50 protein-coding genes (2 of these 50 cut by a window edge) are annotated in these 57,671 nt (G+C 44.0%); 9 read left to right on the plus strand and 41 right to left on the minus strand.

The window, feature by feature from the left end:
• The 3 genes in view from QNH28_RS19750 to QNH28_RS19760 are tightly spaced (at most 21 nt apart) and all read right to left on the minus strand, a layout consistent with a single transcriptional unit that may run on beyond the window.
• Positions 1–73, minus strand: the beginning of a protein-coding gene (locus QNH28_RS19750; protein WP_283908201.1) for an ATP-binding protein. Its footprint begins 3,185 nt before the window's first position; the window shows 73 of its 3,258 coding nt (coding positions 1–73); its start codon is at positions 71–73; its stop codon lies beyond the left edge, outside the window.
• Positions 60–434: a response regulator transcription factor gene (locus QNH28_RS19755; protein ID WP_283908202.1), complete on the minus strand. Its 375-nt coding sequence runs from the start codon at positions 432–434 to the stop codon at positions 60–62. Before QNH28_RS19755 ends, QNH28_RS19750 begins: the two co-directional genes overlap by 14 nt.
• A gap of 21 nt (positions 435–455) precedes the next feature.
• Positions 456–2,087, minus strand: a complete 1,632-nt coding sequence (locus QNH28_RS19760) for a GGDEF domain-containing response regulator (protein WP_283908203.1) — start codon at positions 2,085–2,087, stop codon at positions 456–458.
• Between the two features lie 216 nt (positions 2,088–2,303).
• Here QNH28_RS19760 and QNH28_RS19765 point away from each other — a divergent pair, with 216 nt between their 5' ends.
• Both QNH28_RS19765 and QNH28_RS19770 read left to right on the plus strand, forming a co-directional pair.
• Positions 2,304–2,573 (plus strand): ACT domain-containing protein, encoded by a 270-nt coding sequence (locus QNH28_RS19765; RefSeq protein WP_042189980.1) that lies wholly within the window; start codon positions 2,304–2,306, stop codon positions 2,571–2,573.
• Between the two features lie 13 nt (positions 2,574–2,586).
• Positions 2,587–3,942: a PFL family protein gene (locus QNH28_RS19770; protein WP_256716384.1), complete on the plus strand. Its 1,356-nt coding sequence runs from the start codon at positions 2,587–2,589 to the stop codon at positions 3,940–3,942.
• Between the two features lie 91 nt (positions 3,943–4,033).
• Here QNH28_RS19770 and QNH28_RS19775 read toward each other — a convergent pair whose 3' ends face one another.
• Positions 4,034–4,444 (minus strand): hypothetical protein, encoded by a 411-nt coding sequence (locus QNH28_RS19775; protein WP_283908204.1) that lies wholly within the window; start codon positions 4,442–4,444, stop codon positions 4,034–4,036.
• A gap of 392 nt (positions 4,445–4,836) precedes the next feature.
• Between QNH28_RS19775 and QNH28_RS19780 the strand changes: the two genes are divergently transcribed.
• Both QNH28_RS19780 and QNH28_RS19785 read left to right on the plus strand, forming a co-directional pair.
• Positions 4,837–5,688 (plus strand): glycosyltransferase family protein, encoded by an 852-nt coding sequence (locus tag QNH28_RS19780; protein WP_283908205.1) that lies wholly within the window; start codon positions 4,837–4,839, stop codon positions 5,686–5,688.
• Positions 5,689–5,701: 13 nt separating this feature from the next.
• Positions 5,702–6,775, plus strand: a complete 1,074-nt coding sequence (locus QNH28_RS19785) for a glycosyltransferase WbsX family protein (RefSeq protein WP_283908206.1) — start codon at positions 5,702–5,704, stop codon at positions 6,773–6,775.
• 28 nt (positions 6,776–6,803) lie between these two features.
• Here QNH28_RS19785 and QNH28_RS19790 read toward each other — a convergent pair whose 3' ends face one another.
• On the minus strand, positions 6,804–8,267 hold the full coding sequence (locus tag QNH28_RS19790; protein ID WP_283908207.1) for an MFS transporter: 1,464 nt from the start codon (positions 8,265–8,267) through the stop codon (positions 6,804–6,806).
• A 162-nt stretch (positions 8,268–8,429) separates the two neighbouring features.
• Between QNH28_RS19790 and QNH28_RS19795 the strand changes: the two genes are divergently transcribed.
• On the plus strand, positions 8,430–8,849 hold the full coding sequence (locus QNH28_RS19795) for a MarR family winged helix-turn-helix transcriptional regulator (protein ID WP_283908208.1): 420 nt from the start codon (positions 8,430–8,432) through the stop codon (positions 8,847–8,849).
• Between the two features lie 67 nt (positions 8,850–8,916).
• Here QNH28_RS19795 and QNH28_RS19800 read toward each other — a convergent pair whose 3' ends face one another.
• The 21 genes from QNH28_RS19800 to QNH28_RS19900 form a co-directional block, all read right to left on the minus strand.
• Complete coding sequence (locus QNH28_RS19800; protein WP_283908209.1) at positions 8,917–10,587, minus strand: extracellular solute-binding protein; 1,671 nt, start codon at positions 10,585–10,587, stop codon at positions 8,917–8,919.
• Positions 10,584–11,987: a response regulator transcription factor gene (locus QNH28_RS19805; RefSeq protein ID WP_283908210.1), complete on the minus strand. Its 1,404-nt coding sequence runs from the start codon at positions 11,985–11,987 to the stop codon at positions 10,584–10,586. Before QNH28_RS19805 ends, QNH28_RS19800 begins: the two co-directional genes overlap by 4 nt.
• Positions 11,980–13,725, minus strand: a complete 1,746-nt coding sequence (locus tag QNH28_RS19810) for a sensor histidine kinase (RefSeq protein ID WP_283908211.1) — start codon at positions 13,723–13,725, stop codon at positions 11,980–11,982. The genes QNH28_RS19805 and QNH28_RS19810 overlap by 8 nt, the downstream gene beginning before the upstream one ends.
• 139 nt (positions 13,726–13,864) lie before the next feature.
• The gene (locus QNH28_RS19815; RefSeq protein WP_283908212.1) at positions 13,865–15,700 is read right to left on the minus strand and encodes a type 2 periplasmic-binding domain-containing protein; all 1,836 of its coding nucleotides are present in this window, start codon (positions 15,698–15,700) and stop codon (positions 13,865–13,867) included.
• A 92-nt stretch (positions 15,701–15,792) separates the two neighbouring features.
• Complete coding sequence (locus tag QNH28_RS19820) at positions 15,793–16,689, minus strand: carbohydrate ABC transporter permease (RefSeq protein WP_283908213.1); 897 nt, start codon at positions 16,687–16,689, stop codon at positions 15,793–15,795.
• 17 nt (positions 16,690–16,706) lie between these two features.
• On the minus strand, positions 16,707–17,666 hold the full coding sequence (locus tag QNH28_RS19825; RefSeq protein WP_042190003.1) for an ABC transporter permease: 960 nt from the start codon (positions 17,664–17,666) through the stop codon (positions 16,707–16,709).
• 820 nt (positions 17,667–18,486) lie between these two features.
• Positions 18,487–20,025: an MFS transporter gene (locus QNH28_RS19830; protein WP_283908214.1), complete on the minus strand. Its 1,539-nt coding sequence runs from the start codon at positions 20,023–20,025 to the stop codon at positions 18,487–18,489.
• Positions 20,026–20,067: 42 nt separating this feature from the next.
• Positions 20,068–20,724, minus strand: coding sequence for a hypothetical protein (locus QNH28_RS19835; protein WP_283908215.1), 657 nt, complete (start codon positions 20,722–20,724; stop codon positions 20,068–20,070).
• Positions 20,717–21,403 carry a hypothetical protein gene (locus QNH28_RS19840; RefSeq protein WP_283908216.1) on the minus strand — a complete coding sequence of 229 codons (687 nt, stop codon included), beginning with the start codon at positions 21,401–21,403 and terminating at the stop codon, positions 20,717–20,719. The genes QNH28_RS19835 and QNH28_RS19840 overlap by 8 nt, the downstream gene beginning before the upstream one ends.
• A gap of 11 nt (positions 21,404–21,414) precedes the next feature.
• Positions 21,415–22,059, minus strand: coding sequence for a YhbD family protein (locus QNH28_RS19845; RefSeq protein ID WP_283908217.1), 645 nt, complete (start codon positions 22,057–22,059; stop codon positions 21,415–21,417).
• 267 nt (positions 22,060–22,326) lie between these two features.
• Positions 22,327–22,731, minus strand: coding sequence for an HIT family protein (locus QNH28_RS19850; RefSeq protein ID WP_283908218.1), 405 nt, complete (start codon positions 22,729–22,731; stop codon positions 22,327–22,329).
• A gap of 150 nt (positions 22,732–22,881) precedes the next feature.
• Entirely contained in the window at positions 22,882–24,564 is a 1,683-nt protein-coding gene (locus tag QNH28_RS19855) for a glycoside hydrolase family 2 protein (protein ID WP_283908219.1), read from the minus strand.
• Positions 24,565–24,750: 186 nt separating this feature from the next.
• Positions 24,751–26,598, minus strand: a complete 1,848-nt coding sequence (locus tag QNH28_RS19860; protein WP_283908220.1) for a fibronectin type III domain-containing protein — start codon at positions 26,596–26,598, stop codon at positions 24,751–24,753.
• A 323-nt stretch (positions 26,599–26,921) separates the two neighbouring features.
• On the minus strand, positions 26,922–27,530 hold the full coding sequence (locus tag QNH28_RS19865) for a 50S ribosomal protein L25 (RefSeq protein ID WP_283908221.1): 609 nt from the start codon (positions 27,528–27,530) through the stop codon (positions 26,922–26,924).
• Between the two features lie 210 nt (positions 27,531–27,740).
• Positions 27,741–28,706: an ABC transporter ATP-binding protein gene (locus QNH28_RS19870; RefSeq protein WP_283908222.1), complete on the minus strand. Its 966-nt coding sequence runs from the start codon at positions 28,704–28,706 to the stop codon at positions 27,741–27,743.
• A complete protein-coding gene (locus QNH28_RS19875; protein ID WP_283908223.1) occupies positions 28,699–29,682 on the minus strand; it encodes an ABC transporter ATP-binding protein in 984 nt (327 codons plus the stop codon). Before QNH28_RS19875 ends, QNH28_RS19870 begins: the two co-directional genes overlap by 8 nt.
• Positions 29,683–29,693: 11 nt before the next feature.
• The gene (gene opp4C / locus QNH28_RS19880) at positions 29,694–30,617 is read right to left on the minus strand and encodes an oligopeptide ABC transporter permease (protein ID WP_283908224.1); all 924 of its coding nucleotides are present in this window, start codon (positions 30,615–30,617) and stop codon (positions 29,694–29,696) included.
• 16 nt (positions 30,618–30,633) lie between these two features.
• Complete coding sequence (locus QNH28_RS19885; protein ID WP_283908225.1) at positions 30,634–31,587, minus strand: ABC transporter permease; 954 nt, start codon at positions 31,585–31,587, stop codon at positions 30,634–30,636.
• A 55-nt stretch (positions 31,588–31,642) separates the two neighbouring features.
• Positions 31,643–33,391: an ABC transporter substrate-binding protein gene (locus QNH28_RS19890; RefSeq protein WP_283908226.1), complete on the minus strand. Its 1,749-nt coding sequence runs from the start codon at positions 33,389–33,391 to the stop codon at positions 31,643–31,645.
• A 232-nt stretch (positions 33,392–33,623) separates the two neighbouring features.
• The gene (locus QNH28_RS19895; RefSeq protein ID WP_283908227.1) at positions 33,624–34,526 is read right to left on the minus strand and encodes an ArsR/SmtB family transcription factor; all 903 of its coding nucleotides are present in this window, start codon (positions 34,524–34,526) and stop codon (positions 33,624–33,626) included.
• A gap of 1,059 nt (positions 34,527–35,585) precedes the next feature.
• Complete coding sequence (locus QNH28_RS19900) at positions 35,586–35,777, minus strand: hypothetical protein (protein ID WP_283908228.1); 192 nt, start codon at positions 35,775–35,777, stop codon at positions 35,586–35,588.
• Positions 35,778–35,994: 217 nt separating this feature from the next.
• Between QNH28_RS19900 and QNH28_RS19905 the strand changes: the two genes are divergently transcribed.
• A complete protein-coding gene (locus QNH28_RS19905) occupies positions 35,995–36,288 on the plus strand; it encodes a GNAT family N-acetyltransferase (protein WP_283908229.1) in 294 nt (97 codons plus the stop codon).
• Between the two features lie 83 nt (positions 36,289–36,371).
• On the plus strand, positions 36,372–37,217 hold the full coding sequence (locus QNH28_RS19910) for a GNAT family N-acetyltransferase (RefSeq protein WP_283908230.1): 846 nt from the start codon (positions 36,372–36,374) through the stop codon (positions 37,215–37,217).
• 78 nt (positions 37,218–37,295) lie between these two features.
• Here the strand turns inward: QNH28_RS19910 and QNH28_RS19915 are convergent, their stop codons facing one another.
• The 4 genes from QNH28_RS19915 to QNH28_RS19930 all read right to left on the minus strand — a co-directional run bounded on the left by QNH28_RS19915 (position 37,296) and on the right by QNH28_RS19930 (position 40,025).
• A complete protein-coding gene (locus tag QNH28_RS19915) occupies positions 37,296–38,162 on the minus strand; it encodes a hypothetical protein (RefSeq protein ID WP_283908231.1) in 867 nt (288 codons plus the stop codon).
• The gene (locus QNH28_RS19920) at positions 38,077–38,529 is read right to left on the minus strand and encodes a flavodoxin (RefSeq protein ID WP_283908232.1); all 453 of its coding nucleotides are present in this window, start codon (positions 38,527–38,529) and stop codon (positions 38,077–38,079) included. Before QNH28_RS19920 ends, QNH28_RS19915 begins: the two co-directional genes overlap by 86 nt.
• Before the next feature lie 172 nt (positions 38,530–38,701).
• Entirely contained in the window at positions 38,702–39,067 is a 366-nt protein-coding gene (locus QNH28_RS19925) for a VOC family protein (RefSeq protein WP_283908233.1), read from the minus strand.
• Between the two features lie 97 nt (positions 39,068–39,164).
• Positions 39,165–40,025 (minus strand): helix-turn-helix domain-containing protein, encoded by an 861-nt coding sequence (locus QNH28_RS19930; protein WP_283908234.1) that lies wholly within the window; start codon positions 40,023–40,025, stop codon positions 39,165–39,167.
• 228 nt (positions 40,026–40,253) lie between these two features.
• Between QNH28_RS19930 and QNH28_RS19935 the strand changes: the two genes are divergently transcribed.
• Positions 40,254–41,117 (plus strand): class I SAM-dependent methyltransferase, encoded by an 864-nt coding sequence (locus QNH28_RS19935; protein ID WP_042190039.1) that lies wholly within the window; start codon positions 40,254–40,256, stop codon positions 41,115–41,117.
• A 3-nt stretch (positions 41,118–41,120) separates the two neighbouring features.
• Positions 41,121–41,867 (plus strand): RluA family pseudouridine synthase, encoded by a 747-nt coding sequence (locus QNH28_RS19940; protein WP_283908235.1) that lies wholly within the window; start codon positions 41,121–41,123, stop codon positions 41,865–41,867.
• Between the two features lie 108 nt (positions 41,868–41,975).
• On the opposite strand, the gene QNH28_RS19945 is transcribed toward QNH28_RS19940, so the two are convergent.
• The 11 genes from QNH28_RS19945 to QNH28_RS19995 form a co-directional block, all read right to left on the minus strand.
• Positions 41,976–42,407, minus strand: coding sequence for a MarR family winged helix-turn-helix transcriptional regulator (locus tag QNH28_RS19945; protein ID WP_094870245.1), 432 nt, complete (start codon positions 42,405–42,407; stop codon positions 41,976–41,978).
• A gap of 205 nt (positions 42,408–42,612) precedes the next feature.
• Positions 42,613–45,054 (minus strand): DNA gyrase subunit A, encoded by a 2,442-nt coding sequence (gene gyrA / locus QNH28_RS19950; protein WP_283908236.1) that lies wholly within the window; start codon positions 45,052–45,054, stop codon positions 42,613–42,615.
• Positions 45,055–45,308: 254 nt separating this feature from the next.
• Positions 45,309–47,291: a DNA topoisomerase IV subunit B gene (gene parE, locus QNH28_RS19955; RefSeq protein WP_283908237.1), complete on the minus strand. Its 1,983-nt coding sequence runs from the start codon at positions 47,289–47,291 to the stop codon at positions 45,309–45,311.
• A gap of 168 nt (positions 47,292–47,459) precedes the next feature.
• On the minus strand, positions 47,460–48,449 hold the full coding sequence (locus QNH28_RS19960; RefSeq protein ID WP_283908238.1) for an ABC transporter permease: 990 nt from the start codon (positions 48,447–48,449) through the stop codon (positions 47,460–47,462).
• Positions 48,442–49,422, minus strand: a complete 981-nt coding sequence (locus QNH28_RS19965; protein WP_283908239.1) for an ABC transporter ATP-binding protein — start codon at positions 49,420–49,422, stop codon at positions 48,442–48,444. Before QNH28_RS19965 ends, QNH28_RS19960 begins: the two co-directional genes overlap by 8 nt.
• Before the next feature lie 108 nt (positions 49,423–49,530).
• On the minus strand, positions 49,531–50,367 hold the full coding sequence (locus QNH28_RS19970; protein ID WP_349655000.1) for a GDSL-type esterase/lipase family protein: 837 nt from the start codon (positions 50,365–50,367) through the stop codon (positions 49,531–49,533).
• A gap of 249 nt (positions 50,368–50,616) precedes the next feature.
• Complete coding sequence (locus tag QNH28_RS19975) at positions 50,617–51,399, minus strand: CAP domain-containing protein (protein WP_283908241.1); 783 nt, start codon at positions 51,397–51,399, stop codon at positions 50,617–50,619.
• Positions 51,400–51,657: 258 nt separating this feature from the next.
• Positions 51,658–53,622 (minus strand): WG repeat-containing protein, encoded by a 1,965-nt coding sequence (locus QNH28_RS19980; protein WP_283908242.1) that lies wholly within the window; start codon positions 53,620–53,622, stop codon positions 51,658–51,660.
• Positions 53,623–54,819: 1,197 nt separating this feature from the next.
• A complete protein-coding gene (gene mglC / locus QNH28_RS19985; protein ID WP_283908243.1) occupies positions 54,820–55,827 on the minus strand; it encodes a galactose/methyl galactoside ABC transporter permease MglC in 1,008 nt (335 codons plus the stop codon).
• A 52-nt stretch (positions 55,828–55,879) separates the two neighbouring features.
• Complete coding sequence (locus QNH28_RS19990; RefSeq protein ID WP_283908244.1) at positions 55,880–57,391, minus strand: sugar ABC transporter ATP-binding protein; 1,512 nt, start codon at positions 57,389–57,391, stop codon at positions 55,880–55,882.
• Positions 57,392–57,535: 144 nt separating this feature from the next.
• Positions 57,536–57,671 carry the 3' end of a galactose ABC transporter substrate-binding protein gene (locus tag QNH28_RS19995; RefSeq protein ID WP_283908245.1) on the minus strand. 941 nt of this gene lie beyond the right edge of the window, so 136 of the gene's 1,077 nt are visible here — the last part of the coding sequence; the start codon falls outside the window, past its right edge; the stop codon is at positions 57,536–57,538.

A 57,671-nucleotide genomic window follows, 5' to 3' on the forward strand; every position in this document is an offset into this window, starting at 1 on the left:
TTAAAGAGAACACAAATACAATGATGCGGAAATATTTGTTTTTGATACTGCGGTTAGCGTTACTTTCCTTCACCACTTAGGATCCCCTCCACAATCTGCAAGAGTTCCATCGGACTAAATGGTTTCGGCATGAAGTAACGCGCGCCTGCTTCAACTGCTCGAATTCGATCCACATCTTGAGCCTTAGCCGTTAACATTAATATAGCTGTTGTTTTCTTCTTCTCCTCATCCAGCTGCTGGAGCACTTCAATCCCTGTCATTTCCGGCATCATATAATCCAGAATCACCAAATCATAATGATCCGTAGACAGCCTAGTTAGAGCCTCCAATCCATTCTCCGCCGTGTGAATCTCAACATTCTCCAAATCTTCCAATGTATCCTCGATCAACATCCGTAGTACTTCTTCATCATCCACTACCATTATTTTTTGCATATTCGCACAATCCCCTTCATGTTAGAACAAGAATCTATGAGCCAACCGTTCCATTCGGGACAACAGCTCAGGCATATGAACAGGTTTTACTACATAATCATCGGCGCCCATCTGCAGGGCATGTACAATATCCGCCTGATTATTTCTCCCTGTTAGCATGATCACTAATATATTCACTTCCGGATACGTCTTGCGAATTCGTTCCAGGACTTCAACGCCATCCAGATCCGGCATCACACCATCCAGTAGGATAATATATTTCTCATCTATGGAATACCAATCTGATTGCAAGAAATCCAGCCCATTCGCAAAACTGCTGATATTCACCTCAGCAATATCCTCCGGCTCCCAAGTATCCATCTGATGAGTCACTATTTTTCGAATCAACGCATCATCATCCACAATAATTACATTTAGAACCGAATTCTTTTTAGTCGACGATAAATGATCCGTGTAGAGTGTTGTCTGATTCCTTCCGGCATCTTTGCTGGCATAGAGAGCTTGATCTGCTTCCTCTACAATTTTATCGGCAATATTCTCGGCTTCTGTTACCTCTGATATCCCACTAGAAAAGGTCACATGAAAGATTTCATTCTTCGCAAAAAAGTCGGTGGCAGCAAATCGCTCCTGAATACGGTTTATCACTGTCAATGCAGAACTCGCATCCGTATTTGGCAGAAACACAGCAAACTCTTCTCCACCGAAGCGGCAAAAGGTATCTTCCATACGGATCGAACTCTGTACAAGCTCAGATAAGGACTGTAACACCTCGTCTCCGATTAGATGACCATATGTATCATTAATTTTTTTGAAATAGTCCAGATCAATGAGCGCTAAAGAAAACACCCGTTCCGTTCGCTTAAAATCGCAAATCAGCTGCTTCATCACTTGATTAAAATGCTTACGATTAAACGCACCCGTCAATTCATCCACAATAATGGAGTCCTGCCATTCCCTCTTTAGTTCAAAGCGGTTTTTGATCAGAGCCAGAAAGATATCAATATCTACAGGCTTCGATAAAAAATCCATCACGCCCAGCCTATAGGCATGCAGTTGAGTCGCTTTGGAATACTCCCCACTTATAATGATGATTGGAATCCGTTCTTTTTTGGCTTTACCGATAATTTGATTCAAGACCTCTATCCCGCTGATATCTGGTAAAAGAATATCCAGAAGGATCAGATCCGGTTTGGTTTCATAAAAAATCTTGAGACCCCGTTCAGCGGATAAGGCAATGCTTACATAATAGTTTTGCTTCTCCAGTGATTCTTTAAAATAAGCTACTAATTCAACATCGTCATCAATAAGTAAAATATCATTATGCGGGAGCGTAACATCATGCCCTTTTTTGTCTAGCTGCTTAACTGAAACTAGAGAACCCGATGAATCTTGGTCAAACAGTGGAATAAGCGGATACAAATAATCACCCCACTCAAGGGCAGACCAGCTCTTAAGGCTGCTTTCCATGAAATAGGGCAACGTTGCATCGGCAAACTGTTCAACTTCTTGTAAGCCAACAGTTCCAGCTGTGCCTTTCAAGTTATGCAAAAAACGATAAATGTCCTTCTCTTTAACTTCCGACAGTTCCGACCATTCCTGGAGGGTTTGTTTGGTCCGCTCTTCAACCATATCTTTATATTTTTGTGTAGTCATATTTACTCCTTCAGAGTATCGTATCAATCTCTCACTTCATCATATTTTTCATATACTGTCAATCGAATTTTCTTTAATTTCTTAGGACTTAATAAAAAAATGATCAAACTGACAAAAAACCTTTGGTTGAAGCTTGCTTCAGCATTTGTAATAATGATTGGAATGGTTCATTCCGTTTACACGGCTAATCGCCATATTCAAAGGGAGGCTGTAATCATGAAGGGGATTATTACTGTATTAGGAAAAGACAAAGTAGGGATTATTGCCAAGGTATGTACATATCTTGCTGAGCACAATTTGAACATTCTGGATATTTCTCAAACGATTGTACAAGATTATTTTAACATGATGATGATTGTAGACATTTCTGGCGCGACTAAAGCATTTGAGGATATTGTTGAGGATTTGCATTTGATCGGAGAAGCGATCGGCGTGGAAATCAAGCTTCAGCACGAGGATATTTTTAATATTATGCACCGCATCTAGGAGGATGACTATGATATCACTGGTGGAAGTACAAGAAACGAATAAGATGATCCGTGAAATGAATCTGGATGTGCGTACTATAACAATGGGAATCAGCCTCATGGATTGTGCTCATACAGATATGAGAACTTTTAACCAAAATGTCTATGACAAGATTACTAGATCCGCCGAAAAGCTCGTCAAGACAGGTGAAGATCTAGAAAGACAATTCGGTGTACCTATTGTTAATAAACGGATTTCCGTGACCCCTATCGCTATTGCTGCTGGCGCCGTGAAGACAGACACCTATGTACCTGTTGCTGAAATACTGGACAAGGCTGCAAAAGAGGTCGGCGTCAACTTTATTGGCGGCTTCTCTGCCCTTGTGCAAAAAGGCTGTACCAAAGGCGATCGCATTCTGATCGACAGTATCCCGGAAGCGCTGGCTGTTACTGAAAGAGTCTGCTCCTCAGTCAATGTCGGCTCCTCCAGAAGTGGAATCAACATGGACGCTGTGAAATTAATGGGTGACATCATTATTCAAACTGCGGAACGCACCAAGGATCGGGATTCCATAGGCTGTGCTAAGCTGGTTGTTTTCTGTAATGCGGTTGAGGACAATCCTTTTATGGCTGGAGCGTTTCATGGTGTTGGTGAACGGGAATGTGTCATCAACGTTGGCGTCAGTGGCCCAGGTGTAATCAAGCGTGCGTTAGAGGAAGTGAAAGGTCAGGACTTCGAAACCCTGTGTGAAACGATCAAACGGACTGCGTTTAAAGTTACGCGTGTGGGACAACTAGTTGCTCAGGAAGCATCTAAACGGATGAACGTACCTTTTGGGATTATTGATCTATCGCTGGCTCCAACACCAGAAATTGGGGACTCCATTGCGGAGATCTTTCAAGTCATGGGTCTGGAAGAAGCTGGCGCACCAGGAACAACAGCCGCTCTGGCGATTCTAAATGACAATGTTAAAAAAGGTGGCGTTATGGCCTCCTCCTATGTTGGCGGACTCAGTGGAGCCTTTATTCCAGTCAGTGAAGATCACGGAATGATTCAAGCCGTTCAGCGTGGTGCTCTGACGCTCGAGAAGCTAGAAGCCATGACCTGTGTATGTTCTGTAGGACTGGACATGATTGCTATTCCGGGAAGTACCACCAAAGAGACAATCTCAGGCATTATCGCCGATGAAGCTGCTATCGGAATGGTCAATAACAAAACAACCGCTGTTCGCGTCATTCCTGTCATCGGCAAGGATGTAGGCGAAATCGTAGAATTTGGCGGCCTTCTTGGATATGCGCCTGTCATGGCTGTTAATGGCTTCAATTGCGCCAATTTCATTAACCGAGGCGGACGAATTCCTGCTCCAATTCACAGCTTTAAGAACTAATAGAAACCTCAAACAGCAAGTCCCTATTTGTACCTAGGTGACTTGCTGTTTTTTTTATGATTCGGAGCTTAAAGATATAATGTTACCGGATTTAAGCTCGTTGGATCCCAATATTAGGGGTTCCTCCGGTCAAATCGATAAATAATACATAGTCATTTCCATCCGTGCCCTTCAGCACGAGTCCTGTCTGACTTGCAACTCCCACTGCGAAATATCTGACTTCTTGAAGGCTTGTAGGAGCTGAAACTGGTGTCAAAGCCTGATTCACAGCAATCAAACGGGTTGCAGTTTTAATGGTGCCTGCGCCGCTAATTTCACCGGTAACTCCCAGATGGCCTAGCAGGGACTGACTGCCGTTCACCTGAAGGCTTCCCATAATGGTCTGACTACCATTTAATTGCAGGTTTAAATCGATAGTCTCATTCCCGTTGACATGCAGATCATTTTGAATGGTCTGACTTCCTGTAACAAGAACATTATCGAAGGTTGGCAAGACGATCATCCCTTTCAGGTTTTATAGTATATCTTATGTTAGACAAGACCATCCGGTCATAGATAGATATACATCTTTTACTAAATCCGCTTTTTCCACTGAGATTCAGATTAATGGTCTTATACCTAAAGTCAAAAGAACCCCCTACACATATAATGATTAGCAAGACTAGGTGCTAGAGCGAACGACTGGCTCCAATGAATACAGGAGGAATTATGAAGAAGACAGCTACTAGGCTCACTCCTCAAAGGCCCTCAACTCACGAAGTCACCATCAGCCAAGTTCATCCATCGCAACACCATAATCTCATTCTCGAGAACTCTTATAGAGCGGAAACCATAACACGGGAACTAAAGCAATTAAGAGTATTGCTTCTGGTTCCCTCAGAGATAAGCGATAAAATGCCTAATGTACGACTTTTTAAAGATCAGCTAAGGCATTTGGTCAAAGAAGTGCTTGCCATTAAGTTACAGCATAATTTAGCGGAATATTTAGCCCAGTATCAGCCTGATCTGATACTAGCTCTAGGATCAGAGACCATGTTCCCTGAGGAGAACATTACTGCCCTCAAAGCTTCTAAAGTCCCTAAGGCCGTATGGATGGCTGACGCAACCTGTCTTACCCGAACAGAACGTAATCTAGCACTGTTATTCGATTATATTTTCACACAGAACATAGCCAATCTGATCTATTATCAGGGATTACGGGGGAAAGAATCGAGCTTCCTCCCTTATGCTCCAGATACGGATCTCTATTATCCAAGACGTGTGGAGAACCGTTACCATAGTGACGTACTCATTCTCGGCCATTTTCAAATGAATAGTGTTCTGCATACTCTAGCTCATTCAGAACTATTTCATGGCCTCAAGGTAATGACCGTAGGTAGCGGGTGGGAGCCCACCAAAGATTTCATAGACATCACCCACGATAAAAAAGAAATGTCTAACTATTATAATGGAGCAAGGATCGTCATCAATTGCACAGGATCTATGCAGCAAATTATGGAGGTCTCTGCTTGTGGCGTATTTCAGTTCGTAGAAGATCATCCTCATCTTCAGTGTTATCGAATCGCAGAAGAAGCGCTCATTCGTTTCCAGAACTTTAAAGAGCTCTCTGAGAGCTTCAAGTACTATATTGCTCATAGTGATGAAAGAAGAATTTCTGCCTCTCGTGCTCTAAAGGAAGTAAAGTACAATTATTCTTATCTTCAGCAAGGAAAGCTGCTGCTCAGAAAAATATTCACGGAACCATAGGGGGTGACCTGACTTGAAATGCATCGCTTTTGTATTACCTCAGTTTCATCAGATATCAGAGAACGATTCCTGGTGGGGAGAGGGATTTACAGAATGGACAAATGTCAGGAAGGCTACAGCCCTTTATCCTGATCATGATCAGCCGAAAAAACCATTAAATAATAACTACTACGATTTAACGGACCCCAAAGTGAAACAATGGCAGGCAGAGACTGCAAGAGCTCATGGCATTTACGGTTTTTGTTATTATCACTATTGGTTCAATGGCAGGCGACTTCTGGAACAACCGGTTCAGCAGATTCTTGACAGCAAAGAGCCTGACTTCCCCTTTTGTCTGTCTTGGGCTAACGAGCCTTGGACTCGAAGCTGGGATGGCACCGAAGAAGATGTCTTGATGCCTCAGGAATATGGAGAAGAACGGGATTGGCGAATGCATTTTTATGCTTTGTTGGAGGCCTTCAAAGATGAACGATATATTTGCGTGGATGGCAAACCAGTATTTATTATCTACAGATCCTCCAGCATCCCTCGCTGCGATGAAATGCTTCAATGTTGGCGTGATTTAGCTCAGCAAAACGGACTTAAGGGACTTCATCTTGTCCGGACACTGGGCGGCTTTCCCCTAAATACAGAGCACGGGTTCGATGCCAGTCTAGAATTCGAGCCTCACTACACATTCGCACATGGTGGTGTAAAGCACTTGTGGAGCTCCAAACAGGTAGAGGATCAAAACCATATTGTCATTGACTATGATGAATTATGGGAATCTATGTTAGAGCGGACACCTCACAGAGACGGGGAAATTATATATCCGGGAGCATTTGTTAACTGGGATAATACACCACGCAAAGGTGCTGCCGGACAAAGTACTTTAGGTGCAAATCCTCAAAAATTCGGTCAATATCTGTCCCGACAAATTGAGAGGACCAAGAAGATGTTCAAAAGTGATTTTATTTATATTAACGCTTGGAACGAGTGGGCTGAGGGTGCCTATTTAGAACCCGATGATCATTATCGGTATCAATACTTACAAGCCGTTAAGAGAGCCCTTCAATATCATCACAAAGAAGATCCTTCCACGCCCTAGCGTCAGAAGGATCTTCTTCTTTTATTCCTTATGATCTTTCCGAAGTCTGAACTCTGGCGCTTCTTGCACTCATCATTCTCCAACCCGTTAGCAGTGCAGCCACAAAGCATATGGATGCCGAAGTCATGAACACTACATGCATGCCACTGATAAACAGCTCTGGCTGACCTGGAACTAAACCCGTTACCCGATAACCTGCTTCGCTACTCATCACATGAAAGAGAATTGTCGTAGCTATCGTAATACCGACGACCATGCCCACATTACGAACTAGCGAATTGACGCTACCCGCAGAACCAAGCTGAGTTCTAGGTACTTTGGACATCACAAGCGAATTATTCGGCGATTGAAACAGACCACTACCTATTCCTAACATAGCGATCCACACGCCTACCAGCACGACTGAGCTTCCCTCATGAAGCTCAGCTAATCCAAACTGGGCAATAACCATGACTACCAGCCCTGCAAAAGTTAGGAATTCAGACCCGATTTTATCCGATAAAGCACCGCTTATTGGTGCTACCACTACCATACATATCGGTAACAGCATCAACAGGAACCCTGCTTCAAAGGGCGATAAATTCAGCATATTCTGTGCATAAAATGGCGCGATGATATTAAAGCAGAAGTTCGCTGTAAACACGAGAAATCCACATAAAATACTTAATGAAAACAATGGATTCTTAAATAATGACAATTGCAGTAGCGGTTCTTTTCTGCGAAGCTCTGTCCACAGGAAAGCAATGAAGCTCACTATAGCAACGATTAAAGACGTCACAATTAAGCTGTCGCCATAACCGAGCTGCTGTCCCAATAAAAGCCCTGCGAACAAACTGATGATAAAAATAGCAAAGAGTAAACTACCTGGAACATCAATTGTAGATTTCGTCCTAGTTAAATCCTTAGGCAGTACCTTCCAGCCTAACAGGATAGCAATCACTCCAATAGGAATGTTCACCCAAAAAATATATTCCCAGCCTAGTGTCGAAACCATAATCCCACCTAAACTAGGGCCAGCTATACTTCCCAGAGAGACGAATGTACCTATGAAACCAAGGGCTTTCCCCCGCTCATTGGCTGGAAAAATATCCGTTACTATTCCCTGACTGTTCGCCATTGTCATCGAAGCTCCGATAGCCTGAATGACGCGCGAAGCAAGTAATGCGGGTAAACTCAAACTGAATCCACACAGCAAAGAACCAATCACAAAAACAATCGTCCCAATCTTAAAGATTCGAATCTTCCCAACAATATCTCCAAGCTTCCCGAAGAAAAGAATCGCTGCACAGATCGCCATCAAATAACCAGTAGTTACCCATTCGATTTGTGCCATAGGCAGCTTCAATTGTTTCGATAATTCAGGCAGAGCGATGTTGACAATACTACCATCAAGCGTGGACATGAAGGTAAAAATATTCAGTACAATCAAAATCATCCAGCGTTTCTTCTGAATTTCCTTGTCTTCCTGATAAGTTGCGCTAATAGAACTCATAAACTAACACCTCATTGAATGTATAATCAACGTTTAGTTGCGCACGCAACCAAACTCGCATACCCAGTGTACATCAATTTAGTTGCGTACGCAACGACTTTATTGTACACTTTGTCTCAAGGTAGCAAATACGCGAACTATAAACCCAAAGAGGTGTCTATCTTGGAAAAAGAGCCTATAGGAAAGTTAATTTCCTATTTTCATCGCCAAAATCAAAAGCAACTGGTAAAAAAATTCATGCCCTATGGAATCGGTAGCGGTGGGCAACATAGCTTTCTCAAGTTGATTCTTTCCAGACCAGGGATTACACAAGATCAATTAACTTCTGTATTAAAATTCGATAAAGCGACCACCGCACGTTCCGTGAAGCAATTAGAGAATTCAGGATACATTGAACGTAAACCAGATCCTAATGATCGACGCTCACACCTATTATATCCAACGCCTAAAGCAATCGATTTCTCGCCTATCCTTCAATCTATTTTAGATGATTATAACAAAAGCCTAGTTGGTAAATTAACCAGCGAGGAAGTAGAGCAGCTTCGTAATTTACTTCAAAAGATCAGTACTGATGAAGAATAAGGACAAAAAAAGAAACTGTCTCAAAGTAGTAACGGCTACTTAAGGGACAGCTTCTTTTTCCCCATACTCACTTCAATTTTACGGTCTCAGCAACTTCTTTCGTAATCGCTTCCCCACCTAAGCTCTTCCACTTCTCTACAAAAACGTCAAAGTCACTAAGTGGTGAATCGCCCACGATGATATTCAAAAATGTTTCACTCTCCAGATTTTGCAGTTCCGTCCATTTGCTCTTCATTAGTAGGGTGTTTCCGTAAAAGACCCCTCGCACTCCCTCAATAGCGGTAGAGGTTAAGACGGCAACTCCATATTTATATGCATTCGCTGCTTTCCAGCCTTCCAGATCTTTCTTTGGTTGTTCCGTGTCCTCCACCCATTGATCATAGATGAGACGGGTATCTGGATTTAATGTATCCGGGTCTATTTTGCCATGCAAAGCTTGCTGGATATCTGCATAATGTTTCTCTATTGCATCCGAATAATCAATTAGAAGGTCAAACGGATAATACGCACGCAGCTGAATTCCTGTCTGCGCAGAGAAATCATCCAGCTTCTTAACTTCCTCCGAATTAGGGTCTTGTCTTCTCTCAAGTCTTGTAAACACGTTTAACTGCTTCATAATGGCCTCTGGATGCTCAAAACCTTTACGTACAACAAGATAACGGTCTGTTACCGGAGCCAGGTGCGCAACAAACTTTCCAGAATCATCAAGTGGTGCTGCATATGCTCTCCATTCTGCCTTTGTATCGAGCGCGACCGCCTCTGACAAAGGATAATATGGCATCCACCACGGGCCAAAGAACATGCCTGATTTTCCTGTAATAATAGGCTCTTGCGTTTCTTTATAAAGTGCAAAATTAGGGTCCAGCAGCCCTCTTTTATACCAATCAGCCAGTTTGGCTAGCGCTTGTTTGGTCTCAGGTGTAATGGAGCCGTATACGATATTCCCAGCATTATCCTTGATCCAATTGGTAGGAAAAGCATGCAATGCACTAAACACAGCATCCAAACCATTTACTAATGGCTTCGTTCCATAAATGATATTCTTGTAGCCGCTAAGTCCGACCGTATCTCTTTTTCCATTGCCATCGGGGTCCTTCTCGATAAAAGCCTTCGCTATGTTCTCAATATCTTCGAAGGTTTGCGGTGCCTGCAGCTCCAGTTTATCCAGCCAATCCTGACGCACCCAGAGCAGAACAGGAGAATCCGCATCAATGGCTACATTAGGTAATCCGTATAATTTGCCGTATCGGGAAGCATCGGATAATGCCTCACCCTGAGTAGAATTGTACATATCCTTAATTAAGTCAGAACCATATACTTTATAGGTTTCTGTAAGGTCTTCTATCATGTCATTATCAATGAGTTTCTTCAATTGATCTCGATCTACAACCATCGCATCCGGCAAATCATTGCTATCGATCGCAAGCTGTACTTTTTGATTAAAAGCATCTTCACCCTTCGCCTCCCAAGAGTGAACCACCTTGATATTCGTAATACTCTCCAAATAACGGGTAATGGGATTATTATCGTTGCTATCACCTGTATTTAGCCTGGAATCGGGAACCTTAAATCCCACCCGGATCACGATCGGATCTTCGTATTTGCTATACGCTATAGAAGCATCTTCTACTTCTCCTTGAGGACTTCTGGTAGAATCGACTGGTTTGCTCTGGTCACGGCAAGATGTAAGTCCGAGCATCATTACCACTAGGAGGATGGATCTCCACAGTCTTATCATTGGCCCTTCCCCTCCGCACGATATTCACTCGGCAGTTTACCAATGCGTTCCCTAAACAGTCTACTGAAATAGCGGTCATCTTCAAAGCCAGATCTTGAAGCAATCTCACAGACGGGTAATGAAGTCTCCAGCAATAATGATTTAGCCAACTCAAGCCGCATTCCCCGTAAACATTCACCGAAGGTCTCCCCGGCAAAACGAGCGAAACATTGACTGAAATACCCACGGCTCATGTTAATTTCCGCCGCTACGTCGCTCTGATTGATTTTGTCACCTGCATGACTCTGCATGTAACGAACTGCGCGAATAAGGCAGGACATCACCTCTTTAGTTAATCCTAGCTCGAGCATTCTCCGTCCCACATGATCAGAAAATCGGCGCAGCCAGGTCTTCCAATGGCACCAGTTCAAATTAAACGAAATATCCCGTTCCAGTTGAATTCCATCCTCAGGCTTCAAGAGTAAAGAGCTCCAGCTTTGCAAAAGGGAATGTGCGAACGTTAGTAATCTATCCTGCCTTGGCTTCTGCAAGAGTATGTTCGTTACAAAACTCTCCCATTCGTTTCCATCAATCGTCCACTTGAGATTTCGAGCTTGCTCGAATAGATCAGCTTCATCCGGTTTTAAATGGGGAACCGCTATTCCCTTCTTTAGTTCCTCATAATTCAGAGAGGTCAGTTCTTCAGCACTAGAATGATAAAAGAGCATATGCCGAAGCTTCATGGTGAGCTGCTCCTCCAATTCCTGTAGTGACTGATCTCTTAACCCACTGATAAGCGCGGTCTGCCACCTCCCGGAAAGCTGGTTCTTAAGCTCACGCCTAGCTTCTTCTTCCGAGAAACGATGAAGCAAAGGCGACATCCACATCTCATGAAAGGTAATCAGCGGATTATTCTTCACGAAGGATAGGTGAAATAACTCTTCTTCATTACAGTGATTGCTTAATGGTAAATAAAGCAGTGCCTTGTCTGCAGCTATCCTTTTACCTTCACCATGAACCAGCGCATCCCGTGTATTGTCCTCCCATTTAATACGATCAACGAGGCGACGTATAGTCTCATCCGCATTTTCCATCTCTAACAGCGTTTTGACAATATAATCAACGGCTCCTAAACGCATAGCTTCCTGCACATAGTCAAACTCATGATGGCAAGTAAGCACTACACAGCGAATACCTGCGAAACGTTGCCTTACTAGTTTAATGAGCTCGAACCCAGAAATGCCGGGCATAGTCAAATCTACAAATAGCAGATCCACATCCTGTTGTTGAAGTAGCTCCAAAGCAGATTTTCCATCTCCCGCCTCACCAACAATAACAACCCCTAAGGATGACCAATCGATGAGAGAGATGAAGCCTTTCCGCACAAGCCGTTCGTCATCAACCACTACCGCCTTAATCATCGAAGTCCTCCTTACCTTTCCTCGGGATCACGATAGATACAACCGTACCTTCCCCTGTCTTGCTGTACATCTCTAACTTCATTTGTTCTCCATAGTAGGTTCTGAGCATCCGGTTCACGTACGAGAATCCGATTCCGAGCCCCCGTTTCTTGGCGCCATCCTCTGACAGCAATTGATCTAACGTATCTGCATCCATTCCAGCCCCGTTGTCTTTTACACATAGCTGAACTTCTCCTTCGCCATGTTCTGTAATCAAAACATCCACCCTGCCATTATCGCTTAATCCATGATAAATCGAGTTCTCAACGAGAGGTTGAAGTAAGAATCTGGGGACAGCCACAGACAATACATCTTCATCAGCCTCCACGTTAAATTCGAATTCATAGTCATAACGGATGCGCTGCAGCTCCATATAGTTTCGGATCGCTTCAATTTCCTCTCCAAGGGTAACAATGATGCTTTGTTTGCCCAGATTATAATGCAGCACCTTTACAAGAAGAGTGACTAGCTTGTCGATCTCCTTCTGACCGTTAAGCCTTGCCATCCACTGCACCGTATTTAATGTATTGTGCAAAAAGTGAGGATTGATCTGGCTAAGTAGCTTTTCAATCTCGAATTGACTTTTCTGCTTCTCATTATGAGCTACCGCAACAATCAGCTCATTCACCTGTTTCTTCATCTGCTGAAAGTTACTAAGCACAAAATCAAACTCTTCCACATTCGTGTAAGCTACTGGAGAGGTAACATTTTCCGCCATTCGATTAATTTCAAGGTTAACCTTGCGCAAAGGGCCATAAATCTTTTTCCAAATCATCCAAGCCAGAACTCCGGCAAAGAGTAGTGTCGAGAATGCGAGCAGGATCATTTTAAAGAACCAGGCATAAATTTCACTGTTGAATTCCGACTTTTTAACTACAGCAATAAGCTTCCAGCCCTGTGGACTAGCGTATCGAAATAGATGATATCCGGTAAGTGTTTCATGTGATAGATTAGAGTTGCTTCCTGCTGCTTTGATAATTCCTTGAGGCAATTTACCATCAATGACATAAGTGCTAGAGCCCTGTTGATTCACAAGTAGGTGGTTAACCTTCATCCCGTAAGATTCCTGATTAAATATTTTGCGGAGCAGGCTATAATTCGTCTCTAAATAAATATATAGCTTATGCTCACCTGGTACGCGTACAATGCGCTGCTCTGAGAACACGAGATTATCGCCGACGGCATACATCGTAGAATGCGGCCCATAATAATCAGCCCCGTTATATCGCATAAAAGAAGGTAACGTACTAATATCGAAATTTCTGCGCGCACTCATATTCGTGAACAGAACCGGATCATCACTGCTTGGCATAATGTAGGCTGTAAGTCCAATGTAAGGATTCGTGAAATTAACGAGGTTGATCTTCTGGTTGATGGAGTTCATCATTTGTGATTTGCGATAAATTTGTTTTTCTTGAATAAAAGAGGACATTTCTTCCACAATCTGACCATCCAGTGCAAACTGTTTAGAGGCAAAATCCATATTGTCGATGGCATTCTCCAAGCTAGAGGCTTCCTGTTTCAAGCTTGCACTTATACCATTGCCAATTTTCCCTGAAAGAATAGAGTAAATAGAGGTGTAGGTTACGAATCCTACTAAAAGAAGCGGAAGTAGCGTTCCGATAACTAGATAGATGAATAAGGTATTACGTAAGGATTTGACAGCAGGGGTATGATTACGCCGGAGTACTCTTACCATCCGAATGATCCTCTTCCTTCTTCCTGTAAGCGTTCTATATATATCAATGTGAGAATACCACATTTATCCTTAATTGAATAGAATAGGGCAGAACAGCCTCCACGCCGCCCCACCCTATTCATATTTTTCTAATCACACCTTATTTCACACTTTTACGAGCCTCGAACAGTTCCTCTGCCTTTTTAATCGAGAAATCCATAACTTCGGCATAGCCGAGACCATTCACCTTATCATGCATTTCTTTATTCAATTTGTCATATTCGGCTTGATCTTTCGCAAAAACCATTTTCCAAGAGATTTGTTGTATGACCGTGCCGATTTGTTTATTCTTTTGCTCCAATGTTTTGTCCATCATCAATGGCTCTTTACCAGTGAAGCCTTGTGGGGCGACGGCCAATAGATTATTTTTCTCAAAATACTCCTTAGGCGTCAGAACGCCCATCTTCGCTCTCCAGTCACTATCAAGCTTAGACGGATTACGCTCTAGGGTTGTCGTCCACAGATTGTGATCGTATGGCTCTTTGTTGTCTGGATTCACCATCGCCGGAACCACAAAGGAGAAGTTCATTTGATTGGAGCCGTAGTAGTAGTCACCACCACCAAATTCAGCAGGTACTTGCGTATTCTGTTGATCGGCATAAGCCTTCCAACCAAAGTCAGTCACGACAGGTTTACCGCTTGCATCCATATCCCAAGTCAGACCTTTAGGTCCGTTAGGTACCGCTGTTCCGCTTCCTGCAGAGATCATTGCGCCTTCCGGAGTGTACATCCAGTTAATGAATTCCATAATTCTAGCAGGTTCTTTAGCTTTTGCACCGATGGCTATAATACCGTTACCACCATATACATTGAAGCCAGTAGAATACATCAGCTCATCCTTGAACGGAACTAATGCAAAGCCTTTACCTTCTGCTGTTCTTTCCGGTGTATTATAGTTAGCTGCTCCAAGCCATGGGAACCAGGAGAATAGCAAACGACCATCTTTGTATTTCGCTACAACATCGTCGAATTTTTGAGTCATAGAATCTGGATCCACCAGACCCATTTGGTTAGCTTCAAAATACAGTTTCAGCGACTTCATGTACCAGCTATCTTCGGATAAGAAGTCATAATACTTTTCTTCGTCTGCTTTAACATATACAGCAGTGTCAGGAATTTCGTCATAGCCCATCATGTTGGCGAACTGTTTCGCCAGCGTCATCTTATAGTTGCCATCCCAGTCAGACCACATCGAGAAGGCATAGGTTTTCTTTCCTTGCTCATTTTTGGGTTCAAGCTCTTGCATTTTTTTCAGTACAGGCAGATAATCTTCAATCTTTGAAATTTCAGGTGCTCCGATTTGTTGGTAGAGATCAAAACGCAGGTCCGGCCCCCAAGTCATGTCTTTTCCTTCAGAAGGTCCGGAGGGATTTGAGGCTACATTGTTCCCGATGCCAAACACTGATGATCCACCGCCAAAAGCAACCTTTGCTTTCTCAATCGCTTTTGGGAACGTACTAGCAATGTCTTTTCCGTATTTGTCCAGAAGTCCGTCTTGTGTCCAGTCTAAGAGAAGCTTTCCTTTGATCGCATTTGGATAATGGTTTTTGTCATCACCGAAGATAATGATATCCCCAAGATCTCCGGAAGCCATCATTGCAGAGATTTTAGTATCTCCACCTGTCAGGTTTGAAGCTACAATGTCCATCTCAATATTGAACTTATCTTTGATGATTTTGGCAAACCATCCGGTTTGTGGACCTGCATAGTTAGCCGTTGTTGAGAATACGGTCAGCTTCAGCGGCTTGGAATGATCAAGTGCTCCATCATCAGGTGCTGCTATTTCTTCCGCCGGCGCGTTGGTGGCAGCGGACGTGGGCTTTTCTGTGCTCGTGTTTTTTCCTGAGTTAGCCGTATTATTCCCCCCGCCACATGCTGCCAGAACGAAGACCAGGATTACGGATAGCATGACAAGCGATGCTCTTCTTAGTCTCATTGCTTTATACCCTCCTTTTCAACTCTTCACTTATAGTTCAACTCTGCTTGTAGCAGAGGAAAACCCCATCTCGTTACCGTTCCGGTAACTCATTAGCCTTTAACTGCCCCGATCATAATGCCTTTGACGAAAAAGCGCTGGAAAAATGGGTACACGATTAGAATCGGCAATACGACGATCATCGTTACGGTCATCCGTACAGAGGTTGGAGTCTGCATATTCGCTACACTAGCGGCCATATCTGGTGAATTACGAATTAAAGCTGCGAGCGAGCTGGACTCGTTCAAATAACGCCATAACAAGAACTGGAGTGTAAAGTACTTCGTCTCTGTCATCAGAAACGCCGTATCAATGAATGAGTTCCACTGATTCACTGCGGAAAAAATCGTAATCGTAGCCAGAATTGGCGTAGTAAGCGGTACAATAATGCTCCAGAACACTCGCATGTAACCAGCACCATCCATAGATGCCGACTCCTCAAGTGAGGGCGGGATAGCCTCGACGAAGGTTTTGACCAAAATGATATTAAAAGGAGTAATGATTGTTGGCAAAATATAAGCCAGATAATTATTTGTCAGATGCAAATTGTGCATCGTGATGTACCAAGGGATCAGCCCTGCGCTAAAATACATCGTAACCACGACACTCCGGTACCAAATACTCCGGCCCCACATTTCCTTTTTGGTGAACAAGTATCCTAAAAAAGCTGACGACCCTACAGTAAGCAGCGTCCCGACAACCGTTCTATAAACAGAGACTGTTGCCGCATGTCCTAGACCGCTGATTCTTAGTACCTTGCTATAGTTATCAAAATGAATCTGTCTTGGATAAAATTTGATATAACCCGCTGCGCTAAGATCATTCGAGCTGATCGTATTGATGAACAAGTAATAGAATGGGTAGATGCATGACAGGGTGAATAATCCAAAGAGCGTATAGATCATAATCTGGAAGAGAAGTTCTCCAGCCGTTAGTTTTTTCTTTCTCAAATGGGATCACCCCTGACTTAAATGATAGATTCGTCACGCACCATCTTAGACAATGTGTTGGCTGCGAATAGTAGAATTACACTGACAACCGATTTCAACATGCTGACGGCTGTGGCAAAAGGAAAGTTGTTCGCGAAAGCGATGTTGTATACATAAAGATCTAGCACTTCAATGGAATCCTTATTCATCGCATTTTGAAAGGCAAAGTACTGCTCCATACCGTTATTGACTAGATTACCTATGGAGAGGAGCAGCAGTACAAAAAAAGTTGGGATCAAACCTGGAATGGTGATATGCCAAATTTTGCGGAACCGACTTGCACCATCCACCTCAACGGCTTCGTACAATTCCTGATCAATACCTGCGATTGCAGCAAGATAGAGAATGGCACCCCAGCCTAACGACTTCCACCAGTACCATACGATCATCGTGACCCAGATATTTGAGCTGGAAGCTAGGAAATTATATCCCTCATCTACTACTCCAAGCTGCACCAGAATGTGAGTGATGACACCGTTATCTACAGAGAACAACGAGAATGCCAATGCATATACCAGAATCCAGCTAATAAAGTTTGGAATCGTGGTAAGTGTCTGCACCAACTTGCGATACCAGCCTGACTTAATCTCAGTCAACATAATGGCAAAAATCACTGGAAAGATAGATGTAATTAATCCGAGTGAACTCATGGCAAGCGTGTTCTTCAGCACACGCAGAACCTCTGCGGTCTGTGTCGGATTGGATACAATCGTCTTGAACCATTTCAACCCGACGTAAGGCGTGTCTGACAACGGTATTCCAGGAATGAAATCATAAAAGGCATAAATCCATCCGCTGATCGGCAGATAATAGAAAATAAAAGTGACAACAAGAAAAGGAAAAGCCATGAAGAACAATTTATGTTTGTTCTTCATCTTCCAGCGGGATCGATGAACCGGATCGACGCTGGGAAGCAGTTCGCCAGCAGGTACCCCCATATCGGAATCTCCTATACCCAGATTTTGATTACGCTTTCAGAGTATCAGAACCTGAGGTTCCGGCGAGATAGAGAGCAGAACGCCTTCTTAGGAGAATCGTCAGATGCTTGTGAACCAAATTCGCAGTATAATCGACCATTTTCTACTTGTATTGTGGGACTAGTGATGGAGGGCAGGTATACCTTTAGACATAAATTAAAAAGCCTACTCTAGCACAAGATCTGCTTAGAATAGGCTTAAATCACCTGAATCATCTGAATCATCTGAATCATCTGAAGCATCCGATATCTATGAACATCGAGACCTTCCCTGCATATTACCTATCTTCGACTGTCAGCAGACGGCTAAGATCCCTTGGATCGGACTCAGTTGCCCTTATTTCCAAGATTCAGGACATTTTCCCTTGCTATCGGACTCAGATGCAGCTAATCACCTCAAATCACCTTGATAACAAGCAAATATATGGCAATAAGAGCTATACAGTCAGTAACTTTAATAAAACGATCTAAAAAGCTAAAATAGCTGCAATACGGTCCGCAACGCTCCATAGATTCTCGTAAAGTTCTTCATAGATTCTCGTAAAGTTCATCACATTTCCCTTCCAGCATCCGCATCCCGCGTATCCCATTTCCCGAACACAAATACTTACATAGACATCAACGCGGCAGAAACTAGAATGCTCAGGACACGGGATTTATAACAACAAAAAACAGCCTCTCTATTGAGAAGCTGCTTCGTCACTTTTTCAACTGGTTCATTTGAATTGCCTACAGAACCAACACATTGCTACAACTTAACGAACGCTACGTCCACACATTTCCTAATGCCCAGACGCCTGAACATTCCCCTCCGCAGAGGCATCCATCTTCTGACGTCCCATATAGAACGAAGCTAATAACGCTAAAGCTGCGGGAATTACCGCCCAAGCAAAGGTGTTTACAATAGAAGAAGATAACCCAGCTGTAATCTTACTCAGAATTTCAGGTGGAATAAGCGCCCTAGTCTCCGGTGAGAGCAAGGCATGTGGGTCTTTAAAATCCATAGCTCCCGCAGGAGCTTCTCCACCACCACTAGACGAGAGTAGCTTGGTAAGACTGCCTGAGAAATAGTGACTTTGTATGATACCGAAGGTAGTAATGCCTATGGTCATGCCCAATGAACGAATGAAATTCAGTGTTGCGCTGGCAGAGCCGCGTTGCTGTGCGGTCAGTCCGTGAATGGATGCCGTACTTAGCACTGAGAATGAAGCGCCAATCCCTAGCCCAATTAAAATCATATACAAAGTAACAAGCAGTCGAGAAGCATCCGGCGTAAGTGTCGCTACAAGTCCAGTACCGATCACCAAAAGTGCGAATGTAGGAATTAGCAGGCTGCGGTAACTGGTTTTTGACATCAGAAATCCGCCCATCGTAGCTGTTACCACTGAGCCGACCATCATTGGCAGCAGTACAAGTCCTGAATTTGTAGCTGATCCGCCCAATACCCCTTGAATAAAGATCGGAATATACACAGAAGCCACAATAAAAGCCGCACCACTAAATAGAGCACAGATAATGCTCACCGCGTATAATCTTTTTTTAAACAAAGTAAAGGAAATAATCGGTTCTTTCGCTCTAGTTTCAACAAAAAGAAACACAGCTACAAGGATGGCAAAGGCTGCAAATAAACCAAGAATCATGGACGAACCCCAAGCATACTCTTTCCCGCCAAGCTCCAGCGCAAACATTAAGCAAATGACTGAACCAAGCAGTGTACCCGCTCCCAACCAGTCAATAGGCTGCTTAGAATGCTCATGTGATTCTTTATAAAAGAATACGACCATCGCAAAAGCCAACAAACCAAGGGGTAAGTTAATATAAAATACCCACTGCCAAGCAATATGATCGGTAATATACGCCCCTAGTAATGGACCAAATATACTCGACAATCCAAATACTGCGCCGAATGCCCCGCCGAGCTTACCCCGAGTTTCCAGCGGTACAGCGTCGAACATGATGGCAAAAGCGATCGGCACCAGCGCACCACCACCGATCCCCTGAATAGCCCGGTACACAGCTAACTGAGTAATCGTGTCTGCTGTTCCACAGAGCGCCGAGCCCGCCATGAATACGATAATTCCAAAAATAAAAAACTTCTTGCGACCATACATATCAGACAGCTTGCCGAAAATGGGCATACCCGCCATCTCGGCTACGAGATAGGCTGATGTGACCCAGACAAATTTGTCCATTCCGCCAAGCTCCCCAACAATATTACCCATTGCAGTAGCAACGATGGTGCTGTCCATGGAGGCCATCAGAATTCCTAATAGGAGACCTGCGATAACAATGCCCAGATTCGGCGATTTGGCAGCACTCATATGTTCCACTCCTCTTTTTCTAAATAAATTATACAGCTGTCTTTATATCTTCACTTGATGCTTCACCGTTGCATGCTTATGAACTTCTAGTGTATCGCGGAATTCCACCGTTTCTATTTCACAATCCGGGCCAATGATTACTCGTTCTCCCCTTACCATACTAGCCTTTGTACTGATCAGCTCAATAGCATCACCTTCGATTAGCCCCGCTTCAAACAATATTTTCGAACTCGGCTTCATCATATGCAGCAATCTTCCAGTTTTACTCTTCTTGATGGTTAAGATACTGCCTCCGACCTCCTTCGCGCTACTTGGACCAAACAGTTTAATCTCCAAATGCTCAGCACTAAGTAATCCAGCTACGCTGAGGGCACCAGAAATTTGCAGTTTTTCCCCTTCACAATCACCCTTCACATCCAGATTTCCGTAGAGATGTAGCTTATCGATTTTTACGGAGGCTGCCTTTATTTCACCCTGCCCACGTAAGGAATCTCCTTCAAGACTACCCTCGAGCGCAATTTCGCCAGTAATTTTCATTTGCTTCATATGCAGATTTCCAGCTATATTGGCATTTCCAGTCAGACTCATCTTTTCGCAATTCACATCTCCAGCGAATTTGCATTCTCCAGTGATCTTAACATCTTTAAAAGAACCACCGGCTGAAGACGTCGTTCCAATTATTTTCAGATTATCATTCACCGACCTTCTCCACCTTTCCAACCTTAGCCTCAGGATGCACTGTAATTTGTTCGCGATACTCTACCCGTCCGAGTGTACAGCCTGGGCCAATAATGACAATATTCCCTCTGATAATATCCGCAGTTGTATATTCTACATCTATAAAATCTCCCTCGATCGTTCGAGCACATAGCTCAGGTCGAAGTTTAGGGATGATTCCGCTAAACATCTTACTCCAAAACCCATTATTCACTTGCCGTATCACGAGGCTTTCCACACCAATTTCATTAGCCTTCCCTTGACTCTGCAGTTTGAAATCCACATGACCGGCACTTAGTAAACCACCAACACTAAAGCTACCTTCACCTACGAAATCCTCAAGCTCACAATCCCCTTTGACACTCACCATTCCGTTAAGGGTACAGCTTTCACCTCGAAAACTCTTACCTACATTAAGAACCCCACCCACCTTTAGGGTGCCAAAACGCATATTACCCATCACTTTGATGACCCCGTTGCATTCTGCTTCTTCTGCTGCGAGATCATCATTCAAATTCATATGCCCATTTCCTTTAAACATTCGCGCCACAATCGGTCCGACTACTTTACCTACACCATCCATGTTTACGTTGTTGTAAGTACCTCCGGCCCCACCACTAACCCCGTTTATTATCAAATCAGGCAGCTGATGTTTGTCCATTACTCTTCCTCCTATTCAACAAGCTTGTAGGCAAGCTTACCTTTCAATTGTTCGATCAAATCTGCATATGTCATTTTACTGACTAATCTAACCCCTTCATCAAACCATAACTCCGCAGGTGCTTGTGCCAGAATGAAGGATGAAACCCCCATTTTCCGGACAAAAAACAACTCCCAGCTTCCACTCTCGAGCCTTGAAACTTTCTCCTCCAAAGTGCGAAACAGAAGCTCTGCCTCCTCCATACTCATTTCCCCAGCACTTAGCAGGCGGTCTACAGCGAATAAATGAACGAGCCCTTCAAAAGTATATATACTTTCATCACCAAGACTTTTTCCAAATTTCCTCAGTGTTATTGTCGAAACAATGTTACGTTCTAGAATTTCCTTAGCAGTTACACTCACCTTCTCAAAGGATGCCTTGTCCGATAGCTTATCAGCCATTTCATCCAAAGAAAGCCCTTCTTTCATATTCACAATGTTGTGAATTCGCGACAAGATCATCTCTTTAGGAAAAAAAGTCTCTTGTCCAGTAAAGGTAGATTTCCGGATAAACCATTCCTCGGGGATTAACTGTTTCCTTTTCCAGCGGTACAATTGCCCATATGAGATACCGGTTAAATCCAGCAGTTGCTTCTTCGAAATCAAATCATCTTCCATATGCGATCACTCCTTGAAAACATCGTAACATAACACTGTTACGTTGTAAATAAAACACTCCCCCTTAAATCTCCTCTGCAGCAAATCATTGCATTAAAGTTTCCCTCCAAGATTTTACGACAGCAGAAAAGAGCGAACCTCCGTCTAGAGGAGGATTTTCGCTCTTTTACCCGTACTGTATTCTTTGATTTAAGCTATACATATTAATTTATGACAAAAAGAGAAGGAGTCTTTATCGACTCCTTCTCTTTTCCTCACTTAATGTCTTCAGAATCTTTTTTTGTTTTGGCTTAATCGTTTTTCAGCACCATGTGGGTGTAATGGTTCACCCCAGATAAATCCATCGCCTTCGTACCTCGGAATAAGATGCATATGATAATGGGTAAGGTCGTTAAATTTCCCTCCATCTTGACAAATTCTTATACCATCAGGTTTAAACAAGCTCTTCAAAGCAATTGAAAGTTTTTTCGAAGCATCCATGATAGCATAAGCAGTCTCTGACTCCATCTCTTCGATATCACAGTAATGCTTTTTGGGGAGGATTAGAGTATGTCCTTCATTAAAAGGAGCAATATCAAGCACACAAGTAATAAATTCATTTTCATAAACAATATTCAAGTCAGGTTCAATACCGTTAGCGATTCTACATCCTAAGCATTCCACGTACAGCATCACTCCATCCTGAATGGGATTTTACGTTTTTCCTTACAACGATATAGCTGTTGCTTCACTTCACAACCAAGAACAGCGATTACAAATTACCCAAAACAAACAACTGAATGGCTTCACAATGAGGACTAACTTTTAGATTTAACATAGCTTTTAATTAAAATATTGCTGAACTACTGTGTACGCTAGCTTCGGTCTGCGATAACGGTCTACCATACCTTTACTGTTCTGTGTTCCAGCTCGTGTCAAAAGCCAGCCTAGCCCTTCCGTTACTCGGCAATCGCAAAATTGCCATATAAACATTCCTGACAAGAAAGAAAGTGAGGTATAAGCTTTTAGATTCTGCTCTACAATATCCGCTTGCCGCTCCTCAGTTCCTTTAACTCGACTAGGATCACGATAGCCATAATACCCATCAGCGCCGAATTCGCTCATGAACATTGGCTTACCTAAACCACCCGCAGCATCTGCCCATTGCCGTGCCTGTAAACACAGCTCCATAGGGTCGGAATCATCGTACCACTGCGGATAGAGGTTAAAGGAAACGATATCCACTAGATCAAAACAAAGCTCTCTATCCCGCTGGTGGGAAGCAAAGGTAAGCGGTCGGGATGTATCCATCCTGCGAATCTGCAAAAGCTGTGTACGATACATCTCTTTTCCTTCCGGTAAATCACTGGCACACTCATTAAGAATTGCCCAGATAATAATACTTGGATGATTAAAATGCGACTCGACCATCTCTTGGTTACAATCTTCACACTGCTTAGCAAATAAAGGATGTCGCATCTGTTCTATGCTAAGACCACGGGCATGATTCTCCTCCCAGACGTAAACACCTCTCTCATCACATAAATCGAGGAAGCGCTCATCATTCGGATAATGGCTTGTCCGTACAGCATTGCCTCCCATATCCAGCATCAGTTCCATATCTTGAACCATAAGCTGATAAGGAATCGCCGATCCAACGAGGGGATGATCTTCATGTCGGTTGAAGCCTTTAAAAACAATATCTTCTCCATTGATTTGAATCGCGCCACGTTCTGTAGTTACGGTACGAAATCCTACACGTTCAATCAGATCATCCACAGGAGGCTCCTGTTGATCCTTTATAAATAGCTTAAGCTCCAGCATGTATAGCTGCGGCTCCTTTCCAGACCACGAGATCACATCTGGAAACGTATGGGTAGACGTAAGCGCCTCTGAGGATTCAGCAGGAATAAACAAAGTGCCTAGGTCAAAAGCGCTTGTTCCGAGCTTCCCTTTTATATGAACTTCTACTTCTTTACTTTCAATATTTTTAACATATGCTTTAATCTTTGCACTCCATTTATGGTCAGCGTAAGTAGGTACGAATTCTATCCGATCGATCAGAGTATTCGGAATCTTTTCAATGGCTACAGGACGGATAATCCCACCATAGGTATAATAATCATTGGGAACATGCAGAGCTGAGGACTCATTAAAAGTATTATCTACGATGACCGCCAACTCATGTTCACCGGGTGCTACGGAAGGAACGATTAGTTCAAACGGTGTGTACGCATTGTAATGACTACCGATTTTCACTCCATTTAAGAACACTTCTCCTGTATGACTTATTCCTTTGAACACTAGACGAATGTTACACTCATTTCCCAGCTTAAAAGTAGTCCGATACGCGCCTTTTCCTTGGTAGGTGGAGAACTGAGGGTGCAATTCCCAGCAGCCCGGCACAGGCATACGATATTCGTAAAAAGAAGGCAATCCTGCTTCCGCTTCTATCGGCTGAAAATCCCAGTCTCCTTCCAGTTCTTCAACTTGCCGAATCTTATTCCTCTGAAATAGACGTAGCATATAAAAGACCTCCAAAGAACTATAGTGTATATCCATAATCTAGTATTCAGTTTACGCTTCTAATCGGTATGAATGCAAAAACAAAGAAAAGAAAGCCCTCCCTAGCCAATACTATGGCATCTGGGACAGCCTTCTTTATTTTACTTGCCTATCTACAAATCTTAACGTTCAAGTCTTTCATGAACCTTACTGCACATAGGTATAATGCGCTGAATCATATTGTGGACCGGATTTCTCATAAGTGAACCAGTACTCAATACTGCTGCCAGCACTTAATCCACTCACTGTCTGCTTCCATGTACCTGAGCTGTTGGTCATCCGGTAATTAAGCTGTGATCCCCCGTTAACCTTATAATGCACATCTACATATAGAGCACTGGTTACAGGTGTAATATAAATGCTCGCTTCTGTCGAAGAAAGTCTCGTTACCCCTGCTGTAAAGTCAGCCGTCACATGATCACCGCCTCCGCTGCCTCCAGTGGGATTAGTAGTAACCGTTGCGGCATTACTAGCGGATGATAGGTTACCCGCTGCATCCGTAGCTTTTACTGTAAACGTATAGGCTGTGCTCGGAGTAAGTCCACTAACAGTAGCTGTAGTTCCCGCCACAGAGGCTACCTGCTGTGTTCCGCGATAAACGAGATATCCTGTAACGCCAACATTATCAGTTGAAGCAGACCAGCTCAGGTTAACTGCTGTATCCGTCTTGCTGGTTACTGTCAGATTAGCAGGTGTAGTAGGTGCTGTAGTATCTCCAGTATTACCACCACCCGTCAAGTATTGCCCGGTGAATGGGTTAAATCGATGCAGGGATAGAATTAACCAACCCGTGCTGGACACGCAGTTTTGCTGCGCCATCACCCAATAGCTGTTGCTGGTACCTTTAAGCGAGTACGGGATTCCCCCAAGCGAAGCACCGCTTGTGCCTTGCTTTTTAATAATTTCAGTGTTAATGGCATCTGCTTTGGATACATTGCCTTGCATATAGTAGGCGAGCGACATAAATGCGCTTCCTTCAAACCATACATCAGCACCCGTATTGCCAATTTGATTCCCATTATCGTCATACGCTGGCAAAACTTCGTCGGTCCAGTCAAAATCATAACCGGTGAGTGTATTTCCTGCATCATTGTAAGTAAGTGTCTGCTTATAACGCGGATTCGCGAGTGTACCTGGGGTGCCGGATGCATTTTCAACATAGGCTAAGCTTGCTCCATAGTTATGCGTTCCGGATACTCCTAAAGCCAGTACTCCCCATGGATTCACGTCCAATGGAATTTTAGGGTCAATCAGATTCGTATCGTTTTTCCAGCCTCCCTTGAAGCGTTTGACGCTGTCATCCCACACATAATTATCCAGGAAGGTTTTGACTCCAGTAGCTGCGCTATTGTATGTGGCAGCCTTAGAGGAATCCACCGAAGCATAATACTGTAGCACCCGATAAATATCGATATTATGCTCGGTAGAGCTCCAAGGCTCATCGGAGTTACTCCAAGCACTCCATCCTCCTGCGATACTGCCATTTGCTTTTTTATACTGTAAGCTCCAATCGAGCGCTTTGAGCGCCATCGGACGATATCGCGTGTCATTGTATTGCTTTTCATAAGCCATAGCTGCCATTGCCATCCATACAACCGGCCCCACATGTTTACGAATTTCTTCTCCGAAGCCATTGTTATACCAATAAGAATTCAGCCAGAAGCCTGAAGGGTCCTGAATGTCTCGCATTTTGTTCAACACTTGCTCTGCCCGTGTCCGTTCACCTTTTACAATAAAGGCAATAGCTGCAACAGCTTGATCATACGTATATACAATCTGTTTGGGGTTGTTGGGTCCCCAGAAATCCTCAAAGCTATCTACCAAGCCTTCAAAAGCATATCCCGCCGTTGCATCCTGCTGGGCCTTCAGCCAGACTAAAGCACGATTTGAAGCATCACTTGTGGCATCTGCACTCGCTTTTCCACCAAAAGGAAGAGCTACCCCAAGCACCAACAGACTTGTCATTAAGATCGAAAACAGCTTCCTCATCTTCATAACTTTCCTCCTCATAATCATGATGAACTGGGCAATGAGAGTTCTTTGAAGCATAATACTAAAGCGTTTTCAAACAGCGACAACAGGAACTTTTGAAATCTTTACCATGGTAATTGTCCTCATTTTCATCCTTCGCAGCCTATTCGTCAACGATTTTCTGTAAAATTTTAACTAAATGAGGCGAAACAACCATAAATCCCATTTAAGAAACTATACGAAAGACCGCAGTTATTTTATTAATTCGTGTTCACGAAGACAAAACAAAAAGAGCAGACAGCTCCTTGGGAAGGATTCTATCTGCTCTTTATGATTTAATCACTATTCTATTCTGCTTTATCTTCACCAGAAGCTTCAACTGCAGCTGGTTCAGCAGCATCTTCATCGGTTGGCTCTTGAGCTGCTGGAGGAGCAATACGAACAATTAAAGTGTCCTCAGGCGTCAATATTTCCCAGCCTTCATGCTTCGGCAGATCGGACACCAGCAATTGATCACCAATATCTAGTCCACTGATATCCACTTCAAAGGATGCCGTTAATTTATCTGGAAGTGTGCGAATATCTAGCTCATGCAATTCAATTTGCTGCACGCCGCCACTCTTCACACCTACTGGATCACCTGTAAAGTGGAATGCTACTTTCGTATCCAATTTAGCTTTCATGTCTATCTGTTGAAAATCAATATGCAGCAGTTGTTTGGATACTGGCTGGCGCTGAATTTCTTGGATGACAACGTTCTTTTTACCCGAGTCTGGTAATTCCAAGGTTAATACTGCCCGAGGGTTATTAGCCAAAATCCCGGTAATTGTCTTAACATCCGCTGTAAAGGACTGGCTATCTGAACCTGCACCGTACACGACTACCGGTACAAAGCCTTTTCTGCGCTGTGAAGAAGTCGAGCCGGATCTTTCTGTCAAACGTACTGTTGTATTCACGATGATTCCTCCTAAGTAGGGATTTTATACTAGACCGATTAGATATGTACGTCTAACCTAACCACTCTCTATTACCCCATTAACCTGGCTTCGAAACCCTTTAAGACTTTTTGTGCTCAGGCAAAAATAAGGTCAAATTGTATTATTATACAATTCAACATTAATTATTCAAGACTTAGGAGCGAATCGTCATTATATCTTTGACAGCTATTAGACTAAATGACAAGCTACAAAATGGTTATTTCCGGCATCACGGAATACCGGGATTTCAGACCTGCAAACCTCTTGTGCATAGGGGCAGCGGGTATGAAATTTACAACCGGAAGGCGGGTTCACCGGACTTGGGATATCCCCCTTAAGGACAATTCTTTCCCTTTTCAGCTTTGGAATAGGTATTGGAACAGCTGATAACAATGCCTTGGTATACGGATGGAGCGGATTCTTAAATAATTCATCTCTAGAAGCCGTCTCCATCATAGATCCCAGATACATAACGCCAATTCTTGAACATAAATGCTCAACCACACTCAAATCATGGGAGATGAACAAATAGGTTAGACCACGGCTCTGCTGCAGCTTACTGAATAAATTAATAATCTGTGCTTGGATGGACACATCCAAGGCCGAGACTGGCTCGTCTGCAATGATTAGCTCAGGATTCAGCACAAGCGCTCGCGCGATTCCGATCCGTTGCCGCTGTCCTCCTGAGAATTCATGCGGGAAGCGATCAATATGATAAGAGGATAGACCACATGCCTCAAGCGCCTCGAGCACCCGATCACGAACCTCTGATTTTGAGCATAACCCATGATCCAGTAAAGCTTCTCCGATAGCATCACCTATGCGAACCCTAGGGTTAAGTGAGCTATATGGGTCTTGAAAGATTAGCTGCATTTGGGGTCTGATATTTCGCAATTCAGAAGGAGACAAGGAATGAATGTCTATCCCTTTGAATTTGATCTCACCTGCCGTTTTATCCGTTAGCCGTAAAATCGTCCGTCCGACCGTACTCTTGCCGCTCCCGGATTCCCCTACAAGCCCAAACGTCTCCCCTGGCTGAAGTGTGATGCTAATATCGTCAACAGCTTTTACATGCCCAACCGTGCGGTTAAGCAATCCCTTAGTAACAGGGAAGTATTTTTTCAAATGATTGACCTCAAGCAATGCCTCAGGCATGAACAACCGCCTCCTCATACAACCAGCAAGCTACCTTTTGTCTGCTGGCTACTTCTTTAAGCTGGGGCTGCTGGCTGACACATACAGGCATGCAATGCTCACAGCGGTCATGAAAATAACAAGAGGGTACCAGCTCTAGCGGATTTGGCACTTGGCCAGGTATGGAATACAGCTCATCCTGTCGCTGATTAATAACTGGCTTCGATTTGAGCAGCCCTTTCGTATAAGGGTGTTTGGGATTGTTGAACAATTCAACAACCTCCCCCTCCTCCACAATCTTTCCGGAGTACATAACAATCACGTAATCGGCCATCTCCGCGACTACACCCAGATCATGGGTGATTAATAAAATAGACATGCCGGAGCTGTCTTTAATTTCACGAAGCATATCCAGAATCTGTGCTTGAATCGTTACATCCAGCGCTGTTGTCGGCTCATCTGCAATCAATAACTTTGGACTGCAGGCGATAGCAATAGCGATCATAATCCGCTGCAGCATCCCTCCACTTAATTCATGTGGATAACTATCAGCAATTTGCTCAGGTCGTGATATGCCTACCTGTTTTATTAGTTCAATCGCCCGGATACGCGCCTGCTTCTTATTCATCTTCAAATGCACGATCAACGGCTCCATAATTTGTTCACCGATCTTAATTACAGGATTAAGGGAGGACATGGGCTCCTGGAAGATCATCGCGATCTCGTTACCACGGATGGCTCGCAGTGTATTTTTGTCCATTTGCAACAAATCTTCACCCTGAAAATCAATTTTGCCATGGGTTACCTTGCCCCCTGGCTCTTCAACAAGACCCATGATGGACATCGCGGTCACGCTTTTGCCGCAGCCCGATTCTCCGACGATACAGACCGTCTCTCCTTCACGAACACGGAAGCTTACATCATCAACGGCTTTCACTTTTCCTTCTTCCGTGAAGAAGTATGTACTTAGACCGTCTATATTCATTAAATCACTCATGTGAGGGTCACCTACCTCTTCTGTTTAGGATCAAGTACGTCCCGGAGTCCGTCACCAAAGATATTGATCGCGATTACTGTCGCGAAGATGGACAGCCCTGGCGGAATCCACAGCCACGGACGATCCTTAAAATCGATCATATTATTCGCTGCATCAATCATATTGCCCCAGGTTGGCGTTGGCGGCATAACACCTAGTCCAAAGAAGCTAAGAACCGATTCACTCAATATAGCGCCACCGATGTTGAGCGTTGCCATAACGATCAGCAGCGGGACAATGTTCGGCAGCAAATGGTTGAACAATTTACGCCGATCGCGAAGGCCTAATACTACAGCTGCTTGCATAAACTCACGTTCTCGCAGACTAAGCATTTGCCCTCGTACCATACGTGCCATACCCGGCCAGCTCACAATACTGAGCATAAGCATAACGATATACATCCGGTAATCCGTTGGAATCTTCCACTCCGATAATAACGCTCCAAAAATAAAGAGCAGCGGCAGACTCGGAACGGTCAATAAAAGATCCGCAACTCGCATGATGATTTGATCGGCGATTCCGCGGTAATAGCCAGCTATGGCTCCCAAAAGAGCCCCGATAAACACCGAAAGAACCATTGATGCTAGTCCTACTGTTAGTGAAATTCGTCCTGCCTGCATCACCCGGGTCAAAATATCTCTGCCCAGCGCGTCAGTGCCAAGCCAATGCTTCATATTAGGTGCCTTGTTCATCAGTGCCATATTAATTTTGTTATCCGTATAGGGTGAGAACAGCGGGCCTATAAAACAAAGCGCAAACATAAAGATCACTACCACAAATCCGGATACCGCCAGTTTGTTCTTTAACAATCTCCGTAGGGATTGCCGGAATAAAGAGGATTTTCCTTTGGTGGTCTGGGGCTTGGAGATTCCCGCTACATTACTTTGAACTGCCACGTCAGCTTCCTCCTCTCTATAGCCGAACTCTAGGATCGGCAATCCGGTACAAAACATCCGAAAGCAACGTTCCTATGACGGTAAGTATGGCAATAAACATCGTAAAGCCCATCAGCAAGGGATAATCCCTAAGTCCGAAGGACTGCATATACAGCTGGCCAATCCCAGGCCAATTGAATATTTTCTCAATAATAAGTGATCCGCCAAATAGTGCTGGAAGCTCGAAGCCAACCAGGGTAATCGCAGGCAATAAGGCATTTCGCAGGGCATGTGTAAAGAGTACCTTACGCTCCCTTAGGCCTTTGGCACGGGCGGTGCGGATATAATCCTGCTTTAAGACATCGATCATATTGCTACGGAAATAACGGGTGAGCGAGCCTAATCCAAGGAGGGTCATAACCACAACCGGAAGGGTCATATGCATTACGATCTCCTTAAAGTACGCGAGACCCGTAGCATTACTACCTGTAGTGATTATTCCACCCGGGGGCAGCCACTTGAGATCGACGGCCAGGATTTTGATCAGGAATAAGCCTATAAAAAATGACGGCAGCGACATTGCTGCGAATATAGCGATCATCACGAGTGTATCGAACCATGAATATTGCTTATAGGCTGAAATCACACCAATAATAACTGCAATCACCCACGTCAGAAACGTGGAAACGGCAGCCAGCAAAAAGGAATTCCAAATATAATCATTAAAAAGCTGCAGCACAGGCTTCTGTTGGGCTAAGGAGTAACCGAAATCGCCATGCAGCGCATTCTTCATCCAGATTCCATACCGCTCAAGCATCGGCTTGTTTAAGCCGTAGATCTCACGCAGCTCCGCTTTGCGTTCAGCGGTCAATTTGATATTTCCGGTTATGAAGTCCCCGGGGGTTGATGCATATAGACAGAAGATCAATAATGATGCCGCAAATAAGATAATGACCATGTACAACAGTCTTTTCGATAAATAAGCACTCATGACAGACTCCTTATGATTTGTCCCCTGCCCATCTGAGCAGGGGACACTGGATTATTTATTTCAGGCTCCAAGTTGGCAGACTGCCAGCAAGCCCAATGAACGGGCTAACCGATAGATTCTCAATACGTCCGTTATAGGCGTATACAGTCTTTTTGTAACTTGTGAAAATAATAGGCAGTTCATCATTGAAGAGCTGGTACAGCTCTTTGTATACCGCTTTGCGGGCTTCAATATCAGTAGTAGCTAAGGCTTTATTGTATAGCTCCAGGAATTTCGGATTGTCATAATCAGTGATTTCTCCATCGAAGAACTGCATGAACCCATCAGCCGGATCAGTCAACATACTAGTGGAGAAGGATACGAGGTCGTAGTCCCCACCTTCTACCTTAGATACCAGAGAGTTAAAGTCTGCGAATACCTCCGGCTGGAAATCGATACCCAGTGCTTCAAAATTCTCTTTAGCTACAGCGATGAAAATATCGGTGTTTTTGCTCTTAGAGCCGAGGTAATGAATGCTAAGCGGTTTGCCATCTTTTTCACGGATACCACCAGCGCCTACCGTCCAGCCTGCTTCATCGAGCAATTGTTTAGCTTTTTCCGGATCATATTTGTAAGGATTAATGCCCTCCTCTGTGTAAGACCAAGAGATAGGGGATGCCGGGATGTTGGCAATGGAGCCTGCACCTTGTGCTGCGTCTACATAAATACTCTGACGATCCAGACCGTACACAATGGCTTGACGTACAAGCTTATCCTTGAGCTGCTCATGCTTCAGATTGACTTGCAGATAACCGTAGGTGCTTGGAGTGTAAGGAATAATATTCACAAAACCGAGCGCTTTCAGCTTCTCGATATTCTCTTCTGTCGCACTAAAGGAAGCGTAGTCCACCTCACCCGTTTCTACGAACTGCCATACATCGCCTTCCGTAGTTTTATAAATGAAATGCTCCGTCTTTGGTTTACCTTTGAAATAATTCTCATTCGCTACAAAACGCACTTCTTGCCCCGGAATAAATTTCTCCAGCTTGTAAGGTCCATCCCCGAGTGGCTTCTCATGAAGCTTTTTAATATATTCAAGATCTCCGAATTTATAGTCCTTGCCATAGTAAGCTTTCGACAATACATTCGAGCCGAGCTGTACCAGCGCTGTTGCGTTTGGTTGCTCAAGCGTCACTGAAATCGTCTGTGGATCAATCACTTTAATCCCTTCTATCGCTGTAGAAGTACCTTCTTTATAGGCTTTGCCGCCTTTAACATTTAGTGATGGAAGCTGGGAGCTACCGTCATACGATTTGTCATATTGGATCGTCCAAGTAAAGGCTACGTCATCCGCTGTCAAGGGTGAGCCGTCGCTGAATTTCAGATCTTTTCTCAAGTGGAATGTGTATGTAAGCTGATCATCCGAAACATCCCAGCTCTCTGCAAGCTCCGGTGTCGGAACGCCTTTATCGTCTACTGTTACTAGTGAAGCATATAGCAGTGAAGATACATTGCCATCATAACCACTTTGCTGAAAATATGGAGTAAAAGCTCCACTCGGGTCCGTTAACCCTACGATAATGGTGTCTGTACGTTTCTGTGCAACTGCTGGAAGTTTGGACAAATCGGTTGCGGTAAAAGGCTCGCTTAGCGCACCCGCAGGAACAGTCTCTGGTGTAGTTGTTGCTTCCACATTGGTTGAATTGGACCCCGCAGCCGCATTGTTCGCGGACGAGGATTCGTTATTACTGTTGTTAGCGCAAGCAGAAAGTAACAGTGAACCCGTAAGCAGTAATGAAGTGATTACAATCGCATTTTTTCTCATGTACCTATCTCCCTTTTCTCTCTAATAGAATAATAACTATAATTCCTACCTGTTAAGTATGAATAACTTCTGATGTTCATTATAGAAAGGTTTTTGAGTTCTGTAAAGAGAGAACTTCAAAAAAATTCTCTACAAACAGAATTATGCAAATATTAAAACAAATAAAAAAAGCCAAAACCCTCTCTGCATAAGAGAATTCTGACTTTCAGACCGTAATATTTTTTCGAAATCTTTATTTTAAATACTCAAATAGCTGCTCGTTCATCCGATGAATGCCTTCCAGACGCAGACTATATCCAGTGACATTCTCCCCTTCAATATAGGCATGAAGCAAACCTGCACAACGAAGATTAAAAATATGATCATGAACGATCCCCTTCGAGATTCCCGCATGCTTTACGATTTCGGTAAACGTTTTGCGGCCACTGCTAAGGGCTTGGAGGATTTTCAGGCGGCTTTTTTCACTCAGACTGCGAATGGCTCTATACATAAAAGGTGAAATTTCCTCGTTCTCTATCGAAATCCAAGCCGCATAATGACAGATCGTTAATTCACCGTAGCAATAAATGATATTAGCAGGCTGAAAATGATACTGCGGAATCAGAACGAGCTTCTTGAGCCCATCCGTGGGAATGAAGTAAAATCCGTTGGTCGTCTTGTTCACAAAATCAGCCGTTTCCAGTTCATTAAGCTCCATGTTCTTTAAATCTACATGCTGCTGTAATTTGCTCAGAATGGCAGGGTTGCATTGACTAAAGTACTGGCGGTTCCATTCGGAGAGTAAAAATACTACGCGATTACGGTAATCCTCCATATGGCTTGGAAATACCTTTACATATTTTGATAAGGTCTCATATAACTCGCCAACAGATAACCCTTCAATCCAGTTTAGCACACTGTCTACATCATCCTTGAATGGACAACAGTAAATGAGCAGATTCAACATTTTCCACTCATTGTTTAGTTCGGTTTCCTTCAGACGAGATAGCAGCTCTTCACTAAGGGTGCTTTCGATTTCGTTAACCCACGCTCCCCCTAGATCAATCTTCTTATAGGATTTTTTGCAGAGATAAGTATGTAAGCTGTTCAATAATTCATAAATCGATCCAAATTCAACCTCAACCTTGTATTCCACAACGATTCCTCCTGCTAGCGGTTCTTTTCAGTAGTGAGATATTCTCTTAATCTTATTGTATTATCCTGAGAATACGCAAGCTACTCTATAAATGGGAGTGCATAAAAATTCATTAGTTGCTGTATGACTGCTGTTTGACTTCAGAATTTATTTGCATCTCACGTTGATTTTATTTTGTTTGTGAGTGTCTGAGCAACAGGATCGCTGCTCTTATAATAATGCTGTAGGACAAATTCAGTGCGATGTCTATGGTGAACACATCCGCGGACGGACCCTACAGCAATATACATTCCAGTGCAGTTCCATGGCTGAAATATAGCCGCACGATTCCACCACCTCACACATTCCAGTGCGGTTCCATCAGTGAACACATACGCGTACGAAGCTGCTATCGGACACAATGGACCTTATAAGCAGCATTTCTCCCAATTTAGGGTTCTATCGGACCCCATGGGCGCTATTGACGTAAAAAGTGACTAATCTTAGCCTTTTCCTAAGGAATAGTTGCACTGGTGTCCGAAACTTTGCTCAAAAGGTAAAAAATTTGCAAATAACGTCATCTGAGTCCAATTACTCTAGCAGGCAATTATTTTTCGACGTTGTCGGACTCAGTGGACCCTATACGCAGTATTATCCCACTTTTAGTACGCTATCGGACTCTAGGGGCGCTAATGACGTAAAAAGTAACTAATTTTAGCATTTTGCCAAGAGATAGCTGCACTGGTGTCCGAAACTTTACTCAAAAAGCAAAATATGTGCTAATAACGTCATCTGGGTCCGATGGCTTCAGCGGGTGATTTGATTCGACGCTATCGGACACAGTGGACCCTATACGCAGTATTATCCCACTTTTAGTGCGCTATCGGACTCCATGGGCGCTAATGAAGTAAAAGTAACTATTTTTAGCCTTTTCCAAAGGAATAGTTGCACTGGAGTCCGAAACTTTACTCAAAAGGTAAAAAAATGTGCTAATAACGTCTACTGAGTCCGAAAGCTCCAGCGGGTGATAATGATTTCGGGAGTATTGAGCATGCAGAGGAATTAGCGCACTTTTAAGCTTCAAAGCTTTGAAGCCTCCGAAAATACCAAGTGCCGGGCTGTCGCAAATTTCCTCCGGCATGCCCGAGCGCCAGTAAAGTCCAGTTCGGCCTGTATATCCAGCACACCAGCTTGTCCAGAAATTCCAGCCCCCCACCTTCTCGGATCGCCTAAGGTCACACGATCACGTCTGCCTCCTGTCCCCATTCGCAAAACCAGTTTACTCCCATACCAAACAATACAAAGCAAAGCAGCTGCCCTTAGTAACAGGAGAGCATTGTTTACACCAGTAATCCTAACTTCCTCGATAAATCACCTGTAGAACGTTATCAAACGTCCAGAGCGAGCATTGGATCTGCTACATTCCTCGCTTTTTGCAAATCGTGGTAGTAAAATATAGGCAATAACAATTTAGGAGTGAAGCCATAAGATGCAAATTCAAAATGGAACAGGACGTTTTTTTGTTGCGAATGACGGTAAGGACCTTGCCGAGATCACATACAGTTTGGATAAAGAGGCTGGGGAATTGGTCATTGACCACACTCGTGTCTCTGAGGAACTGCGCGGTCAAGGTACCGGTGAAGAACTTGTACGGGCTGTTGTAGATAAAGCTCGAAGTGAAAATTTGAAAATTGTTCCTGTGTGCTCCTATGCAGCTCATCAATTCGAGAAGCATCCGGAGTATAAGGACGTGCTGAGCGGGAACACAGGCGAGCGAGACTGATCTCCGTTCCCGTTTCCGTAAAGCTTTATTAACCTATACGAACTAATACACTTAGTTCAAATACACTTTAGGAGGAAACGGGTTTGACTACTACTGATACTTTGAAAAACATAGAAGAATTACAAGAACGCTGTGAGCAATATGACGGAATCTCACTGAAATTGAATTGGGAAATGCTTCGCCAGCCATCAAGCGTAGGGGATACGGAATGGCTCGTGACCTATGAAGATGATTTACTCGTCGGCTTCTTAGGACTTTATGGATTCGGAAGCGATATGGAAGTTTGTGGTATGGTTCGACCAGGTTACCGTCGACGGGGGATCTTCACCTCTCTGTGGAACCGAGCTCAGACTATTATCAAACGTAACAATGTTACTACCCTACTGCTAAATGCTCCCGCAGCCTCATCATCTGGAGCTGCATTCCTGCAAACACTACCTCTACAGTTTAATCATGCGGAATACCAAATGAAATGGGGCGGAAATACAGTTGCTTCTTCTGAAGCAAGCTCAGCGACAGGGACTGTGATCTTACGACCTGCTCGTGAAGACGAAGCTCCTATTCTTGTCGAGCTGGATTGTGGCGGCTTTGACATAAAGACAGAAGATGCCGCCGAACTCTATGACCTGCAGAAACAGGAAGGCCTGCAAGAACATATTATGATCGAAATGGACGGACAACCTGTGGGTAAAATGCGGCTGTGGACCGAAGATAATGAAACCTGGATTTATGGATTTACCGTCAGCAAGAAGCTACGGGGGCTTGGTATTGGTCGAAGTGCACTTCTTCAAACGATCGAACGAGAACGTAAAAACTATAATGGAGTTAATCTCGAGGTTGCTCTAGATAATCCGAATGCGCTTAAGCTATATGAAAGCTGTGGCTTTGTCATTCAGAATAAACAGGATTATTACCGTTATATCGGCTAATCCATAGAAATAAAGCCTCCTGTCTAATGGGCGATTTTCGCCAGTAGAGCAGGAGGCCTTTTTTTATGATTAGAGTAATCACATGAGCCCAAAGCCTCCAACATTAGCTTCGCCTCTATCATTTCTACGGTCACTGCAGCTTAATGAGGCATCAGCGTGCACTTCCTGATCCAGAAATACAGATAACAATCGAACATAATCCAAAGACTCCTTATACGGGACAGCATTTCCCTTGTAAGAGTATTTACGACCCTCTAGTAGGGAGTATATTTCGACGGTCTCCGCAGGTTCACCGTAAGCTGCATAACAAAAGACGTTAGTCATATGCAAAAAGCCCGCAATAGTATCCTCATTGCCATTCACCATAAATTTCTGAATGTTCAGGCTTCGACCCTTCTGAGTAGAATTCCAAGCTAATTGAGTAATCATCGAAAGCTCCAAATTCAGCTCCGGGACAGGCACATACCACTGCTCGTATAGCATTACCGGAATTTCCTCTAGATGTTTGGTCGAAACGATACGCATTAATTCATCCGCTATACTCGTCTTGATATCCCAATATTGCAGCAATGAAGGAAAAGCATCCCCCCTAGGAGGCCACCGACGCTCTAATAGAAATTGTATCGGCGTCTCCCTACGAACTTCAGGCAGCAAACTATAAAAGTCGTTAAGTGTATGCCCTACAGCATATTGAACCTGCTGGCGCCAGCGTGGGAGCCCGGTCGCTTGAGCGCCGCTTGATAAATTCTCGGCCCCACCAAGCATAATGTGCTCCACTCGATAATCATGCAGTCGTTTATACGGAGGCGTATGTAAATTCATTGGTTTCTTCATCAAACTTCCCGCTGGCCCGCCCATCCTATGATGCCACCATACAAGCTTCGATAAATTGACGACCAAATTGACGGCAAGCTTCTTTTTCAGCAGCGTTCGGTCCATATTCAATCTTTAGGCTATCCTGTAATATTACAGCACCACGTTCCTTTAACTTCTCCACGATTAAGTCCACGGCTCCACAATAAATCGCGTAACCTGTGTCTCCACTACCAAAAACTGCTGACTTCATAGCGGTCAAATCAAGCTCATCCATCTCGTCATAGAAATCTAGAGCTTCATCTGGAAGCTCTCCATCTCCCCAAGTGTATGCTCCTAGCAGAACGCCTTCATATGAATTTATCTCAACCGCATTGCATTCAGTGACCGATTTCAAAACGGCTTCACCTCCTGCTTGGCGTATTCCCTCTACAATCAATTCAGCCATTTCCTCAGTGTTTCCAGTTAAACTTGCATATGCCACTAGCACTTTAGTCATCTTTCTGTTCCTCCCATTACTAAACATAAAATTTAAATGATGTGTGCTTCACCCTCATTCTATTTGATAATGATTATCATTGTCAAATGAATAAAATAAATAAAAAACGCAAACACCCGGTTATTCACACGGTTACGTTTGCGTTCGATCCTTATTTTTGCGCAATATTGAATTAGTATGCTCCTTCGAGCAAGGTAATGTGGTTACCCTCAGGATCGCGGAAGTTCATTTCTTTCCCGCCATATGCCATCGTAACCGGTGGCTGGCAATCCAGCCCCTTAGCCTTTAACTGCTCATACGTCTCATCGAGATTATCGCAGCCGAATACTAAATTAACAAAGCCAGTCGTGAGCTTTTCCCATTTCGTCGCATCCCAAATGATGATTCCAGGCTGTTTTTTGTCGAATCCAATCTTTGCCCCATCAAAATTGCCATAGCCTTCAAACGGGATTGGAATACCTAGCACCTCCGAATAAAATGCAGCCAACGCTGCAGTATCCTTAGTGTAGATGTTTGTACCTTCAAAAGACGAAATCATAATTTATCCCCTTTCATTCTCATCATCATAGTGTCAATTTCTTACTTAGGTCTAGTTTAACAAGGGTAGCACCCTTTGTATTGCAAAATTGCGACATTTATCTGCCAGCATAGACCAAAGCGTCAAGGGGTGTTCTTCCTGCATATTTCTTGAAACTATTAATAAAATGAGGCTGGTGACTGAATCCATACGCAAAAATAAGATCCTGCATATTCTTCGTCTGCGCAGGCAGTTGATACATTTCTCGCCATACATTCTGAAATCGCACAAGGTCAGCTGTTTTTTTAGGTGATACACCTATGTATTCTTGAAACAGTCTTTCTAGTTGACGTCTACTTAGATTAGAGCTGGCTTCCAAATCCTCAGCTGTTACTACACCCTTTTGCTTAATTAGGGTATAAACTGCATTCATCATCCGATCATTAGAACGTCCACCACGCTCAAGACGCTGAATTAGATAAGCCTCAGCCGCCGCTATCCTTTCCATCATAGAATTTTCTTGTTCCAGCAGTAATCCTAACTCTCTCTTAAAAGTACCAAAGTATTGGTCCACATCCACAAATGCATTCAAGACATCCCGGAGATGGTCATCCGTAAAAAAATGAACGGCCCAGAAATGAAATCGGATACCGAATCGCGAAATCATACCTTCCCCTCTGTCTGAAGGCACTTCAAATGGAGCATCATTGATGCCAGAAAAAACAGATGTTGCTATCCCGGTTGATTTATCTAAATCCCAAATAATGTCCATGCATGTATCTGGAATAATTGTTTCCATTCGAGGTTCGTAACCAGATGTCTTGTCCACTACGTGAACGGATGCCTCTGTGCGAATAGGAGGTGTAACAGAGCCCCAGAAACAGCGAATATATGGCCGCAAAGCTTGACTGGGTAGAAATTCACTAGTTTGTGCTGGATTTGCAGTTATCGGGAAATATAGAGGTGCGAGATTGAACATAAGCTGCTGTTCTCCGATCGTAAATATTGTAAGGACTATGACATTTGATCATACACAATAGTTGCTTGTTATGCCAGAATAATAGCTGTGAGTATGGAAATATTATACACATAATCTTCATTGGATAAAATAAGTAGAGTGTTGGGCTTGTGCGTATTTTGTTTGTAGCTATATGGTGAAATGATGTACAATAAAGGCTAAATGAATTTTTGAAGGATGGATTAAAAAATGTATATAGCTAGCGACTGGAAAGACTATGAAGTAATTGACACTGGCGGTGGAGAGAAGCTTGAACGTTGGGGTGACATTATCCTGCGCCGTCCTGATCCACAAATTATTTGGCCGCTCTCCAATGAGACAGCGAAATGGCGTGATGTACACGGTCATTATCATCGTTCCTCAGCTGGTGGTGGACAATGGGAAATGAAAAAAACGATTCCGGATGACTGGAAGATTAGTTACGGTAAATTAAAATTCCACCTGCGTCCTACGAATTTTAAGCATACAGGGTTATTTCCTGAACAAGCGGCTAACTGGAGCTGGATGATGGACAAGATTGCAGCTGCTAACCGGCCAATCTCAGTGCTAAATCTATTTGCTTACACTGGTGGAGCTACTGTAGCCGCAGCAAGTGCTGGCGCTTCTGTAGTTCACGTGGATGCAGCTAAAGGTATGGTGCAATGGGCGAAGGAAAATGTACAGCTGTCCGGCCTGGGCGAGCGTCCAGTTCGCTACATCACGGATGACGTATTCAAATTCGTACAACGTGAACAACGTCGTGGTAGTAAGTATGATGCGATTATTATGGACCCGCCTTCCTATGGAAGAGGACCTGGCGGAGAAATGTGGAAGCTGGAATCCAGCTTATATCCATTCCTTGAGAGCTGTATGCAAATTATGAGCGATAAGCCTTTGTTTATGCTAATCAATTCTTACACTACCGGAATCTCTCCAACCGTACTACGTAATATGTTGTCTATGACTATGGGCAAACGTTATGGTGGAAAGCTCACCTCTGGTGAAATCGGTCTTCCGATTACTTCCTCCGGTATGAATCTGCCATGCGGTATTCTGGGACGCTGGGAGGCGTAAGCCATGACACAGCATTTATCTGGCAGCAATGAGCCGCTGGACGGAGGATCACAGCGATTTGAAATATTGTACGAAGATAACCATCTTCTCGGTATTGTGAAGCCTGTGAATATTCCTGTTCAGGAGGATGCTACTGGGGATCCTGATCTGCTGAACCTGCTCAAAGAAGATGTGAAGGAACGTTTCAATAAGCCCGGCAACGTCTATATGGGTCTGGTCCACCGTTTGGATCGACCGGTTGGGGGTGCAATGATCTTCGCCAAGACTTCTAAAGCAGCCTCAAGACTATCCGAGTGTGTCAGAACTCACAGCTTTCATAAGGTGTACTTAACGGTCGTGCACGGAAAACCACCAGCATCTCATGGCCGTCTTACCGATACACTGCTTAAAGACGCCAAGAGCAATACCGTCACTGTAGTCCGGAAAGGAACACCCGGCGGTAAGGAGGCTATTCTGGATTACACGGTGCTTGGCAGTGCAGAGGGCTATAGCCTGCTCAAGATCGATTTGCTTACCGGTCGTTCACACCAAATTCGAGTGCAGCTTAGCTCCATTGGCTGCCCGTTATACGGTGATCAGAAGTATGGGGCTTCAGTGAACAGACCTGGACAGCAAATTGCACTGTGGTCTGCACTTGTAGGCTTTCCCCACCCTGTAACTAAAGAAGAAGTAGAACTTATTTCCCTGCCCCCGCAAACCCATCCTTGGGATTTATGGTCCAAGGAATTACAAAAGAAGGCTATCCATTAATGGATGGCCTTCTTTTTTTGAAATTAAGCGTTGTTGTACTTTATTAATGGCTTGTCATCGCAAGCTTGTACCTCAATCTATCTCTCCGGCCCTTGTCACCCTGATTATTCATGGTGTAGAACCCTCCGGTGTAGTTGTAACAACCATTTTGCCCATTAAATAGAGTAGTAGCTGTTGGTTATGAGAGGAAATCGGATCAAGCGCTTCTGCAAAAAAATCACTTCGGATCTTCAAACCACGTGCAGTCTCCTGCGTTCCAATTTCCGTTATACTCACCCATACAATACGGCGATCCGCAGCATCTCTCTCCCGAATGATAAGCCCATTTTTCTCCATCCGATCAAGTAACATAGTAACCGCTGCAGGACTGGTCGCCAGATGTGGAGCCAGATCAGAAGGCTTCATGGCATCACGTTCCTGAAGCAGTTCAAGTACTGTGAGTTGGGCATCCGTTAGCGATGGGGCAAGATTACTATCCATATGTAGTTTGTAATCTTTTAAAATTTTATGCCAAATTTTACTGAATTCAGAAGCGTGCACACTGATTCCTTCCTTTCCTTGCGGTTCTATCCGGTATAACTACATTTTCGCGAAACAAATTCCATTTCCTGCAAAAGAAGAAAAATAAATCTTCTAAACTGATCAGCGAGAAAATTAAAAAAGGTGCCTAGTCATTTCTCAAGAAGAATTGACTAAGCACCTTGATAAGATATTTTAACAAATCTGTTTATTACTAGTTTTTGTTTTACTTAACTGCTGGGAAAAGATTAACAATCTCATCCTTTTTCTCCACGGGAACAATCTGTTTGCCTGTAGAACGACGTTCTCCAAGTGGTGCAGATTCAGAAGAGAACGTATGATGTGCATTCTCCCGTGTAATTGCATTCAGTTCCAGCGGCTCTCTGCAATAGTAGGCCCCCGCCAATCTGCTGCCATTTGGTCGTACTCGCTTGCCTTCCTTAAATTCAAAGGTTGGCATCCCTTTGCCACCACGACTTTGAGATGGATAATCCACTAGCAGTGAACGCTTCGCATATCCGATATCGGAGATGGAAAGGATCTCACCTTCATCTTCACTAACCCAGAAGGAAGAAATCACCTCATCGCCCTCACGAAGCTGAATGCCTCTTACACCGGATGCAACACGCCCCATAGGATTAACTTCATTCTCATGGAACCTAATACTCATTCCCTCACGAGTCACGAGTACAATGTCCTTGTCATTCGTACTAGTAGCCACTGTAATGATCTCATCCCCATCAGCTACCTTACAGGCTGCTACGGCTCCAGAACGGCTTGTAGAGTATTCCTTGAGCTCTGTACGCTTAACCTGACCTCTGCGGGTGATAAACACTAGACTTTGCTGCGGATCATCAAGATTATTGACCGGAATCACGCTAATGATGCCATCCCCTTTAGACAATCCGATAACGTTAACAATCGCTGTACCAGGTTCTTTCCATTTAAACTCTGGAATCTGATGAACAGGAAGCAAGAAGTACTGTCCCTTGCGCGTAAATACCAATAAACTATCACGGGTATTTACATCAAGCAGCTTGACGATATGATCGCCCTCTTTAACCCCTGAAGTTTGACGTTCACCACCAGAACGGGTAAAGGAAAGCATACTAGTTCGCTTAATATAACCATCAGCTGAAAGTGCAACTAACACTTCCTCCGCGTTCACCAGCGTTTCAAGGCTAACCTTAAGCTCCTCTACTTCGCCTTGGATCAGCGAACGGCGATCGATCCCGTATTTGTCGCGGATCTCCAGTAATTCCTTGCGGATAACAGCTACGAGCTTCTTGTCACTTTCCAATATGCCACGCAGATGTGTAATCTTTGCCATCATTTCATCCAATTCTTTTTGGAGAGAGGTAATCTCCAAATTGGTCAGACGATACAACTGCAAGGTAAGGATGGAATCCGCTTGACGTTCACTGAAGCCGAACATCCACACGAGATTGTTCTGAGCATCCTGCCGGTTCTTCGATGCTTTGATGGCAGCGATGATCTCATCTAGAATATTCAGCGCTTTAACCAAGCCTTCTAAGACATGAGCACGGTCTTCTGCGCGCTCCAGATCAAATTGGGTGCGATGAGTCACTACTTCACGCTGATGCGCGATATAGGCCTCCAGGATGGCTTTAAGACCAAGCTGTTGCGGAGCTTTGTTGACGATCGCCACCATATTGAAGTTATAGGTGATTTGAAGATCGGTTTTTTTGAGCAGATATGCCAAAACGCCTTGGGCATCCGCTTCTTTCTTAAGTTCAACTACAATCCGAAGTCCTTCTCGTCCACTCTCATCACGCACTTCAGCAATGCCATCGATCTTCTTCTCTAACCGAATATTCTCCATGGAGGTAACCAGTCGTGATTTTACAATCTGGAATGGAACTTCTGTAATCACGATTTGTTGCTTGCCGCCACGCATATTCTCGATCTCAGTCTTGGAGCGTAAATAAATACGGCCTTTTCCTGTGCGGTAAGCATCCATAATGCCGTCTCCGCCCATAATAGTGCCGCCTGTAGGGAAATCCGGACCTTTCATAAAGGTCATGATATCTTCAAGCTCAATATCCGGTTTCTGCATCACTGCGATACAAGCATCAATAACCTCACGTAGGTTATGTGGCGGAATCTCAGTGGCAAAACCTGCGGAAATCCCACTCGTGCCATTTACAAGTAGATTCGGATAACGAGAAGGTACAACAACAGGCTCTTTGGCTGTATTGTCAAAGTTGTCCTTAAACAGTACCGTCCGCTTCTCGATATCTCGCATCATCTCCATTGCAATCGGAGATAGCCGCGCTTCTGTATAACGCATTGCCGCAGCTGGGTCATCGTCCATCGAGCCCCAGTTGCCGTGACCGTCAACAAGTACATGCCCCATCTTCCATGGCTGTGCCATACGAACCATACCATCGTAAATCGAGGAGTCACCATGTGGATGGTAATTACCCATTACATCCCCGACGGTTTTGGCTGACTTGCGGTATGGCTTGTCAGGCGTATTGCCAGAATCGTACATCGCATAAAGAATCCGGCGCTGTACAGGCTTAAGTCCATCGCGTACATCGGGAATCGCCCGGTCCTGAATAATATATTTGGAATACCGACCAAAGCGGTCACCGACGACCTCTTCCAGAAAAGCCGGCAAAAATTGTTCTGATAAACTACTCACTTTGCTCACCTTCTGTTCCTCAAACTGCCCGTTTTAAAATAGTGTGATGATTCTCATGAACACTCCAGGGATTTTTGGACTTCCGGTCACTGTTGTTTCCAGATTTTTTGATTATAACCGCTAATTGCGGATAAAATCCGGAAACAAAGGCGAACGCTATCGCTCCTACAGTTCCAAAATTCCCCTACGTTCCAAGAATCACCAAGCTTTTTGAAAATCGGGATTATCGTCACTTGCAGCACTACACACTGCAACTACTCTACAATTTCAGTGAAATCGACATTTTCAACAATCCAACGTTTACGAGGATCGACTTTATCACCCATCAGTGTAGAAACACGACGCTCGGCCTTAGCAGCATCCTCAATCTGCACCTGAAGCAGCGTACGCGACTCTGGATTCATCGTCGTTTCCCATAGCTGATCGGGGTTCATTTCGCCCAATCCTTTATAACGCTGAAGCTCGAAGTTTTTGCCGAATTCCTTTAAATAATTTTGCAGTTCTTCATCACTCCATGCATACCTTACAGTTTCGAGCTTGCCCGTCTTGCGGGTCAGCTTATAAAGCGGTGGCTGGGCGATAAAGACCTTTCCAGCATCTATTAACGGCTTCATATAACGATAGAAAAATGTCAGCAGCAGCACCTGAATATGCGCCCCATCTGTATCCGCATCGGTCATAATGATAATTTTGGAATAATTGCTGTCTTCGACAGTAAAGTCTGGACCAATTCCTGCACCAATCGTGGAAATGATCGCTTTATATTCATCGTTCTTCAGGATATCCAGCAGCTTGGCTTTTTCCGGATTCATCGGTTTTCCTTTTAGCGGCAAGATAGCCTGGATCTTTGAATCACGACCTTGCTTCGCTGATCCACCGGCCGAATCTCCTTCTACGATGAACAGCTCAGTACGTGTAACGTCCTTGGACTGCGCAGGTGACAATTTCCCACCAAGATTCGAGCTCTCGCTACGTTTCTTACCTGTACGGATCTCATCGCGGGCTTTGCGAGCCGCTTCCCGAGCCTTCGAAGCCTGAATCGATTTTTTCAAAAGACTCTGTGCAACCTGTGGGTTTTCTTCCAGGAAACGAGCCATATTCTCAGATACGATGTAGTCTACTGCACTACGAGCAGAAGCACTACCGAGCTGATCCTTCGTCTGTCCAACAAATTCAACCTCGGACATCTTGACACTAATAACAGCCATCATACCTTCGCGCAAATCATTTCCTTCTAAATTCTTATCCTTTTCTTTAAGCAACTGTGTACGGCGGGCATAGTCATTTAACACACGAGTATACGCAGTCTTAAAGCCCGTCTCATGAGTACCCCCGCTACGAGTAGGAATGGAGTTAACGAAAGAAGCCAAGGTTTCCGTATAGCCTCCATTGTACTGAAGAGCCACTTCCACTTCGATATCGTCCTTTTCTGCGCTGAAGTGAATAACATCATGCAGAACATCCTTGCCCTCATTCAGGAATTGTACAAATTGGCTTGCTCCACCCTCGTAAAAGAACTCGTCCTGACGATTGCTCCGCTCATCATGCAGCGTAATACGCAGACCGGAATTCAGAAAGGCAATCTCCTGTACCCGCTCTGCCAGCGTGTCATAATTCAGGGCAATTCCATTTGGAAAGACGCGAATATCCGGTTTAAAAGTAATTTTCGAACCGGTTTTGTTGGTGTTGCCTAGAATTTCAAGGCCCGTTACTGGTTCGCCAACATGCTCTTTCCCCTTCTTGTCCACCCAATATTCAAAACGTTGACGATGGATTTTGCCCTCACGATAAATCTCTACTTCGAGCCATTCAGACAAAGCGTTCGTTACTGAAGCCCCTACGCCATGCAAACCGCCTGATTTCTTGTAACCAGATCCACCGAATTTACCGCCTGCATGTAAAATTGTAAATACAACTTGCGGCGTTGGCACTCCTGTCTTATGCATTCCAGTTGGAATTCCACGGCCGTTGTCAGTCACTGTTACTGAGCCATCTTTGCGAAGTAGTAAGTCAATCTTCGTACAATACTTGGCTAGATGCTCATCCACAGCATTATCTACAATTTCCCATACTAGATGATGTAGTCCCGAAGAACTTGTACTGCCGATATACATGCCAGGTCGTTTGCGTACTGCAACCAGACCTTCGAGCACTTGAATGTCGTCAGCATCGTATCCAGTACGGCCATTCTCGCCGTTATTAGAAACTTCAGCAAACATATCGATCTGTTCGAGCATTCATGCTCCTCCTTCTTTTCTCTATACTAAAGCATTAGCGCCTTCGGCGTCCTCATAAGGACGGTAAGCCTTTTAGCGAGAAACATAAGATATAAAGTATAGGTGCAAAACTTATACGTTCTTATATTTCTAAAAATGCAAACAAACGTTTTCGTCACTTTGTACATTCTAATTCAAAATATCCCTTTTCGTAAAGACGGCGAATGAAATGATCACCGAAACAGCCCCCCATACTGCCAGCACAGCCATAGAAAATGACAAGGACATCCCCTCTATGGGTGCGGGAGTTCCTGACAAATAGCCGGTCAGTCCAAGATTTACCATAAATAAATATTTCGCTGTTGTCCAGGCTGAAGCCATATTGGTCAAAATATTCCCAGCTATCAGCGCTGCCATCATGACCACTATACTAGCAGCAGTGCTCCTTACAAGTACAGAGATCATAAAAGCAAGCAGGGCAACTACGACGCTTACGAACCAGACCAATCCACCTTGCATAAGCATGTATTTCCACTGTGGTACTGCATGTACAGTAGACATATCCACCGAGTCTCCACTGATCTTAAAGCCTGTAAAGACAGGGATATTAAAGCCCTTATATCCAAAAGCCAGACCAGAGATCAGGTAGCTGATCACAAATGTGGAGAGTACGATGAGTGAGACAAACATAAGCAATGCCGCCAATTTGCTAAACAAGATTTTCCAGCGCTTAACCGGCCTTGTCAGCAGCATTTTGATTGTCCCTGTAGTTCGCTCTGCAGAGACTAAGTCCGAGGCTACCGCCATTATAAGCAGCGGAATAAATAAAGTAACCGAATTATCCATAAACTCACGGGTAAAGGTAACGCCGCTCGGCTCATTCGGATTCACATCATGGTGAAGGTAATATTGAAGCTGCTGTACAAATATTCGCCGATAAGTCTTCCATTCCTCTGGAATTCGGTCACTGCCTAATGAATTTTGATTATCAATGATCTGCTGCTGGATCTCCAAGCGCCAATCGGAGTTGAATTTATCTCGGCTACGCTCAGCTGAGCGCATTTGAGCGTAGGTGAACATAGGCACCAGAACAATCAGAATCAGCAGTATAACATAAAACCGTTTCTTTTTAATGATTTTTAAACATTCATTACGGATTAGCGGAAGCATATTATTCAACGTTCTCACCCTCCGTTAGTTTCAAGAATAGCTGTTCCAGTGTCGGATTGATTTTATGCACAGCCCTAACTTCGATTTCAGCAGTCACCATGACTGCCACAATCTCGGGGATCAAATCCTGATCCATAATCGTGATTAAAGAACTCGGTCCCATACCAGCAATAATAGAATCATCCAAGGTAACGTCTTCCAGATTCTGAATCTGAATATCTGTGCGCTCAGCCAGTATTCCCCGAGCTTCAGCAAAAGGCTCCAGCTCCCAAAGAACATACGGCGAATTTCGAGCGATCAGCTCATCTACCGCACCTACCGCCAATACACGCCCTTTACTAATAATCGCTACACGGTCACAGAGAAGCTGAATTTCGCTAAGTAAATGGCTCGATACAAATACCGCCAAACCCTCATCAGCCAGCTTACGTATAAACTCTCTTAACTCCTTAATGCCTTTAGGATCAAGGCCATTTGTAGGCTCGTCCAAAATAAGCAGACGCGGACGTCCGAGAAGCGCTTGCGCTATACCAAGACGTTGTCTCATCCCAAGTGAATATGTACTTACCTTATCATGGATTCGTTGATCTAAACGAACGATATCTACAACTTCGCTAATACGTGCATTATCTATACCAGGCTGCATGCGGGCAAAATGCTGTAAATTCTCCCATCCCGTCAAATAAGTATATACCTCAGGGTTCTCAACGATAGAGCCAACAAATTGCAATGCCTTTTCCGGATTTCGGTTCACATTGTAACCACATACCGTAATCTTGCCCTCGCTGGGACGAATCAAATCGACAAGCATTCGAATCGTAGTTGTTTTCCCAGCTCCATTGGGCCCGAGGAAGCCAAAAATCTCTCCTTCTCTCACATCAAACGTTACATCATCTATAATCCACTTTCGCCCTATTTTTTTCCGAACCCCGTCAACAGACAAGACGACCGGGCTCGATTCTCCACTGTTCGCTTTTGTCATATTCTGCTTAGCTCCTTGTTACTGTCATTTCCTCGGCTAGTACTTGCTCAAAGGATATTCTATCTAACACACATCATCTTCCTTAGAAAACTGGCTCTCACCTGTCTTCTAATGTATAGCCTGAATGAATCGCTCTCCGATTCGCTGATATCCATCCCCATTCGGATGAAAATGATCGGTTGATAAGTATTTGTCCAAATGCTTGTTAAACAAGTCGAAGGTAGGAACCAGGGTCATGTTGCTGTGTTTATTAATAATATCCATTGCCGCATTATTCCACTTCGCTACCGCCTGATTACCTGGTAGAAGTAGATCTGGTATATCTCCAAAGGGGTTATATAGCCCCATATAATAAATTTGAGCATTCGGATTGATCTCATTGATCTTCTCCAGAATCTTACCTAATCTGCCTGCTGCTTCTGGAAGGGCTGCTAACAACGACTCTGGAGTCAGCTCTTGATCGGTCGTGGATTCACTCTGAAGTGCTCCACTATTCTGCAAAATATTCGAGTCCTTGAATAAATCATTCCCTCCGATCGAGAGCAGAATGACATTCGCCAAGTGCAGCGCGTAATCCACACCATCTTCATCCAGCTTGCTTTGCAGTCCTGTAGTGGTTAAACCATTGATCCCCATATTTCCTAATAACTCAACTTCGATACCTTTAGCGGATAAACCACTAACCATACGCTTAACAAATCCATCTCCGCTGTTATCACCAGTTCCCTTGGCTAGCGAATCTCCAAGAGCAACAACTTTGAGCTTCTTAACCGTCTCCGTCGCTGGAGCGGCTGTTTGCTGCGGTAAGTTGGTCCCTGACGCTTCTCCAACCGGATAGATAATGTCTCTGACCGCATAAACTAAACCTACAATTAGAATTATTGTTGTTACTATGGAAATCAGGCTGACCGTGCGCCATGTCCACTTTGAATCATTCAAAGCCATCCCTCCGTGTGCCGTTCTATTATGTATTGTTCCACATTTTACAAAGATCTTAACTATGTACATAAACATAAATCTTCCATACCGGTTTTGCAAATGTCTAAAATAGAAATAAATCCTGCTACTCCGCTTATTTAAGCCAAAAATGGATACGAAAATTCTCAAAAAAATTTAGCTATTAAAGTTCCAGTACAAAAAAACGTTCCCCGATTTTCATCGAAGAACGCTTGATTGCAGTAATAGTTATTCCACTTATTTACCAATAAATTCTTGAACCCAATAGTTATTGTCATACCCTACACCGATATAATTGAAGTTAGCATTCAAAATATTAGCTTTGTGACCAGGACTATTCATCCAGGCTTTCATTACTTCTTCTGGTGTTTTTTGACCCATAGCGATGTTCTCGCCTGCAGCGTTATAAGTGATTCCAAAGGATTTCATCATGTCAAATGGTGAACCATACGTAGGTGAAGTATGTGAGAAATAGTTATTAGTGCGCATATCCGTAGCTTTTGTAGCAGCTACTTTGTGAAGGCTGTCCAAACCAGAAACGGGCTTCAGACCAGCTGCTGCACGTTCTTTATTTACCAGCGTTACGATTTGTTGAACATAAGTTCCTTTGTTACTCACAGCACCTGTATTAGGTGTAGTCTCTGTAGGTTTAGTTACTGGCTTCGTTACAATAGTCGTATCCGAAGGCTTCGTTACAGTAGTCGTATCCGAAGGCTTAGTTACTGGCTTCGTTACAGTAGTCGTGTCCGAAGGCTTTGTAACAGGAGCTCCGGTGGATGTATCTTTATTTGGAACCGTTCCTGTTTGAGGCTTGGACACCACGATTGTGCTATTAAAAATAGGGAACCCCTGTAGGTTAGCTTGTTTTAAATATTGTAAAACTTGCTCATAGCTTGTACCTGATTTAATTACTGTTACTTGAGTGGAGGCTGCATTCGCTTCGAGTGGAAGAGAAATACTAAGTGCCATAACAGCTGCTACACTACCACCAATAATTGCTCTTAATCTCTTGTTCTTCATTCTGCCATCTCCTCTTTCTTGTGTGTAATATACGTTTCTGCATAGAGTGACCAGCTACAAATGTTACAAAGTTGTAATTTGTTCCTCAGTCATTGTAGCATAAATCTATCAGCTGTGCTCTTCTAATTTTTAACATTTAATAGTCTTGATTGTAAGTTTTCTGAATCTGAATGCCTTCGCTTTTCGCGGTAAAAAGCACAAAAAAGTCGCCATTCCCGGGAGAACAGCAACTTCTGTATGCTTATGGATATCGGACGATTAGTGAAATGACTGCCAAAATTCTCCCTCAGTAGAGATAAGTCCCATAATTTCTGCATAAGGAATACGGAAAGTAGGAAAACCCGCAACATAAGGAGCAATCTCATAAGGTGCAAAATAAAGATACAACGCTTCATTATCTACAAAGAAAGGCTGATCCGATGTAATTCCTTTATACGTGTCCGGAAAAACATAGGAGTATTGGGGGTCATTCTCGATCTGCTTGCCTACGATTTTACTTAGCTTCTCCACGTATCTACTTCCTGGCTTAAACAGATCACCTAGCTTATAGAACCTTCCGTTACGTAGATTAGTATGTGTATAGATTTTGGTAGGCATGCCGTGGGCTGCTCCAAAAGGATAACGGTAACCTGTTAACTCCAGCACAAGCAGGTTTTTACGGAAGAAGGACACTGAAAAATCACCATTATAACTGAAATCCTGTGTTGCTCCGCCACTACCAGCATCTTCAGCGAGTGACAGCTTGCGCAGTTTATCATTTACCTCTCTCGAAACTTCCGCACTGGCAATTCCCTCAACAACCGGATAATAAACTAGGTAATCTCGGTTCGGTTTGTACTTCTTCTCCACTACGGAATACGGAGGTCTCAGTGGAATGACTCCATTTTGCCTCCAAATTTGCTTTCCTTGACGGTCATAATAAGCTGTACGTTGATCTATATCTGCTCTAATTAAACGCCCGCTGAGAGTAAGTGTGCCGGTCCCTTGAATAACTGGAGGCTGTGCTGCTCTTTTTCCAGTTCGATCTATAAAATAGGTCTCCTTAGCATCATACACAGACGCCAGTCCGTCCTGATAATTATTCACACCAAGCAGGGTATGATTGCTCAAAATCGCTCCTGTCTCTGCATCAGCGATAATGTAGCGTGAGCCGCGATAAGGCTGATTAGGGAACACTGGCGTTCCTATGGCCACTCTACCTTCACCAAGTTGGAGCACTTCATAATATTTTGCAGGGATAATCATTTTTCCTTGTTTATCAATCAGCCCGTAGGCGTTACCATAATTCTCAGCGGTATTCACCACCGCACGACCTTCCGAAAAAGGTAAAGCAGAAGTGAATTGTGGCTGAATAGCTACCGTCCCATCCGTATTTAAATAGCCGTACTTACCGTTCTCAGTCGCTTGATAAGAGAGCAGCCCATCACCCGGACTCCCTACGAAAGGATGATTGTACGTATGCAGGATATTCCCCTCAGGGTCAATGAGCGCATACTCCCCCTCCTTTATCTTGACCAAAGCCATACCATTCATAAAATCATTGGCATCTACATAAATTGCAGGCAAAACCTCTTTGCCTTGCGCATCTACATACCCATATAGCGATTGACCACCCGTTGTATTTTGTTTTGAAAATAATGCAAGTCCCTCATGCAAGGAGTTCAGATAATCATAACGGGCTGGAGTCACCTCTTTACCTTTTTCATCGATAAATGTGTACCCCTTCGCATCAGATACTACTGCGCGTCCTTCCGAAAAAGGGCCAATGAACGAGTAAATGGGCTTCACGCGCTCCCGTCCAGAGCTGTCGATCAGTCCGCTAATGTTTTTTCGCTGTACAACTGCTAGCCCATTCTTCTGAAAATCCTCAGCATATTCGTATCTAGGTTCAATCTGAGCACGACCTTCGTCGTTAATATATCCCCAGAGCGTACCCTCTTTGAGATTAAAAGGTGCCGGATGAAGCCCAGTATTCCTTAATTCGTCGTCAACCCACTCCGGTAATAGATACGGCGTCTCATAAGGCTTATTGGAGTAATCTACACGATATAATCCCGCCTCTGCTGGAATCGTAACGAATAGCTCCTCTTCTGTGCGTATGAAATCTTCTTCTTGCTGCGTAATATATTCGTTCCAGCCAATCCCGTCCCATCTCCATACATCCGCTTGTAGCGGCCCGTTGTCATTCCCTTTCCCCAGCTCATTCAACCTAATCCTTAACATCCAGTCGCTCCCCTTTAACAAAGGCATTTGCCTATAGAATATGGGAGAATGTTGGTTTATGTGATTTTGATCTTTTAGATGTGGGAGGAAGGTGAAAACGCATCAAGCGAGTTAGGTGTGTCGATACTGGTTGCACGGTGGGGTTAGGTGGGGGCAAAGACTGGTGGCATGGCAGGTGAAGGGGATGTGATGCTGCGGGGATTCGTGTGACTCCTGGGATTTGTGGGATGCGTGTGAGTATGGTAGGGCTGCGAGGAAGTTTTGGGGTACAAGGGAAAATTTCGGTTCGTGGGGTGCGGAGGTTATGACAAGGCGAGGCGGGGAGATTTGCGGGGGCTATTGTCGAAGCGTACTTGGATCGGGGTGTGGAGTAACATAGGAGCCGTTGAGTTAATAAGGGAGTGTGATTGAGGATGGCGGTTTGTGCTGAGCGTTGGCTCAGCGAACGAAACGTTGCTCCTATCGCTGTTGTCTCCAAATTTATTGATTTGTACCACACACGCGTTAAAGTATGAAGAGAAGAACGAACGCTACCACTTGCACGCAATCATGCCGTTCTCTCAGCTGCTATTAACGTTTTTCGTCAACTCAGACTCACCACGATTTCAAGGCTGTGATACCTCTTAATCCTTCACGTTGCTCCTATCGGTTAATTCTAGAGCATTTATGCCCTTCTTTCTTCATGCTTCCGCTTCAAATAGCTCAATTCAGCTGATTCTACGGGATCTATACCGTTCATTTACCACCTACTTCAAATCATGACATGTGCAAATGTCTGCATTCAATTTAGGTTGGTCTTAGCCGTGGCTAAGTCGGTGTAGGACTATCGGCGGTAGTAGGGGATAATGTAGGGGCGATGTTGTTGTAACAGTGTTGGTTGTGACGGTGTTAGTTGTGCAGAGTTGTTGTAGCAGTGTTAGTGGTTAGTTTTTACCCGTCACTTTTTCGGAGCGAAGCAATCGAAACAGACATGCCAAAAAAAACGTTTGCGATAACTAGCAAACGCTTTTTCTGCCCTACCCCAGCGAGGTGACAAGGATAACGGAGGGAAATTTTGGAGCTGTAGAAACGAAGTGGTCGCCTTTGTTCTCAGATTCCAACCGCTACCGCGGTATCAATCAAGGAATCTGAGAACAACAGCGATCGTAAGCCCAATATTCCCCGGAGTTAGCCCTTAATCACCACGCGACCACGCTACTACTTCTTCGAAGAGTACTTCCGCATATCAAATGCAACCGCGGCTATAATAATCAAACCTTTGATAATCAACTGATAGTACGGGCTAATGCCGATAAAGGTCAGACCGTAGTTAATGAGAGTAAAGATAATAACCCCCACCAGAACACCCGGCACAGTACCGATACCCCCGGTTGTAGATACGCCACCAACTACACAAGCTGCAATGGCATCAAGCTCATACATATTACCGTAGTTATTAGTTGCTCCACCTGTTCTAGCAGCTTCCAGAACGCCTGCCAGACCATAAAGCGCACCAGCAATAGCATAGATATAAATCAGGTTCTTTGAAACATCGATACCGGATACTTTAGCCGCCTGCATATTTCCGCCAATCGCATACATGTTCTTACCCAGCTTGGTTTTATTGAATACCACCCACACAATGGCGGCGACCGCCAGGGCTATGAGAACAATGTATGGCACTGAATATTGGCCGCTCCCGATAAATCCGGAGCCGATCTTGGTGAAATCAGGACGCAGACCGCCGATTGGCTGGGACTGGTTCGGGTCCATATCGAAGTACAGGGAGTTCAGCCCGTACACGATGAGCATTGTACCCAGGGTAGCGATAAATGGCGGAACGTGAAGCTTGGAAACGACAATACCATTTATAAGTCCACAGAGAAGACCAGCAACGATAGCAATAAGGATTGGAAGCCATACTTCCACTTGTGGAAGATCCGGAAAAAACCGACGGGAATAGTCTGGAATTTGCAGCATCGAAGCGGAGATAACCGCCGTAAAACCAACCACTCGTCCAGCGGACAAGTCAGTACCTGCCGTAATAAGGATAAAGGCAACCCCAAGCGCGATGATAACGCGTGTAGACGACTGAATCAGTACGTCACGCAGGGTGTTGATGGACATAAAGTTTGGATCATATATGATGATTCCCATAATCAGCAGTACCAGCACGATGTAAATTGCGTTTTGAGTCACAAAGGATTGAGCTTTTTTAACGTTCATTAGTAGTGATCCCCCTTAAAATTACGCAAGCATATTCTCCTATCCGCACTCCTTAATGCTGTGCAGCGAGACGCATAACTTCGGTTTCCGTAGCTTGCTCGCCTTCTAATATTCCTGTAAGTCGTCCTTCCGACATGACCATTACACGGTCAGACATTCCGAGCAGCTCCGGCATTTCAGAGGAGATCATAATGATACTTTTCCCTTGCTGGGCCAAGTCGGCAATTATGGAGTAAATCTCGAATTTAGCCCCTACGTCGATACCACGGGTCGGCTCGTCCAGAAGCAGGATTTCGGGCTCAGTAAGCAGCCATCTAGCGAGTAGCACCTTTTGCTGATTACCACCAGAAAGATTCATGATCAGCGTTTTGGTTGTAGGTGTTTTAGTTCGTAATTTTTCAATCATTTTATCTACTTCAACTTTTTTCTTCTTGCTATTCAGCAGGAGGTACGGTTTTTGGTAACGATGGAGATTAGCAATCGCACCATTCTCATGGACAGATAAAACTGGGAAGATACCGGTTACACGACGCTCTTCGGTAAGCAAAGCCATTCCGTGTTTCTTAGCATCTTTCGGAGAATTGATAGTAACCACTTTGCCTTTAATAGAGATCGTTCCGGATTTCAAGGCTCGCAAACCGAACAACGCCTCAATTACTTCAGTTCTCTGGGCACCTACCAGCCCCCCAACACCAAGGACCTCTCCACGTCTTAATTCGAAAGACACATCTTTAAAAGATCTTTCCTCAGGCGAGGTTAACCCTTCCACCTTCATGTATACTTCGCCAGGTACGTTGAAGCGTTCAGGGAACCGGCTGGTCAAATCGCGGCCCACCATTTTGGAAATGATAATATCTGTAGTTAATTCCTCCGCTGGCCAGGTTCCGATTTTTTTACCGTCACGCATAATAGTAACTTCGTCAGAGATTGCAAGTATCTCTTCCATTTTGTGAGATATATAGATAATAGCTACGCCTCTACTTCTAAGATCCCGTATGATCCGGAATAAATGTTCCACCTCCACACTGGTTAGAGAAGAAGTGGGTTCATCCATTACAATAACTCGGGAGTGAAAAGAGACAGCCTTCGCAATTTCAATGGATTGGATTTTGGATACGGAAAGCTTACCCACTAAAGTCTCAGGATTCAGATCGATATCCAGATCTTTGAACAAATTTTCCGTGTCAGTGAACATTTTCTTATGGTCAATAAACTGAATCGGTCCGATTCCCTTCGTTGGAAAACGTCCTAGCCAGATATTCTCCATAACACTTCGGAACGGCACGGGATGCAGCTCCTGGTGAATCATTGAGATACCGCTTTTTAACGCATCATTAGAACTGCTGATAGAAGCCTTCTCGCCATCCAAAAAGATCTCACCGGCGTCCGGTGAATAAATACCAAAGAGACATTTCATGAGTGTAGACTTACCGGCACCATTCTCACCCATAAGTGCATGCACCGAACCCGGTCTTACTTTTAAACTAACATCGTCCAGCGCTTTAACGCCGGGAAATTCTTTTGTAATGTTGTTCATTTCCAGCAAAAACTCAGCTTTTTCCATGTTGTTACGCCCCCTACGCTTTTTTTCTTTTTTATGAGAGGCACAGCGGTTTCATCCTGTTCCCTGCCTAAAAGAAATACCGAGGAGCGGTTATCCGCTCCCCGATGTGTCAAATGATCATGAATAACTCTATAGCCGAAGTAATTACTTAGCGTCAGCTATGTTGTCTTTCGTAATCTTTTTGTAGGAAATCCATACGTATTGGTTGTCAGTAATATCAAAACCTACATTGTCTTTCGAAGGCGTTTCGCCTTTAGCAAGCAGAGCAGCAACTGTGATA

Source organism: Paenibacillus sp. G2S3 (assembly GCF_030123105.1).
Taxonomy (GTDB): Bacteria; Bacillota; Bacilli; order Paenibacillales; family Paenibacillaceae; genus Paenibacillus_AQ.

What these genes read in the sequence shown, in the direction of transcription:
- QNH28_RS19755 (WP_283908202.1), bottom strand. Translation starts at nt 434, where the DNA reads ATGCAAAAAATAATGGTAGTGGATGATGAAGAAGTACTACGGATGTTG.
- QNH28_RS19760 (WP_283908203.1), bottom strand. Translation starts at nt 2,087, where the DNA reads ATGACTACACAAAAATATAAAGATATGGTTGAAGAGCGGACCAAACAA.
- QNH28_RS19765 (WP_042189980.1), top strand. Translation starts at nt 2,304, where the DNA reads ATGAAGGGGATTATTACTGTATTAGGAAAAGACAAAGTAGGGATTATT.
- QNH28_RS19775 (WP_283908204.1), bottom strand. Translation starts at nt 4,444, where the DNA reads ATGATCGTCTTGCCAACCTTCGATAATGTTCTTGTTACAGGAAGTCAG.
- QNH28_RS19780 (WP_283908205.1), top strand. Translation starts at nt 4,837, where the DNA reads ATGCCTAATGTACGACTTTTTAAAGATCAGCTAAGGCATTTGGTCAAA.
- QNH28_RS19790 (WP_283908207.1), bottom strand. Translation starts at nt 8,267, where the DNA reads ATGAGTTCTATTAGCGCAACTTATCAGGAAGACAAGGAAATTCAGAAG.
- QNH28_RS19800 (WP_283908209.1), bottom strand. Translation starts at nt 10,587, where the DNA reads ATGATAAGACTGTGGAGATCCATCCTCCTAGTGGTAATGATGCTCGGA.
- QNH28_RS19805 (WP_283908210.1), bottom strand. Translation starts at nt 11,987, where the DNA reads ATGATTAAGGCGGTAGTGGTTGATGACGAACGGCTTGTGCGGAAAGGC.
- QNH28_RS19810 (WP_283908211.1), bottom strand. Translation starts at nt 13,725, where the DNA reads ATGGTAAGAGTACTCCGGCGTAATCATACCCCTGCTGTCAAATCCTTA.
- QNH28_RS19815 (WP_283908212.1), bottom strand. Translation starts at nt 15,700, where the DNA reads ATGAGACTAAGAAGAGCATCGCTTGTCATGCTATCCGTAATCCTGGTC.
- QNH28_RS19825 (WP_042190003.1), bottom strand. Translation starts at nt 17,666, where the DNA reads ATGGGGGTACCTGCTGGCGAACTGCTTCCCAGCGTCGATCCGGTTCAT.
- QNH28_RS19830 (WP_283908214.1), bottom strand. Translation starts at nt 20,025, where the DNA reads ATGAGTGCTGCCAAATCGCCGAATCTGGGCATTGTTATCGCAGGTCTC.
- QNH28_RS19840 (WP_283908216.1), bottom strand. Translation starts at nt 21,403, where the DNA reads ATGGACAAACATCAGCTGCCTGATTTGATAATAAACGGGGTTAGTGGT.
- QNH28_RS19845 (WP_283908217.1), bottom strand. Translation starts at nt 22,059, where the DNA reads ATGGAAGATGATTTGATTTCGAAGAAGCAACTGCTGGATTTAACCGGT.
- QNH28_RS19850 (WP_283908218.1), bottom strand. Translation starts at nt 22,731, where the DNA reads ATGCTGTACGTGGAATGCTTAGGATGTAGAATCGCTAACGGTATTGAA.
- QNH28_RS19855 (WP_283908219.1), bottom strand. Translation starts at nt 24,564, where the DNA reads ATGCTACGTCTATTTCAGAGGAATAAGATTCGGCAAGTTGAAGAACTG.
- QNH28_RS19860 (WP_283908220.1), bottom strand. Translation starts at nt 26,598, where the DNA reads ATGAAGATGAGGAAGCTGTTTTCGATCTTAATGACAAGTCTGTTGGTG.
- QNH28_RS19870 (WP_283908222.1), bottom strand. Translation starts at nt 28,706, where the DNA reads ATGCCTGAGGCATTGCTTGAGGTCAATCATTTGAAAAAATACTTCCCT.
- QNH28_RS19875 (WP_283908223.1), bottom strand. Translation starts at nt 29,682, where the DNA reads ATGAGTGATTTAATGAATATAGACGGTCTAAGTACATACTTCTTCACG.
- QNH28_RS19885 (WP_283908225.1), bottom strand. Translation starts at nt 31,587, where the DNA reads ATGAGTGCTTATTTATCGAAAAGACTGTTGTACATGGTCATTATCTTA.
- QNH28_RS19890 (WP_283908226.1), bottom strand. Translation starts at nt 33,391, where the DNA reads ATGAGAAAAAATGCGATTGTAATCACTTCATTACTGCTTACGGGTTCA.
- QNH28_RS19905 (WP_283908229.1), top strand. Translation starts at nt 35,995, where the DNA reads ATGCAAATTCAAAATGGAACAGGACGTTTTTTTGTTGCGAATGACGGT.
- QNH28_RS19920 (WP_283908232.1), bottom strand. Translation starts at nt 38,529, where the DNA reads ATGACTAAAGTGCTAGTGGCATATGCAAGTTTAACTGGAAACACTGAG.
- QNH28_RS19925 (WP_283908233.1), bottom strand. Translation starts at nt 39,067, where the DNA reads ATGATTTCGTCTTTTGAAGGTACAAACATCTACACTAAGGATACTGCA.
- QNH28_RS19930 (WP_283908234.1), bottom strand. Translation starts at nt 40,025, where the DNA reads ATGTTCAATCTCGCACCTCTATATTTCCCGATAACTGCAAATCCAGCA.
- QNH28_RS19935 (WP_042190039.1), top strand. Translation starts at nt 40,254, where the DNA reads ATGTATATAGCTAGCGACTGGAAAGACTATGAAGTAATTGACACTGGC.
- QNH28_RS19940 (WP_283908235.1), top strand. Translation starts at nt 41,121, where the DNA reads ATGACACAGCATTTATCTGGCAGCAATGAGCCGCTGGACGGAGGATCA.
- parE (WP_283908237.1), bottom strand. Translation starts at nt 47,291, where the DNA reads ATGCTCGAACAGATCGATATGTTTGCTGAAGTTTCTAATAACGGCGAG.
- QNH28_RS19965 (WP_283908239.1), bottom strand. Translation starts at nt 49,422, where the DNA reads ATGACAAAAGCGAACAGTGGAGAATCGAGCCCGGTCGTCTTGTCTGTT.
- QNH28_RS19970 (WP_349655000.1), bottom strand. Translation starts at nt 50,367, where the DNA reads ATGGCTTTGAATGATTCAAAGTGGACATGGCGCACGGTCAGCCTGATT.
- QNH28_RS19975 (WP_283908241.1), bottom strand. Translation starts at nt 51,399, where the DNA reads ATGAAGAACAAGAGATTAAGAGCAATTATTGGTGGTAGTGTAGCAGCT.
- QNH28_RS19980 (WP_283908242.1), bottom strand. Translation starts at nt 53,622, where the DNA reads ATGTTAAGGATTAGGTTGAATGAGCTGGGGAAAGGGAATGACAACGGG.
- mglC (WP_283908243.1), bottom strand. Translation starts at nt 55,827, where the DNA reads ATGAACGTTAAAAAAGCTCAATCCTTTGTGACTCAAAACGCAATTTAC.
- QNH28_RS19990 (WP_283908244.1), bottom strand. Translation starts at nt 57,391, where the DNA reads ATGGAAAAAGCTGAGTTTTTGCTGGAAATGAACAACATTACAAAAGAA.